General features: G+C 53.2%; 53 protein-coding genes and 2 pseudogenes (1 of these 55 running past the window's edge). 27 read left to right on the top strand and 28 right to left on the bottom strand.

The window, feature by feature from the left end; translation table 11 throughout:
• Positions 1-142: 142 nt before the first annotated feature.
• Both mobB and mobA read right to left on the bottom strand, forming a co-directional pair.
• The gene (gene mobB, locus OGV83_RS00130) at positions 143-646 is read right to left on the bottom strand and encodes a molybdopterin-guanine dinucleotide biosynthesis protein MobB (protein WP_110494849.1); all 504 of its coding nucleotides are present in this window, start codon (positions 644-646) and stop codon (positions 143-145) included.
• Positions 643-1,227 (bottom strand): molybdenum cofactor guanylyltransferase MobA, encoded by a 585-nt coding sequence (mobA, locus tag OGV83_RS00135; protein WP_012133953.1) that lies wholly within the window; start codon positions 1,225-1,227, stop codon positions 643-645. The genes mobB and mobA overlap by 4 nt, the downstream gene beginning before the upstream one ends.
• Before the next feature lie 68 nt (positions 1,228-1,295).
• Between mobA and OGV83_RS00140 the strand changes: the two genes are divergently transcribed.
• The 3 genes from OGV83_RS00140 to dsbA all read left to right on the top strand — a co-directional run bounded on the left by OGV83_RS00140 (position 1,296) and on the right by dsbA (position 3,278).
• A complete protein-coding gene (locus tag OGV83_RS00140) occupies positions 1,296-1,565 on the top strand; it encodes a YihD family protein (protein ID WP_012133952.1) in 270 nt (89 codons plus the stop codon).
• Positions 1,566-1,641: 76 nt separating this feature from the next.
• A complete protein-coding gene (locus OGV83_RS00145) occupies positions 1,642-2,628 on the top strand; it encodes a serine/threonine protein kinase (RefSeq protein ID WP_286463000.1) in 987 nt (328 codons plus the stop codon).
• A 26-nt stretch (positions 2,629-2,654) separates the two neighbouring features.
• Positions 2,655-3,278: a thiol:disulfide interchange protein DsbA gene (gene dsbA / locus OGV83_RS00150; protein ID WP_012133950.1), complete on the top strand. Its 624-nt coding sequence runs from the start codon at positions 2,655-2,657 to the stop codon at positions 3,276-3,278.
• A gap of 12 nt (positions 3,279-3,290) precedes the next feature.
• Here dsbA and yihG read toward each other — a convergent pair whose 3' ends face one another.
• Positions 3,291-4,226, bottom strand: a complete 936-nt coding sequence (gene yihG / locus OGV83_RS00155) for a 1-acylglycerol-3-phosphate O-acyltransferase, YihG family (protein WP_047459928.1) — start codon at positions 4,224-4,226, stop codon at positions 3,291-3,293.
• Between the two features lie 363 nt (positions 4,227-4,589).
• Here yihG and polA point away from each other — a divergent pair, with 363 nt between their 5' ends.
• Positions 4,590-7,376: a DNA polymerase I gene (polA, locus tag OGV83_RS00160; protein WP_286458847.1), complete on the top strand. Its 2,787-nt coding sequence runs from the start codon at positions 4,590-4,592 to the stop codon at positions 7,374-7,376.
• A gap of 166 nt (positions 7,377-7,542) precedes the next feature.
• Positions 7,543-7,590 carry a small protein SpfP gene (spfP, locus tag OGV83_RS21585; RefSeq protein WP_071892919.1) on the top strand — a complete coding sequence of 16 codons (48 nt, stop codon included), beginning with the start codon at positions 7,543-7,545 and terminating at the stop codon, positions 7,588-7,590.
• Positions 7,591-7,877: 287 nt separating this feature from the next.
• On the opposite strand, the gene yihA is transcribed toward spfP, so the two are convergent.
• Positions 7,878-8,510, bottom strand: coding sequence for a ribosome biogenesis GTP-binding protein YihA/YsxC (gene yihA, locus OGV83_RS00165; protein WP_110494846.1), 633 nt, complete (start codon positions 8,508-8,510; stop codon positions 7,878-7,880).
• A gap of 240 nt (positions 8,511-8,750) precedes the next feature.
• Here yihA and OGV83_RS00170 point away from each other — a divergent pair.
• The 3 genes and pseudogenes from OGV83_RS00170 (at position 8,751) to hemN (ending at position 11,225) form a co-directional block, all read left to right on the top strand.
• Positions 8,751-8,975, top strand: a pseudogene (locus OGV83_RS00170) (hypothetical protein).
• 178 nt (positions 8,976-9,153) lie between these two features.
• Positions 9,154-9,663 carry a Der GTPase-activating protein YihI gene (gene yihI / locus OGV83_RS00175; protein ID WP_012133944.1) on the top strand — a complete coding sequence of 170 codons (510 nt, stop codon included), beginning with the start codon at positions 9,154-9,156 and terminating at the stop codon, positions 9,661-9,663.
• Positions 9,664-9,851: 188 nt separating this feature from the next.
• Positions 9,852-11,225 (top strand): oxygen-independent coproporphyrinogen III oxidase, encoded by a 1,374-nt coding sequence (hemN, locus tag OGV83_RS00180; RefSeq protein ID WP_101744345.1) that lies wholly within the window; start codon positions 9,852-9,854, stop codon positions 11,223-11,225.
• 90 nt (positions 11,226-11,315) lie between these two features.
• On the opposite strand, the gene OGV83_RS00185 is transcribed toward hemN, so the two are convergent.
• From OGV83_RS00185 to glnA, 4 genes are all read right to left on the bottom strand, one after another.
• Positions 11,316-11,426, bottom strand: coding sequence for a YshB family small membrane protein (locus OGV83_RS00185; protein ID WP_096753919.1), 111 nt, complete (start codon positions 11,424-11,426; stop codon positions 11,316-11,318).
• A 111-nt stretch (positions 11,427-11,537) separates the two neighbouring features.
• Complete coding sequence (glnG, locus tag OGV83_RS00190; protein WP_012133942.1) at positions 11,538-12,947, bottom strand: nitrogen regulation protein NR(I); 1,410 nt, start codon at positions 12,945-12,947, stop codon at positions 11,538-11,540.
• Between the two features lie 11 nt (positions 12,948-12,958).
• Positions 12,959-14,008: a nitrogen regulation protein NR(II) gene (gene glnL / locus OGV83_RS00195; RefSeq protein ID WP_047459914.1), complete on the bottom strand. Its 1,050-nt coding sequence runs from the start codon at positions 14,006-14,008 to the stop codon at positions 12,959-12,961.
• Positions 14,009-14,287: 279 nt separating this feature from the next.
• Positions 14,288-15,697 (bottom strand): glutamate--ammonia ligase, encoded by a 1,410-nt coding sequence (glnA, locus tag OGV83_RS00200; RefSeq protein WP_024130676.1) that lies wholly within the window; start codon positions 15,695-15,697, stop codon positions 14,288-14,290.
• A gap of 377 nt (positions 15,698-16,074) precedes the next feature.
• On the opposite strand from glnA, the gene typA reads away from it, so the two are divergent.
• Positions 16,075-17,898, top strand: coding sequence for a ribosome-dependent GTPase TypA (gene typA / locus OGV83_RS00205; protein WP_012133937.1), 1,824 nt, complete (start codon positions 16,075-16,077; stop codon positions 17,896-17,898).
• A gap of 111 nt (positions 17,899-18,009) precedes the next feature.
• Here the strand turns inward: typA and ompL are convergent, their stop codons facing one another.
• The 7 genes from ompL to yihU form a co-directional block, all read right to left on the bottom strand.
• The gene (gene ompL / locus OGV83_RS00210; protein WP_024130675.1) at positions 18,010-18,702 is read right to left on the bottom strand and encodes a porin OmpL; all 693 of its coding nucleotides are present in this window, start codon (positions 18,700-18,702) and stop codon (positions 18,010-18,012) included.
• 88 nt (positions 18,703-18,790) lie between these two features.
• Positions 18,791-20,185, bottom strand: coding sequence for an MFS transporter (locus tag OGV83_RS00215; RefSeq protein WP_012133935.1), 1,395 nt, complete (start codon positions 20,183-20,185; stop codon positions 18,791-18,793).
• 45 nt (positions 20,186-20,230) lie between these two features.
• Positions 20,231-21,613 carry an MFS transporter gene (locus OGV83_RS00220; protein ID WP_012133934.1) on the bottom strand — a complete coding sequence of 461 codons (1,383 nt, stop codon included), beginning with the start codon at positions 21,611-21,613 and terminating at the stop codon, positions 20,231-20,233.
• Positions 21,614-21,658: 45 nt separating this feature from the next.
• Positions 21,659-23,683, bottom strand: coding sequence for an alpha-glucosidase (locus tag OGV83_RS00225; RefSeq protein ID WP_230012461.1), 2,025 nt, complete (start codon positions 23,681-23,683; stop codon positions 21,659-21,661).
• A 110-nt stretch (positions 23,684-23,793) separates the two neighbouring features.
• On the bottom strand, positions 23,794-25,035 hold the full coding sequence (yihS, locus tag OGV83_RS00230) for a sulfoquinovose isomerase (protein WP_047459905.1): 1,242 nt from the start codon (positions 25,033-25,035) through the stop codon (positions 23,794-23,796).
• 15 nt (positions 25,036-25,050) lie between these two features.
• Positions 25,051-25,929: a sulfofructosephosphate aldolase gene (gene yihT, locus OGV83_RS00235; RefSeq protein ID WP_047459903.1), complete on the bottom strand. Its 879-nt coding sequence runs from the start codon at positions 25,927-25,929 to the stop codon at positions 25,051-25,053.
• Positions 25,930-25,951: 22 nt separating this feature from the next.
• The gene (gene yihU, locus OGV83_RS00240; RefSeq protein WP_024130674.1) at positions 25,952-26,848 is read right to left on the bottom strand and encodes a sulfolactaldehyde 3-reductase; all 897 of its coding nucleotides are present in this window, start codon (positions 26,846-26,848) and stop codon (positions 25,952-25,954) included.
• Between the two features lie 166 nt (positions 26,849-27,014).
• Here yihU and OGV83_RS00245 point away from each other — a divergent pair, with 166 nt between their 5' ends.
• From OGV83_RS00245 to fabY, 7 genes are all read left to right on the top strand, one after another.
• A complete protein-coding gene (locus tag OGV83_RS00245) occupies positions 27,015-27,911 on the top strand; it encodes a sugar kinase (RefSeq protein ID WP_286463001.1) in 897 nt (298 codons plus the stop codon).
• A gap of 32 nt (positions 27,912-27,943) precedes the next feature.
• The gene (locus tag OGV83_RS00250; RefSeq protein WP_012133927.1) at positions 27,944-28,747 is read left to right on the top strand and encodes a DeoR/GlpR family DNA-binding transcription regulator; all 804 of its coding nucleotides are present in this window, start codon (positions 27,944-27,946) and stop codon (positions 28,745-28,747) included.
• Between the two features lie 436 nt (positions 28,748-29,183).
• Positions 29,184-31,898 (top strand): autotransporter outer membrane beta-barrel domain-containing protein, encoded by a 2,715-nt coding sequence (locus OGV83_RS00255; RefSeq protein ID WP_286463002.1) that lies wholly within the window; start codon positions 29,184-29,186, stop codon positions 31,896-31,898.
• Between the two features lie 361 nt (positions 31,899-32,259).
• Positions 32,260-32,859, top strand: a complete 600-nt coding sequence (gene yihX, locus OGV83_RS00260) for a glucose-1-phosphatase (RefSeq protein ID WP_198447963.1) — start codon at positions 32,260-32,262, stop codon at positions 32,857-32,859.
• Complete coding sequence (locus OGV83_RS00265) at positions 32,853-33,725, top strand: virulence factor BrkB family protein (RefSeq protein WP_012133924.1); 873 nt, start codon at positions 32,853-32,855, stop codon at positions 33,723-33,725. The genes yihX and OGV83_RS00265 overlap by 7 nt, the downstream gene beginning before the upstream one ends.
• Entirely contained in the window at positions 33,722-34,159 is a 438-nt protein-coding gene (gene dtd, locus OGV83_RS00270) for a D-aminoacyl-tRNA deacylase (RefSeq protein WP_047459887.1), read from the top strand. Before OGV83_RS00265 ends, dtd begins: the two co-directional genes overlap by 4 nt.
• Positions 34,160-34,203: 44 nt before the next feature.
• Complete coding sequence (fabY, locus tag OGV83_RS00275) at positions 34,204-35,145, top strand: fatty acid biosynthesis protein FabY (RefSeq protein ID WP_024130670.1); 942 nt, start codon at positions 34,204-34,206, stop codon at positions 35,143-35,145.
• Positions 35,146-35,172: 27 nt separating this feature from the next.
• Here fabY and OGV83_RS00280 read toward each other — a convergent pair.
• Positions 35,173-35,253: pseudogene (locus OGV83_RS00280) on the bottom strand (hypothetical protein); the annotation flags it as partial.
• 204 nt (positions 35,254-35,457) lie between these two features.
• Between OGV83_RS00280 and OGV83_RS00285 the strand changes: the two are divergent.
• Positions 35,458-35,700, top strand: coding sequence for a ribbon-helix-helix domain-containing protein (locus OGV83_RS00285; protein WP_160880417.1), 243 nt, complete (start codon positions 35,458-35,460; stop codon positions 35,698-35,700).
• Positions 35,700-36,074, top strand: a complete 375-nt coding sequence (locus OGV83_RS00290; protein ID WP_047459878.1) for a type II toxin-antitoxin system VapC family toxin — start codon at positions 35,700-35,702, stop codon at positions 36,072-36,074. Before OGV83_RS00285 ends, OGV83_RS00290 begins: the two co-directional genes overlap by 1 nt.
• Positions 36,075-36,110: 36 nt before the next feature.
• On the opposite strand, the gene fdhE is transcribed toward OGV83_RS00290, so the two are convergent.
• The 4 genes from fdhE to fdnG are packed head-to-tail and all read right to left on the bottom strand — an operon-like array spanning position 36,111 to position 41,634.
• Positions 36,111-37,040: a formate dehydrogenase accessory protein FdhE gene (gene fdhE / locus OGV83_RS00295; protein WP_286463003.1), complete on the bottom strand. Its 930-nt coding sequence runs from the start codon at positions 37,038-37,040 to the stop codon at positions 36,111-36,113.
• Entirely contained in the window at positions 37,037-37,672 is a 636-nt protein-coding gene (gene fdoI / locus OGV83_RS00300) for a formate dehydrogenase cytochrome b556 subunit (protein ID WP_049011887.1), read from the bottom strand. Before fdoI ends, fdhE begins: the two co-directional genes overlap by 4 nt.
• Complete coding sequence (gene fdoH, locus OGV83_RS00305; RefSeq protein WP_071259455.1) at positions 37,669-38,571, bottom strand: formate dehydrogenase O subunit beta; 903 nt, start codon at positions 38,569-38,571, stop codon at positions 37,669-37,671. Before fdoH ends, fdoI begins: the two co-directional genes overlap by 4 nt.
• Positions 38,572-38,583: 12 nt before the next feature.
• On the bottom strand, positions 38,584-41,634 hold the full coding sequence (gene fdnG, locus OGV83_RS00310) for a formate dehydrogenase-N subunit alpha (protein WP_275148072.1): 3,051 nt from the start codon (positions 41,632-41,634) through the stop codon (positions 38,584-38,586).
• A gap of 669 nt (positions 41,635-42,303) precedes the next feature.
• On the opposite strand from fdnG, the gene OGV83_RS00315 reads away from it, so the two are divergent.
• The 6 genes from OGV83_RS00315 (at position 42,304) to OGV83_RS00340 (ending at position 48,122) form a co-directional block, all read left to right on the top strand.
• Entirely contained in the window at positions 42,304-42,984 is a 681-nt protein-coding gene (locus OGV83_RS00315) for a DUF1120 domain-containing protein (protein WP_200074943.1), read from the top strand.
• Positions 42,985-43,057: 73 nt separating this feature from the next.
• Entirely contained in the window at positions 43,058-43,741 is a 684-nt protein-coding gene (locus OGV83_RS00320; protein WP_012133912.1) for a fimbria/pilus chaperone family protein, read from the top strand.
• Between the two features lie 36 nt (positions 43,742-43,777).
• Positions 43,778-46,201 carry a fimbrial biogenesis outer membrane usher protein gene (locus OGV83_RS00325; RefSeq protein WP_058668375.1) on the top strand — a complete coding sequence of 808 codons (2,424 nt, stop codon included), beginning with the start codon at positions 43,778-43,780 and terminating at the stop codon, positions 46,199-46,201.
• Positions 46,202-46,221: 20 nt separating this feature from the next.
• Entirely contained in the window at positions 46,222-46,812 is a 591-nt protein-coding gene (locus OGV83_RS00330) for a DUF1120 domain-containing protein (RefSeq protein WP_058669137.1), read from the top strand.
• 216 nt (positions 46,813-47,028) lie between these two features.
• Positions 47,029-47,781, top strand: a complete 753-nt coding sequence (gene fdhD, locus OGV83_RS00335) for a formate dehydrogenase accessory sulfurtransferase FdhD (RefSeq protein ID WP_353654424.1) — start codon at positions 47,029-47,031, stop codon at positions 47,779-47,781.
• 128 nt (positions 47,782-47,909) lie between these two features.
• Positions 47,910-48,122: a YdgH/BhsA/McbA-like domain containing protein gene (locus OGV83_RS00340; protein WP_012133908.1), complete on the top strand. Its 213-nt coding sequence runs from the start codon at positions 47,910-47,912 to the stop codon at positions 48,120-48,122.
• Between the two features lie 88 nt (positions 48,123-48,210).
• Here the strand turns inward: OGV83_RS00340 and OGV83_RS00345 are convergent, their stop codons facing one another.
• Together OGV83_RS00345 and OGV83_RS00350 are read right to left on the bottom strand one after the other, a co-directional pair.
• Positions 48,211-48,534 carry an AzlD domain-containing protein gene (locus OGV83_RS00345; RefSeq protein ID WP_012133907.1) on the bottom strand — a complete coding sequence of 108 codons (324 nt, stop codon included), beginning with the start codon at positions 48,532-48,534 and terminating at the stop codon, positions 48,211-48,213.
• Complete coding sequence (locus OGV83_RS00350) at positions 48,534-49,193, bottom strand: AzlC family ABC transporter permease (RefSeq protein ID WP_047459858.1); 660 nt, start codon at positions 49,191-49,193, stop codon at positions 48,534-48,536. Before OGV83_RS00350 ends, OGV83_RS00345 begins: the two co-directional genes overlap by 1 nt.
• A 101-nt stretch (positions 49,194-49,294) precedes the next feature.
• Between OGV83_RS00350 and OGV83_RS00355 the strand changes: the two genes are divergently transcribed.
• The gene (locus tag OGV83_RS00355; RefSeq protein ID WP_012133905.1) at positions 49,295-49,843 is read left to right on the top strand and encodes a helix-turn-helix domain-containing protein; all 549 of its coding nucleotides are present in this window, start codon (positions 49,295-49,297) and stop codon (positions 49,841-49,843) included.
• A gap of 138 nt (positions 49,844-49,981) precedes the next feature.
• Here the strand turns inward: OGV83_RS00355 and rhaM are convergent, their stop codons facing one another.
• The 5 genes from rhaM to rhaB form a co-directional block, all read right to left on the bottom strand.
• Positions 49,982-50,296 (bottom strand): L-rhamnose mutarotase, encoded by a 315-nt coding sequence (rhaM, locus tag OGV83_RS00360; protein WP_071259463.1) that lies wholly within the window; start codon positions 50,294-50,296, stop codon positions 49,982-49,984.
• Entirely contained in the window at positions 50,293-51,441 is a 1,149-nt protein-coding gene (gene fucO / locus OGV83_RS00365) for a lactaldehyde reductase (RefSeq protein ID WP_058668376.1), read from the bottom strand. The genes rhaM and fucO overlap by 4 nt, the downstream gene beginning before the upstream one ends.
• A 117-nt stretch (positions 51,442-51,558) precedes the next feature.
• Positions 51,559-52,386, bottom strand: a complete 828-nt coding sequence (rhaD, locus tag OGV83_RS00370) for a rhamnulose-1-phosphate aldolase (RefSeq protein WP_012133901.1) — start codon at positions 52,384-52,386, stop codon at positions 51,559-51,561.
• A 143-nt stretch (positions 52,387-52,529) separates the two neighbouring features.
• Positions 52,530-53,789: an L-rhamnose isomerase gene (gene rhaA / locus OGV83_RS00375; RefSeq protein WP_049009558.1), complete on the bottom strand. Its 1,260-nt coding sequence runs from the start codon at positions 53,787-53,789 to the stop codon at positions 52,530-52,532.
• Complete coding sequence (gene rhaB / locus OGV83_RS00380; protein WP_104867941.1) at positions 53,786-55,255, bottom strand: rhamnulokinase; 1,470 nt, start codon at positions 55,253-55,255, stop codon at positions 53,786-53,788. The genes rhaA and rhaB overlap by 4 nt, the downstream gene beginning before the upstream one ends.
• Positions 55,256-55,555: 300 nt before the next feature.
• Between rhaB and rhaS the strand changes: the two genes are divergently transcribed.
• Together rhaS and rhaR are read left to right on the top strand one after the other, a co-directional pair.
• Positions 55,556-56,392 carry an HTH-type transcriptional activator RhaS gene (gene rhaS, locus OGV83_RS00385; protein WP_012133897.1) on the top strand — a complete coding sequence of 279 codons (837 nt, stop codon included), beginning with the start codon at positions 55,556-55,558 and terminating at the stop codon, positions 56,390-56,392.
• A 153-nt stretch (positions 56,393-56,545) separates the two neighbouring features.
• Entirely contained in the window at positions 56,546-57,394 is an 849-nt protein-coding gene (rhaR, locus tag OGV83_RS00390; RefSeq protein ID WP_047459845.1) for an HTH-type transcriptional activator RhaR, read from the top strand.
• Here rhaR and rhaT read toward each other — a convergent pair.
• A protein-coding gene (gene rhaT / locus OGV83_RS00395) for an L-rhamnose/proton symporter RhaT (RefSeq protein WP_012133892.1) crosses the window boundary here: on the bottom strand, positions 57,391-57,671 show its 3' portion. The gene runs 754 nt beyond the window's last position; only the last 281 of its 1,035 coding nucleotides appear in the window; its start codon lies beyond the right edge, outside the window; it ends in the stop codon at positions 57,391-57,393. The two genes, rhaR and rhaT, sit on opposite strands and share 4 nt — an antisense overlap.

Genomic DNA, 57,671 nt, shown 5'->3' on the forward strand with positions numbered 1-57,671 from the left:
TCAGAAGTGAAACGCCGTAGCGCCGATGGTAGTGTGGGGTCTCCCCATGCGAGAGTAGGGAACTGCCAGGCATTAATTAAGTGAAGAGGCCATCCTGAGGGATGGCCTTTTTGCGTTTATGCGTCCGGGTGCTGCCCACGTACTATCGTCCCAGCCAACGCAAAACAAATGTAGCGATCTGTGGTATATCATTGATATCTAATAGCGGGACATCCAGGGAAAGCGGAATGTCGCTGGCGACGGCGATCACATGTTCATCAATGGTCAGCTCATCCACTTCATGCCCACACCCCTGTCGGAATAATAAGATCTTCGCCACCGCTTCGTGCTTAAAACCTTCAACAAGCACTATATCCAGCTTAGAAGCATCCATTCGACTCACCAGATACGTTAAATCCAGCTCAGGTTCTTCCGGTGTTTCTGTCATCAGCGCCCAACGTTGCTGACTGGCGACAAGCGTTTGTGCTGCGCCTGCCTTGCGTAACTCGTAACTGTCTTTGCCGGGCTTATCTACGTCCATATTGTGATGGGTATGCTTAATTAATCCTGGGCGAACCCCTCTGGCGCATAACGCTGGAATCAATTTCTTGAGCAGCGTAGTCTTACCGGTGCCGCTCCATGCGGCTATGCCGAGTAGTGGGATCATGATTTCTCCTGCCATCTGGCGAGTTCTTCCGGCGTATTCACATTCACAAATGCCTGCTTAAAATCACTGAAATCAACAGCATGACCACCGGCCTGGCGCATAAAGACCATGACCCGCCGTTCACCTGACCGGAGATATTCCTGTAAGAAAGGTGCTACGGAGCGATTAACCAGTGCAATTGTCGGGTGGTCCCGCTCGCCGTCGTGAACCCATACGACAGGCGCGTTATTACGCTGAGCTTTTAAACGTGCAACCAGATCGCGGGGAATGTAAGGCGTGTCGCAAGGGCAAAACAGAAACCAGTCTCCCTTCTCTTGCTGTAAAACAGACAACATACCCGCCAGAGGCCCCGGAAAATCGGCCAGTGAATCGGGGATCACTTTCAGACCGCTTTGTTGATAAATATCCTGATGGCGATTCGCGTTAATCACGACGGTTTCAAGCTGAGATGCCAGCGTATCAGCAACATGCTTCCAGAGTGGTTTGCCATCCAGCTCAAGCAGACCCTTATCTGCCCCCCCCATTCGCCTGGCTTTACCGCCTGCCAGCACAACCCCCGTTATTGCACTCTCCAGATTCACTGATATCGCCTCTTTTATTGTGGGATTGACCCTGCTAACGTATCTACATCAAATTAAGGAGCACAGCCATGAAATGTAAACGCCTGAATGAAGTCATTGAACTCCTGCAACCAGCCTGGCAGAAAGAGCCCGATCTTAATCTGCTGCAATTTTTACAGAAACTGGCGAAAGAGTCAGGTTTTGACGGCGAACTGGCGGATTTAACCGACGACATTCTGATCTATCACCTGAAAATGCGTGACTCCGCAAAAGATGCGGTGATCCCTGGCATTCAGAAAGATTATGAAGAAGATTTCAAAACGGCGCTATTACGCGCACGCGGCGTGATTAAAGAGTAAAACCTTGTAAGCGGCGCCACCGAAATCGCCACAAAATGATATCCTGAATCATTCGTAGTATTTTCCGGATGATGGGATGAACGATAACGCTTTTACTTTCCAGACATTACACCCGGATACCATCATGGATGCGCTGTTTGAACAGGGAATCCGGGTGGATTCCGGTCTTACCCCGCTCAACAGCTATGAAAACCGCGTCTATCAGTTTCAGGACGAAGACCGTCGGCGCTTCGTCGTTAAGTTTTATCGCCCTGAGCGTTGGTCTGCCGATCAAATACGGGAAGAGCATCAGTTTGCACTGGAACTGGTAAAAGATGAGGTGCCGGTCGCGGCGCCGCTTGTCCTCAATGGGCAGACGCTACTGAACCACCAGGGATTCCACTACGCGATTTTCCCAAGCGTCGGCGGGCGGCAGTTCGAAGCAGATAATATCGATCAGATGGAAGCGGTAGGACGCTATCTGAGTCGCCTGCATCAGACCGGGCGTAAACACCCTTTTGCCTTCCGGCCGACAATGGGCCTGGAAGAGTATCTCATTGAACCTCGCAAACTTTTCGAAGGCGCATCACTGATTCCCTCGGGGCAAAAAGCGGCTTTCCTGAACGCGACGGACACTCTTATTGCCGCCGTTACCGAACGTTGGCATACCCGTTTTGAGACGCTGCGTTTACACGGGGATTGCCATGCCGGAAATATCCTCTGGCGTGATGGCCCGATGTTTGTCGATTTAGATGATGCCCGCAATGGCCCTGCCGTTCAGGATCTGTGGATGCTGCTGAATGGCGATAAAGCCGAGCAGCGGATGCAGCTTGAAACGATTATCGAGGCTTATGAAGAAGTTAGCGAGTTTGATATTGCTGAAATAGAACTTATTGAGCCTTTACGCGCGATGCGTTTGGTTTATTATCTTGCCTGGCTGATGCGTCGCTGGGCTGATCCTGCGTTTCCTAAAAATTTCCCGTGGTTAACCGGGGAAGATTACTGGCAACGGCAGACTGCGACATTTCTTGAGCAGGCAAAAGTGCTGCAAGAACCCCCTTTACAATTAACGCCAATGTATTAAACGGACACATCAGGAGAGAGTTGATCATGAAAAAGATTTGGCTGGCGCTGGCTGGTATGATTTTAGCTTTTAGCGCATCGGCAGCGCAGTTCAGTGATGGTAAGCAATACATCACACTGGATAAGCCCGTTGCTGGCGAGCCTCAGGTTCTGGAGTTTTTCTCCTTCTACTGCCCGCACTGTTATCAGTTTGAAGAAGTGCTGCACGTTTCTGATAACGTGAAGAAGAAGCTGCCTGAAGGCACCAAAATGACCAAATACCACGTTGAGTTCCTGGGCCCATTGGGTAAGGACCTGACGCAGGCATGGGCTGTGGCGATGGCACTGGGCGTGGAAGATAAAATCACTGCGCCGATGTTTGAAGCAGTACAGAAAAACCAGACCGTTCAGTCTGCTGCCGATATTCGCAAAGTATTCGTTGATGCGGGTGTGAAAGGTGAAGACTACGATGCGGCATGGAACAGCTTCGTGGTGAAATCACTGGTTGCGCAGCAAGAAAAAGCGGCCGCTGATCTCCAGCTTCAGGGTGTACCGGCGATGTTTGTAAACGGCAAATATCAGGTTAACCCGCAAGGGATGGATACCAGCAGCATGGATATCTTCGTACAACAGTACGCCGATACCGTGAAACATCTGGTTGAAAAGAAATAAAAAAATCGCCGGTCATTGACCGGCGTTTTTGTTTTCCGCTTTAATCTTTTCTATCTGTTCGTCTTTTTCATTCCAGAGTGCATTCAACCAAAGCTGGAAACGGCGTTTGAATCCTTTGTCGTTCACATAGTCACCGTGCAGCTCTTCTTTAATCGGCTCCAGATCGATACGTACCACGATGCGCGTCAGTTTACCGCTCAACATATCGTAGAATGGTTTCCGATCGTTTTCCGGGTAGCAGAGGGTAACGTTGAGCAGCTTATCAAACTGAGACCCTAAGACGTTTAGCGCCATCGCGATCCCCGCCGCTTTTGGTGGGAGAAGGTTTTTATATGGCGAGCGAGTTTGCCGACGTTTCTCTTCGGTAAAACGCGAACCTTCGACAAAATTTACGATCGTTGTGGGATGCGCGCGAAATTTCTCGCAAGAACGGCGGGTTGTTTCTACATCTTTACCGCGTTGTTCGGGATGACGGAGCAAATAAGCGCGCGAGTAGCGTTTCATAAACGGCATATCCAGCGCCCAGCAGGCCAGGCCGATAAACGGCACCCAGGCTAACTGCTGCTTAAGAAAGTATTTATTCATTGGAATGTGCTTACGGAACAGAACGCAAAGCACCACGATATCGGCCCAACTGTGATGGTTACAAATAAGCAGATACCAGTTTTTCTTGTTCAGGCCTTCCAGCCCTTCCACGTCCCATTTAAGCCACGGATTGAGATGTAGCAGCAGCGCCAACCCTTCACACCAGCAGTACATCATGAAATTACAAAAAACGGATACCTTGCGCCAGACGACAGGAATGGGCAAAAGGAGCTTCACGATCCCGGCAAGGATGATCGGCACAGAACAAAAAATAGTGACCAAAATGGTCAATACGATACTCAGCAACAGCGTTATCGCAGCGAGTATTCTTGTCATAATTAAATTATTCAACGGGTTAGCCATAAATAGTGCGCGAAAGAGACGCAAGGGGCTGATTTTATCAGAAAACGCATCAAATGACGGGTCTTAGCGAAACAGAAAAAATATTGATATCTATCCACACACTGAGATAACGCTAAATAATGGGATAAAGTTCTGGTGATTTAATTAATATATTGAAAAATAAGAACAAGTTTAATGAAAATTAAATCATCAGGATGAAATTAAATGAAATGTAATAATTTATGCACAAAGTTATCCACAGCTCGCTTTGCGAGCGATCCAGAAGATCTACAAAACTTTTTCGACAAATGCGGCGAAAAACTCATGTTTTCATCCTGTCTGTGGCATCCTTTACCCATAATCTGATAAACAGGCACGGACATTATGGTTCAGATCCCAGAAAACCCACTTATCCTTGTAGATGGCTCATCTTATCTCTATCGCGCGTATCACGCCTTTCCTCCTCTGACGAACAGCGCAGGGGAGCCTACAGGGGCGATGTACGGTGTTCTCAACATGCTGCGCAGCCTGATTATGCAGTATCAGCCGACGCATGCCGCAGTGGTATTTGATGCCAAGGGTAAAACCTTCCGTGATGAGTTATTTGAACATTACAAATCGCATCGCCCGCCGATGCCTGATGACCTGCGTGCGCAGATTGAACCGCTGCATGCGATGGTAAAAGCGATGGGTCTGCCGCTGCTGGCTGTTTCGGGCGTGGAAGCGGACGACGTTATCGGTACGCTGGCGCGTGAAGCCGAGAAGGTGGGCCGTCCGGTGCTGATCAGCACCGGCGACAAAGATATGGCCCAGCTGGTGACGCCAAATATCACGCTGATTAATACCATGACCAATACGATTCTGGGCCCGGATGAGGTCGTGAACAAGTACGGTGTTCCACCCGAATTGATCATCGATTTCCTGGCGCTGATGGGCGACTCTTCCGATAACATTCCTGGCGTGCCGGGCGTGGGTGAAAAAACCGCCCAGGCGCTCCTTCAGGGGTTAGGCGGACTGGATACCCTGTATGCCGAATCAGATAAAATTGCGGGCTTAACCTTCCGTGGCGCGAAAACCATGGCCGGGAAGCTTGAGCAGAATAAAGAGGTGGCTTACCTCTCTTATCAACTGGCTACCATTAAAACGGATGTCGAACTGGAGCTAAGCTGCGATCAGCTTGAAGTACAACAGCCAGCGGCTGAAGAGTTGCTTGGCCTGTTTAAGAAATATGAATTTAAGCGCTGGACCACTGATGTGGAAGCGGGTAAATGGCTACAGGCGAAAGGTGCGAAGCCCGCAGCAAAACCGCAGGAAACCATTGTTATTGATGAAACGCCAGACGTGCCTGCGACCGCGCTTTCTTACGATAACTACGTCACCATCCTGGATGAAGCGACGCTGGAAAGCTGGATTGAGACGCTGAAAAAGGCGCCCGTTTTTGCATTTGATACCGAAACGGACAGCCTGGATAACCATGCGGCGAATCTGGTCGGTCTCTCTTTTGCTATTGAACCGGGCGTGGCGGCCTACGTTCCTGTGGCGCATGACTACCTGGATGCACCCGATCAGATTTCCCGCGAGCGAGCGCTGGAGCTATTGAAGCCGCTGCTGGAAGATGAGAAGGCGCGTAAGGTTGGGCAAAACCTGAAGTACGATCGCGGCGTATTGCAGAACTACGACATTGAGCTGCGTGGTATTGCTTTTGACACTATGCTCGAATCCTACATCCTGAACAGCGTTGCTGGCCGCCATGATATGGACAGCCTGTCCGAACGCTGGTTGAAGCATAAGACCATCACTTTTGAAGAGATTGCCGGTAAAGGCAAAAATCAGCTGACCTTTAACCAGATTGCCCTGGAAGAGGCCGGACGTTATGCCGCAGAAGATGCGGACGTTACGTTACAGCTGCATTTGAAAATGTGGCCAGAGCTACAGCAGTACAAAGGGCCGCTGAATGTCTTCGAGAATATCGAAATGCCGCTGGTGCCGGTGCTTTCCCGCGTAGAGCGTAACGGTGTAAAAATCGACCCTGCCGTGCTGCATAAGCATTCAGAGGAGATCACGTTGCGTCTGGCGGAGCTGGAGAAGAAGGCGCATGAGATCGCCGGAGAAGAATTTAACCTCTCTTCTACCAAACAGTTGCAAACCATTCTGTTTGAAAAACAGGGTATTAAGCCGCTGAAGAAAACGCCGGGCGGTGCGCCGTCCACCTCGGAAGAGGTGCTGGAAGAGCTGGCGCTGGACTATCCGCTGCCGAAGGTGATTCTGGAATATCGCGGGCTGGCGAAGCTGAAATCGACCTACACCGATAAACTCCCGCTAATGATCAACCCGAAAACCGGGCGAGTGCATACCTCTTATCATCAGGCGGTGACCGCGACGGGGCGTTTATCGTCTACCGATCCTAACCTGCAAAATATTCCGGTACGTAACGAGGAAGGACGCCGTATTCGTCAGGCGTTTATCGCTCCGCAAGATTACGTCATCGCATCAGCGGACTACTCGCAGATTGAGCTGCGTATTATGGCGCACCTTTCCCGCGATAAAGGTTTGTTAACCGCCTTTGCCGAAGGAAAAGATATCCACCGGGCGACGGCTGCTGAAGTGTTTGGACTGCCGCTGGAGAGCGTTACGGCTGAACAGCGCCGCAGCGCCAAAGCGATTAACTTTGGTCTGATCTACGGCATGAGCGCATTCGGTCTGGCGCGTCAGCTCAATATTCCGCGCAAAGAGGCGCAGAAGTACATGGATCTCTACTTCGAACGCTACCCTGGCGTACTGGAATATATGGAACGCACGCGCGCTCAGGCAAAAGAGCGAGGTTATGTTGAAACGCTGGAAGGGCGTCGTCTCTACTTGCCGGATATTAAATCCAGCAATGCTGCACGTCGTGCCGGTGCGGAACGTGCCGCCATCAACGCTCCGATGCAGGGGACGGCAGCAGACATCATCAAGCGCGCTATGATTGCCGTCGATAAATGGCTGCAAGATGAACAGCCGCGCGTGCGTATGATCATGCAGGTACACGATGAACTGGTGTTCGAAGTGCATAAAGATGATCTCGACGTGGTATCGAAAAAGATCCATCAACTGATGGAAAACTGCACGCGTATTGATGTGCCGTTGCTGGTGGAAGTGGGTAGCGGCGAAAACTGGGATCAGGCGCACTAAGGCTTTACTGAATAACGCGCTTTTTTCGTAACTAAGCAACATAAGATAGAACGTTTTGTGATGATCATTAGAATTCCCTATGTAAAGAATGAAAAAAAATTACAAAAAGTGCTTTCTGAGCTGCTCAAAAAAGAGTAAAGTTATTCGCGTAGGGTACAGAGGTAAGATGTTCTATCTTTCAGACCTTTTACTTCACGTAATCGGATTTGGCTGAATATTTTAGCCGCCCCAGTCAGTAATGACTGGGGCGTTTTTTATTTTGCTCGTCATACTTCAAGCTGCATACGCGTTGGCTTCGAATTATTCGGCTCATCCATGAGCCTCACCCTTACGGGCCGCCGCTTCGCGGCGTTCAAATCTGTTCCAGACAGATTTGTCGCTCACCCCAGTCACTTACTTATGTAAGCTCCTGGGGATTTGCTGTGTTGCCGCCTTAGAGCAAGAATAAAGAACTGTAGGCCGGATAAGACGCGCAGCGGCGCCATCCGGCATATCGGTGGGTTATTCCCCGTCCTGCGTCTCTTCCACGGGAGCCAGATCGTTAAACCAGCTATCCAGTTTCTGACGTAATTTATCCACGCCTTGCTTCTTCAGGGAAGAAAACGTTTCTACCTGCACATCGCCGTTAAAGGCCAGTACCGCTTCACGCACCATATTCAGCTGCGCTTTACGTGCGCCGCTGGCCAGTTTGTCCGCTTTGGTGAGTAAAACCAGAACCTGAATGTTGCTCTCTACGGCCCACTGGATCATCTGCTGGTCGAGATCTTTTAACGGGTGACGGATATCCATCAGTATCACCAGGCCTTGCAGGCTCTGACGTTTTTCCAGGTATTCGCCCAGCGCGCGTTGCCACTTACGCTTCATCTCTTCCGGGACTTCTGCATAGCCATAGCCGGGCAGGTCAACCAGACGTTTGCCTTCAACCACCTCAAACAGGTTGATGAGCTGAGTACGGCCCGGTGTTTTGGATGTACGCGCCAGACTCTTCTGATTCGTAAGCGTGTTCAGCGCGCTGGATTTGCCTGCATTGGAACGGCCAGCAAAAGCCACTTCGATTCCGGTATCGGAAGGTAAATGGCGAATATCAGGCGCACTCATCACAAAGTGCGTCTGTTGATAATTCAAATTAGTCAAAGCGGTCGTCTCCGTCAGTCAAAGCTTTGCAGCGATTATACCTGAACAGCGGCAAAAGACGGATTTTTCAGCATGGGGATGTGTGTAAGCTAAAACCATGCTCTTTGTGAGACATTGCCGATTGTTCTTATGCGAAATTTCAGAGTAAGCGCAGGTCGAAAATTAAGATAAAATAATAAAATCATAACGTTATGTTTCAGGCAATATTCTGAAAAGTGGACATTCGCGTTTCGATTACTTGTGCGTTTATGCCAGAAGAGTAAAGTAGCATCCATAGCGAGGAAGCTGTCAGGATTACGACTCAGGATGAGGGTCAGGAGCGCCAGGAGGCGAAGACGCAGGATTTGTCAGGAAGACAAACGTTCGGAGACGTTAGTAAAAGGAAATGGAAACAACACGGAATGTTTCAGGCTAAGGGAAAAACAGGGCGTGTTGGTAGCCAACAGGGATCGTAGAGCCCGTTAGGGTTGTTAGACAGCAAAAAAGGCGACAGATTACTCTGTCGCCTTTTTTCTTTATAGGGTTTCTGCTAGATTCCGCGGCAAATGAAACTCGTCATACTTCAGGTTGCATGTGCGTTGACTTCCTGCAACTCGAATTATTTAGAGTATATACTGACTAAAACAGCCAAAGACGAATCACTATGAAATCAACTTCTACACCACGCGGTAAAGGTCCCGCAAAAGCGCGTCGTAAAACACGCGAAGAGCTGAATCAGGAAGCGCGCGACCGTAAGCGTCAGAAAAAACACCGTGGTCATGCGGCGGGGAGCCGTGCGACAGGTGACAACGCGGCTTCAGGCGGTAAAAACCAGAACAAGCAGAAAGATCCACGAATTGGCAGTAAAACCCCCATTCCCCTGGGTGTGACTGAAAAAGTCACCAAACAGCACAAACCGAAGAGTGAGAAACCTATGCTTTCACCGCAGGCTGAGTTGGATTTACTGGAAACGGATGAGCGCCTGGATGCGCTGCTGGAACGTCTGGAAGCAGGCGAAACCCTGAGTGCGGAAGACCAAACCTGGGTAGATGCCAAACTGGATCGTATTGATGAGCTGATGCAGAAGTTGGGCCTCTCTTATGATGACGATGAAGAAGAGGAAGAGGACGAAAAGCAGGAAGATATGATGCGCCTGCTCCGGGGCGGCAACTAACGGGTTTACACCGTGGGCCTTCCCGTCCTGCTTATAACCCTTCCGGTTGTATGTTATCTGGTGTGGTTATTCGTTAAACTACAGCGGTTGTCGCGGCGACAGAAGTGGCTGCGCAACCGGTTTATTACCCGTAGTGGGGTAAAGCCGGTACGCCGTACCCGCCAGCGACGCCATCGGAAGGAGTGAGCATGTCTGAACAGTTGATAGACTGGGATCTGGCCCTGATCCAGAAATATAACTATTCCGGGCCACGATATACCTCGTATCCCACAGCGCTGGAGTTTTCGGAAGACTACGGCGAAGAGGCATTTCAGCACGCTGTGGCGCGTTACCCTGAACGTCCGCTGTCTCTGTACGTTCATATCCCGTTTTGCCATAAATTGTGCTACTTCTGCGGTTGCAACAAGATTGTGACCCGCCAGCAGCATAAGGCCGACCAATATCTCGATGCGCTTGAACAAGAAATTATTCATCGCGCGCCGCTGTTTGCCGGACGTCGCGTTAGTCAACTGCACTGGGGCGGCGGAACGCCAACGTACCTGAATAAAGCGCAAATCAGTCGGTTAATGACGCTTCTGCGTGGAAACTTTCATTTTAACGACGACGTCGAAATCTCGATCGAAGTCGATCCCCGTGAAATTGAGCTGGATGTGCTCGATCATTTACGCGCGCAAGGGTTTAACCGCCTGAGTATGGGGGTGCAGGACTTCAATAAAGACGTTCAGCGTCTGGTTAACCGCGAGCAGGATGAAGAGTTTATCTTCTCGCTGCTCAATCATGCGCGCGAGATAGGCTTCACCTCGACGAATATCGATCTGATTTACGGGCTGCCAAAGCAAACGCCGGAAAGCTTCGCCTTTACGCTCAGACGCGTGGCAGAGCTGAGCCCCGATCGCCTGAGCGTCTTTAACTACGCTCATTTGCCCACGTTATTCGCCGCTCAGCGCAAAATCAAAGAGGCTGACCTGCCCAGCGCGCAGCAAAAACTCGATATCCTGCAAGAGACCATCTCATCGCTGACGGAGACGGGCTATCAGTTCATCGGGATGGATCACTTTGCCCGCCCGGATGACGAGCTGGCCGTTGCCCAGCGTGAGGGCGTTCTGCATCGTAACTTCCAGGGCTATACCACTCAGGGCGATACGGACCTGCTGGGGTTGGGCGTTTCCGCCATCAGTATGATTGGCGACAGCTACGCGCAGAACCAAAAAGAGCTGAAGCGCTACTATCAGCAGGTGGATGAGCTGGGGAATGCGTTATGGCGCGGCATTGTGCTGACCCGCGATGACTGCATTCGTCGGGATATTATTAAGTCGCTGATCTGCAACTTCCGTCTCGATTACGCAGCGGTTGAACAGCAGTGGGATCTCAACTTCGCGGCGTACTTTGCGGAAGATTTAGCGCTGCTGGCGCCGCTGGCGAAAGATGGGCTGGTGGATGTGGATGATAAGGGGATTCAGGTTACGCCGAAAGGCCGTCTGCTGATCCGTAACATCTGTATGTGCTTTGATGCTTATCTGCGCCAGAAAGCGCGGATGCAGCAGTTCTCACGGGTGATTTAGTGGCGTTGCCCGGTGGCGCTACCGCTTACCGGGCCTACAAGTTAACATCAACCGTAGGTCGGATAAGCGTTAGCGCCATCCGGCACGCATTTAGCTAAACAGCCCAACCAGCGCTGCACACAGCACTGCGGCAACCGCAGTTTGTGGCGTGTGGCTGTCGACCGCTCCGCTCGATACCAGATTGATTAATGATTCCAGCATGATGATTCCCCCTGTTTGCCGGGCATGATCATACTCAACTCATCGGAACAGTAAAGCGCAAAATAACGGCAATTTGCGCTTAAATATTAATCTTTACACAACGACGAATCGTCACTCCATACCCAGCTCTTTTAGCTTGCGAGTCAGGGTGTTACGACCCCATCCCAGCAGCCGTGCCGCTTCCTGTTTATGCCCCTGGGTATGACGCAGCGCGGTGGTTAACAGCGTACGCTCCAGCTCAGGCTGCGCTTCAGAAAGCAGGTTTTGATGACCGGAACGCAACGCGCGATCCGCCCACTGCGCCAGCAATGTGGCCCAACTGTCTGACTGTATGTGCGACTGGCTGTCTGGCACCGTGGCTTCAAACAGCTCGCCGGGTAAGTCCTGAATCAGAACCTCCTGTCCGGCGGCCATCACTGTTAACCAACGGCAGGTATTCTCCAGTTGACGCACGTTGCCAGGCCAGGCCAGACGCGTCAGCGCCGCTTCGGTTTCCGGGTGGAGCAATTTGGCTTCGACGCCCAGCTCGCGAGCAGCCACTTGCAGGAAATGCCGCGCCAGGCGTGGAATATCTTCCCGGCGCTCGCGCAGCGGCGGTAAATGTACGCGAATCACGTTCAGGCGGTGGAACAGATCTTCACGGAACTTACCTTCCTGTACGCGTAATTCCAGGTTCTGATGGGTGGCGGCGATAATCCGCACATCAACCTTCACCGGCGCATAGCCACCAACGCGGTAAAACTGCCCATCGGCTAAGACGCGTAGCAAACGCGTCTGCACATCCAGCGGCATATCGCCGATCTCATCGAGAAACAGCGTGCCGCCGTCGGCCTGCTCAAAGCGCCCCTGACGAATGGTATTCGCCCCGGTGAACGCCCCTTTTTCATGACCAAACAGTTCGGACTCGATCAAATCCTTCGGAATAGCCGCCATATTCAGGGCGATAAAGGGAGCTTTTACGCGTGGGCTATGGCGATGCAGCGCATGGGCGACCAGCTCTTTACCGGTCCCGGACTCGCCGTTGATCAGCACGCTGATAGACGAGCGTGAGAGGCGGCCAATAATGCGAAAGACATCCTGCATCGCGGGCGCTTCGCCGATGATATCGGTTGTCGGGCCGTTGATCTGGACATTGCGCGGCTGTTGCTGCTCCTGATAATGGCTGATCGCGCGTTCAACCAGCGCGACCGCTTCGTCAATATCAAAAGGCTTTGGCAGATAATCAAACGCGCCTTGTTGATAAGCGCTGACGGCGGCATCGAGATCGGAATGCGCCGTCATTATGATGACCGGAAGCATGGGGTGACGCTGTTTGATCTGTTTTAACAGCGCCAGTCCGTCCATTCCCGGCATACGGATATCCGACAGCAGGACATCCGGCGTTTTACTCGCCAGCGCATCCAGCACTTCGTTGCCGCTTTCAAATGTGGTGCAATGTAATCCCGCCCCGGCGAGCGCACGTTCAAGCACCCAACGGATGGAACTATCGTCATCGACTACCCAGACTATCCCTCGTTGCATAAACGTCACCTTTATTTCCTGATAGGCAGGTAAACCGAGAACTCGGTATGACCCGGCCAACTGGTAAATTCAATTTTGCCGGAATGCTGATCAATCAAATTACGGGCAATGGATAAGCCCAGCCCGGTGCCGCCTTCGCGGCCGCTGACCATCGGGTAAAACAGCGTGTCCTGTAAATGGGACGGAATACCCGGCCCGTTGTCCTCAACGTCGATGCGCGCCGCCAGGCGATAACGCACGCCATGCAGCGTCAGCTGGAATGCGGTACGGGTACGCAGAATGATTTCACCGCCTTCCGGCCCTAACGCCTGTAAAGCGTTACGCACGATGTTCAGCAGGACCTGTTCAATCTGGTCCGGGTCGTGAGGCAGTTCCGGCAGACTGGGGTCGTAATCACGAATCAGCGTGACGTTCTCCGGCAGCTCCATCGACACCAGTGCGACGACGCGTTCTGCGACTTTGTGGATACTCTCCGTGACGTGCATACCTGGCTGTTGCGGCCCCAGCAGTCGGTCAACCAGATTACGCAGCCTGTCGGCCTGCTCAATAATGACTTTGGTGTACTCCAGCAACGCCGGGTCAGGCAGGGCTTTACTGAGAAGCTGGGCCGCGCCGCGTAAACCACCAAGCGGGTTTTTGATCTCATGCGCCAGACCGCGCACCAGGTCGCGGGCGGCGATTTGCTGGGCATGCTGAAGCTGTTCCTGGCTCAGGCGACGCTGGTTATCCATCGGCGCCATTTCCAGCAGGATGAAGTTATCCGGCAGGCGCTGGGCGGTTAGCGAGAGAATATGAGAGCGTCCGTCGATCACCAGCGTGACTTCGTTGTCCGTAAATCCCTGACCCGCTTCCAGGCTTTCGCGCATCAGCCCAATATTTAATGAAAAATAGCTCAACAGCTCAGGCAGCGGCGTACCAAACAGCTTGCGGGCGCTTTGGGCGAGCAGCTGTTGTGCGGCCGGGTTGGCGTAATGCACCGCCAGCTCGTCGTCGACCAGTAAGATGCTGTTGATTAAAGAATTGAGGATCTGCCCAGCATCGGGCTGCGTGCCTGTTGCCATTTAGCAGTCTCCTGGAATAGTTTGCACCAATTTAGTGCATTATAGCTTTTTACGTGTAAAAAGCGCGTGGGATCAGAACGTTGGTGGAGAAAAAAGCCCATCGTGTGATGGGCTACAGATGAGTGGCAAACGTTGTGCCGGATGGCGGCTTTGCCTTATCCGGCCTACAAGGTGATGTTACCGGTAGGCCTGATAAGCTTGCGCCATCAGGCGTCTTATCATTCGCCATCAATCTCAAACCTGCCTGAACAGGCTAAAAGTTCCACGGCAACTCAACGATTAAACGCTGTAGTACAGCTCAAACTCTACCGGGTGCGGCGTCATGCGCACGCGGTCATTTTCTTCAATGCGCAGGGCGATGTACGCGTCGATCGCTTCATCAGTGAACACGCCGCCTGCTTTCAGGAATTCACGGTCAATATCCAGCTCGTTGAGCGCTTCTTCCAGAGAGCCTGCAACCTGTGGGATCTCTTTCGCTTCTTCCGGCGGCAGGTCATACAGGTTTTTGTCCATCGCTTCGCCTGGGTGGATCTTGTTCTTAATACCGTCAAGACCCGCCATCAGCAGAGCGGCAAAGCACAGGTACGGGTTCGCAGCCGGGTCCGGGAAGCGCACTTCGATACGACGCGCTTTCGGAGAGGCAACAACCGGAATACGGATAGAGGCAGAACGGTTACGGGCGGAGTAGGCCAGCATGACCGGTGCTTCATAACCCGGAACCAGACGTTTGTAGGAGTTAGTGGTCGGGTTCGCTAGGGCGTTGATCGCTTTCGCATGTTTGATTACGCCGCCGATGTAGTACAGCGCCTGCTCAGACAGACCCGCATATTTGTCGCCGGAGAACAGGTTAGTCCCGTTTTTGGACAGGGACATGTGGCAGTGCATACCGGAACCGTTATCGCCGAACATCGGTTTTGGCATAAAGGTCGCAGTTTTACCGAAACGGTGAGCGACGTTGTGCACAACGTATTTGTAGATCTGAATTTCGTCCGCTTTTTTGGTCATGGTGTTGAAGCGGGTTGCCACTTCGTTCTGACCTGCGGTTGCCACTTCGTGGTGGTGTGCTTCTACAACCAGACCCATTTGCTCCATAACGGAACACATTTCAGAACGGATGTCCTGAGAAGAGTCTACCGGCGGAACCGGGAAGTAACCGCCTTTTACTGCCGGACGGTGACCTTTGTTGCCACCTTCGTACTGGGTGGAGGAGTTCCATGCGCCTTCGATATCGTCGATAGCGACGTGGGAACCGGAGATAGAAGAACCGAAGCGGATATCGTCAAACAGGAAGAACTCTGGCTCTGGCCCGAACAGAACGGTGTCTGCGATGCCGGTAGAGCGCAGGTACTCTTCCGCGCGCTTGGCGATGGAACGCGGGTCGCGATCGTAACCTTGCAGGGTGCCTGGCTCCAGGATGTCGCAACGAATAATCAGCGTAGAATCAGCGTAGAACGGGTCAATGACCGCAGTGGATGCGTCCGGCATCAGAACCATGTCGGATTCGTTGATACCTTTCCAGCCACCGATCGAGGAGCCGTCAAACATTTTGCCTTCTTCAAAGAATTCGGCATTCACCTGATGAGCAGGAATCGTGACGTGCTGTTCTTTACCTTTGGTATCGGTGAAGCGCAAATCAACAAACTTCACTTCATGCTCATTCAGCATCGTCAAAACGTGTTCAGCGGACATACTTAACTCTCCCGGATTGGTCATTGTCGTCGTGGTAACGAAGTCTTCAATTCTGCAAAAATTGGCCGTGTCGCCGTAAAAAATACAAAGCGAAATCTGTGCCAACTTTTAAATTGCCCCTAAAAGGCGTTATCATGCGCACCATCGTGCAAAAGGGCCGCACCATAGTGGATATGTTGCACCAATATAGTGCTTTAATGTGAACATTAAGCACCATGTTGGTGCAATGGACAGTGAGTGACCCTTTTAACGCTCCGTGAAAGCGATCACAAAGAAACTCTGCAATACTTGTTTGCGGAGGATCTCTGTGATCCTGTTTTGTAGTGCGATTAATCCGTGTACAATAACGCGCTATTTCTAATGCCTGAGGCAAAGTTGTGATCGAAAATTTGCGTAACATCGCCATCATCGCGCACGTTGACCACGGTAAAACTACCCTGGTCGATAAGCTGCTACAGCAATCCGGTACGTTTGATGCGCGTGCCGAAACTCAAGAGCGTGTGATGGACTCCAACGATTTGGAGAAAGAGCGTGGGATTACCATCCTCGCTAAAAACACTGCTATCAAATGGAATGATTACCGTATCAACATCGTTGATACCCCAGGACACGCCGACTTCGGTGGTGAAGTTGAACGTGTAATGTCCATGGTAGACTCCGTGCTGCTGGTGGTTGACGCATTTGACGGCCCGATGCCGCAGACGCGCTTCGTGACCAAAAAAGCCTTTGCTCATGGCCTGAAGCCGATTGTTGTTATCAACAAAGTTGACCGCCCTGGCGCGCGCCCTGACTGGGTTGTAGACCAGGTATTCGACCTGTTCGTTAACCTCGACGCGACCGACGAACAGCTGGACTTCCCGATCATCTACGCTTCGGCGCTGAACGGTATCGCAGGTCTGGATCACGAAGATATGGCGGAAGACATGACCCCGCTGTATCAGGCGATCGTTGACCACGTACCGGCACCGGACGTTGACCTGGACGGCCCGCTCCAGATGCAGATCTCTCAGCTGGACTACAACAACTATGTTGGCGTTATCGGCATTGGTCGTATCAAACGCGGTAAAGTGAAGCCGAACCAGCAGATCACTATCATCGATAGCGAAGGCAAAACCCGTAACGGTAAAGTGGGCAAAGTGCTGACTCACCTGGGTCTGGAGCGTATTGATAGCGACCTGGCGGAAGCGGGTGATATCATTGCAATCACCGGTCTGGGCGAGCTGAACATCTCCGACACCATCTGCGATCCGCAGAATGTTGAAGCGCTGCCAGCGCTGTCTGTTGATGAGCCGACCGTTTCTATGTTCTTCTGCGTAAACACCTCTCCGTTCTGCGGTAAAGAAGGTAAATACGTGACCTCTCGTCAGATCCTTGAGCGTCTGAACAAAGAACTGGTACACAACGTTGCGCTGCGCGTTGAAGAAACCGAAGATGCGGACGCGTTCCGTGTATCCGGTCGTGGTGAACTGCACCTGTCCGTTCTGATTGAAAACATGCGTCGTGAAGGTTTCGAGATGGCGGTTTCCCGTCCGAAAGTTATCTTCCGCGAAATCGACGGCCGTAAACAAGAGCCGTACGAAAACGTCACGCTGGACGTCGAAGAGCAGCACCAGGGTTCTGTGATGCAGGCGCTGGGCGAGCGTAAAGGCGACCTGAAAAACATGAATCCAGATGGCAAAGGCCGCGTACGTCTTGACTACGTGATCCCAAGCCGAGGTCTGATCGGTTTCCGTTCAGAGTTCATGACCATGACCTCCGGTACGGGTCTGCTGTACTCCACCTTCAGCCACTACGACGATATCCGTCCGGGCGAAGTGGGCCAGCGTCAGAATGGCGTACTGATCTCCAACGGTCAGGGTAAAGCGGTTGCGTTCGCACTGTTCGGTTTGCAGGATCGCGGTAAGCTGTTCCTGGGTCACGGCGCGGAAGTTTACGAAGGCCAGATCATCGGTATTCACAGCCGTTCTAACGACCTGACCGTAAACTGCCTGACCGGTAAGAAACTGACCAACATGCGTGCGTCTGGTACTGACGAAGCAACGGTTCTGGTTCCGCCGATCAAGATGACCCTGGAGCAGGCTCTGGAGTTCATCGATGACGACGAACTGGTAGAAGTGACTCCAACCTCTATCCGTATTCGTAAACGTCACCTGACGGAAAACGATCGTCGTCGTGCAATGCGCGGCGCGAAAGAAGAGTAATACGGGCTTACAAAATCGGCCTGATAACTCCGATTCGTAGGCCGGATAAGGCGTTAGCCGCCATCCGGCAACAAAAAGCCGCTGATTTCAGCGGCTTTTTTATTATCCTGTTCAGAAGAAATATTTTACCCCGACACGAATCTGGTTTTGCTCCCGATGGTAGGGCTCCACATTGCGATCCAACCAACGTAACTCTAAGTACGGCAGCCAGTTCTGGTTAATCCGATATCTGAAAGTATTGGTAATTTCCCAGTGGTGTTTGGTTCCGTTGCTGCTGTTAAAATCATTCACATTATAAAAATAGTGTGGCTCAAAGGTATAAGAAAATTTATCAGTAATGATGAAATTCCAGTAGTTGCCGATTTCATAGCTATCGTTATTATCTAATTCACCATTTAAATCAGTAGAACTGTAGTTATTATGGTTGTAACGGTTACGAACCGTCAGATTAAACCACGGTGTGAATTTATAATTGACGTCCAGATAAACAGCGCCGCCAGAACCGATGCTTTTATCGTTTATCAGACCACCGGGTTGAATGGTTAACCGGTCCGTCGGTTTAAATAACGGATACCAACCCTCAATTTCATTATAACCATGCTTTAATTCATCATCACGCTGTAGCGTATAGGTGTTGGTCAACATAATTCCAGCCCCCATATCGGAGTTGTAGCCAACGCGCAGCATGAATTCCATTTGATCGGATGCCAGATTATAGGCCTCGCGGTTTTCCACATAAGCGCCCGCAAAAACAGAAGTGGAGATAACAGAGGATAACAGCATTATTGTGTTCAACGTTTTCATAGTAAATCCATTTTTTAAGCGTAGGGAGCCGCTATCCATCGAAATGGATAGAGCGGCAATTATTTTATTTAATTAGAACAGAGGTTTTTTAATGGCTTACAACGCCGGTTTGTATCGATTGTTTCTTTCGTTGGCTAATTTCCTCAATAATAAAAGCAAAGCGTTTTTCATTGAGCTTATAAAAAAAGCCCATTGTGAGTGCGGCGATAATCGCCAGGCCGCATGGCCAGAGAAATATCAGCTGACGCAGGCCAAGTAACGTCTCCGCGCTTTGCGCTATGTTCGGCACGTAGCCAATTTGCGTCAGCATAATGCCGGGCAAGAAACCCGCCAGCGCCGCAGAAATTTTTCGTGAGAAGGTATAACCGGTATAGACCGACCCTTCCGCACGAATGCCTGTTTTCCATTCGCCGTAATCGACCGTATCAGGAACCAGCGCCCAGTTCAGGCTGTTAACGAACGCGGTGCCGAAAAACGCCATGCAGGAGAAGATCACGAACAGGAAAGAGGTTCCACCCCAGAGAAAGTTCAGCACATCGCCGATAGCCCACAGCGTCAGGCCGCCGAGATAGACCTGCTTTTTCCCAAACCGTTTTACGGTTACGGGCACCAGCAGTACGCCGACCAGAATGCACCCCATACTGAAAAATCCCATCCATGACAGCAAATGGATGTCGTTCAGCACGTACTGGGTGTAATAGACCTGAATCGCCAGTTTGATGTTAAACGCGGCCAGCGTACATAAGTTGGCCACGCAGAGCACCAGCAGCGGCGGATTGCGGAAAATCGCACAGAAGGATTTAAGAATGCTGGGCTTATGGTGGGCCGGAACGATATCGATATACCGTTCTTTCACCCCGCTGAAACACCACCACATACTGAACAGGCCGCAAACGGAGAAAATCAACGCGGCTACCAGATAACCCAGAGAAGATGACTGGGTGAAGAGCGCCTGAATCGGCATAAAGCCAACGGTACACAGCAACAGACCGAGCGTTGCGCCGCCCTGACGCCATGCTGCGAGTTGGGCGCGCTCATGCGGGTTTCTGGTGATAGCGGGCACCATCGCCCCGTATGAGCAATTCATCAGGCTGTAAAACAGGCCAAACAGCATGAACAGTACGGTTGCCAGCGCTGTTTTGACCGTCAGTGTAAAATCGGTGGCGAGAAACTGCGCGCTGGCAACCAGCGCGACAGGAAATGATGCATACAGAATGAAAGGGCGAAACTTACCTTTAGCGCCAATATGACGACGGGAATCCAGCAGCACCCCCGTCAACATATCGGTGAACGCGGTAAAGAACTTCGCCACCAGAAAGATAATTCCACCGTAATATGCGGGCATCCCCAGTTCATCGGTATAAAACTTAAGCAGATACAGCGTACCGATACACAGCATCAAATTTGAGCCGAAGTCACCCATGCCATAGGCATATTTTTCCCGTAGGCTCAGTTTTAGCGTCAGCGGATCATGGTCAGACATAATCGCTCCTCAATAACGCCCCGAAGGGCGCCTTTATTATCATTGTTAAGCCGTTTGTTTACGGGCTTCTATCTCTTCAACGATGCGGACATACATCTTCTCGTTGAGGTTGTAGAAACACCCCATTGCAATGATGGTTATCACCGCCAGCGCGCACGGATAAATGAAGATCAGCTGCCGCAAACCTTCGACAGTGCCTGCCGATTGCACCACATTGGGCACGTAGCCGATTTGGGTCAGCATCCAACCGGGGAAGAAGCCCGCCAGCGCCTGAGACACCTTACGGAAGAAGGTAAAACCGGTGTATACCGTTCCTTCTGAACGCACGCCGGTGCGCCATTCACCGTATTCCACCGTGTCGGAGACCAGCGCCCAGTTCAGGCTGTTCACAAACGCTGAACCGAAAAACGCCAGGCAGGAAAACGCGACAAAACTGACCGAGCCGCCGCCAAAGAAGTAGTTGAGAAGATCGCCGATAACCCAAACCAGCAGGCCGCCGATGTAGACCTTTTTCTTGCCGAAGCGTCTTACCGCGCCGGGCATTAAAAAGACGCCGATGAAAATGCAGCCCATGCTGAAAAAGCCCATCCAGGAGAGAAGGATCGGGTCATTCAGTACGTACTGGGTGTAATACACCTGGATCGCCAGCTTAACGTTGAAAGCGCCCAGGGTGCAGAGATTCGCGATACATAAAATGAACAGCGGACGGTTCCCGGCAATGGCGCGAAACGACTGGAGCAGCCCCGGTTTTTCGGTCGCTTCAACCGGTTTTACCTCCACATAACGCTCTTTGACGCCTGCGTAGCAGAGCCACATAAACAGCAGGCCAAACAGTGAGAACAGCGTGGCGGCGAAAATATAGCTTAGCTGTGCGTTCCCTTCGATCAGATTCATCACCGGAACAAAACCGACGGTGCACAGCAGCAGGCCGAGCGTGGCGCCGCCCTGACGCCAGGCGGCAAGAGAGGCGCGCTCATCCGGGTTTTTGGTAATGGCGGGCACCATCGCGCCATACGAACAGTTCATCATGCTGAAGAACAGGCCGTACAGCATAAACAGCACCGTCGCCATCACCGTCTTACCGGTGATTTCAAACGGCGTGCCGACAAAGTTGGCGATGGCCAGCAGGGTCACCGGAAACGCGGCATAGAGCACGAACGGACGGAACTTGCCTTTTGGGCCGATTTTACGCCGCGAGTCGAGCATAATCCCGGTGCCCATATCGGTGAAGGCGGTAAAGAATTTGGCGATCAGGAAAATAATACCGCCATACGTGCCCGGTAGACCCAGCACATCGGTATAAAACTTAAGTAAATAAAGCGTACCAATATCCAGCAGGATATTGGAGCCTAAATCACCCATCCCATAGGCAAGTTTTTCTTTAAACGGCAAGCGTAGGGTCGCCGGATTTGATGACGTTTGACTCATTATTTTTCTCCATATGCCCGTGAGTTTCCCCACGGGCGAGCCGTATTAGATAGTGCGTAAAGAGGCAAACAGAGATGCCCACTCGCTCTCTGCACGGTAAAAGACCGGAGGCTTGCCGAGCGGCGCGTCCACGGTAATCTCGCCGCCGCGAAGCGTTTCGCCCGTCCACGCGTTGATCCAGTTATCCTCAGGTAGATATAGCGTCCAGTCGCGGCGTCCTTGTTCGTGGACCGGCGCAACCAGCAGGTCGCGACCCAGCAGATACTGATACTTCAGGGTGTAGGTCTGCGCATCGTCCTCGTAGTGCAGGAACAGCGGGCGCATGACCGGCAGACCGGTTCTGGCGTTCTGCGCCACCGCCTGTTTGAGATACGGTTTCAGGGTGGTAAAGACGGTTGTCATACGGGCAAAGTGGGCGATAGTTTCCGCGTCGCCATCAAACTGCCAGTTATCGCCGGGGCGGTTCCCTTCGTGGGTACGCATCATCGGGGTGAAGGCGCTGAAGTCACACCAGCGCAGCAGCAGCTCTTTACTGCGCTTCATGTCGAACAGGGTGGTATAACCGCCAATATCGCTGTGATGCAGACCGTGACCCGTCATCGCCAGCGACAATGCGGCAGGCACCACGGAGGCGAGACCGTCGTCCAGACTCCAGTCGACGTTCTGATCGCCCGCCCACATCATGGTGGAGTATTTCTGGCTGCCGGTATAACCCGCACGCATAAAGAACAGGATCTCGCCCAGCTTGCCGGTCTCTTGTAGCGCTTCGTAGTTACATTTCGCCCACAGCGCCGGCCAGGCGTTATGCATAATTTCCGCGCTGACGCCGTTATGCAGGTAAGTGTCGGTTGGCAGGTATTCCCCGAAATCCGCCATCCAGCCGCCGCAACCCAGCTCAATCATATTTTTCTTGATGACATTCTTGAACCAGTCATAGGCTTCAGGATTGGTCAAATCCACGACGCCGCCATAAAACTCGCCGAACTCAACCAGATAGTCATCGCCCGCAGCGTCTTTTGCCAGATAACCGTGTCTGGCCGCTTCGGCACAAAGATCTTTATCGCTGGCGACGTAAGGATTGATGTAGGAGAGGAACTGCACGCCTTCTTCTTGCCATTGTTTGATACGGGTATCCAGCTGCGGATAGTTGTCGCTGTTCCACTTCCAGTTCCACATCACGCGTTTGCCGAAAGAGGTCATGCGGATGCCGGACCAGTCCTGCGCCCAGATGCCATTCACCTTCACGCCTGCGTTGCGCATGGTGTCCAGCTTCTGCTGGCAGACGTCGGTGCCGCCCTGAATGCCGAGCGTCACGCCGTCGTAAACCCAGTCCGGCAACACCGGCTGGCGGCCTAACAGCGCCGTCAATTTTTCCAGCAGGGCGATGTAGCTGTCGGCGCATTCAAAACGCAGGGTGGCGTTGTCTTCCCATAGCGCCAGCTCATGGTATTCCGGCGCGCTAAAGTCGAAATTCATGTAGCAGCTGTTATCGACGTGGCAGTAGTACTTTTGCGTGCTGACAAAAGTGGGCTGTGGGAAAAAGGTCCAGTAGTAATCCCCGCCCGCGTTTTCTTTGCAGTCCGCCTGCCAGGTGACATAGCTGTTTTTGTTGCGCCCGACGCCTTGTTCGCTGGTCCAGAGCGGGAAAGGCTTGCCGCGCAAATCGAAATAAGAGAACTGTTCGCCGCAGCCATAGATGTGATCTTCTGGCTGGGCGGCCAGGCGTAACCAGATGCGGTTATGGGTAAGATCGCTGTTTTGCAGTTTCAGCGTCAGGCGGCCCGCCTCATCGGTGGCGATGTGTAACGCTGCGCTGATGGCATCGCCGCGATTGAAATGGATCAACCAGCCATCCGGGGACTGGCTTATCGTTGCGTCAGTCAGCGCGATTTTCTCATTCAGCTTATCTTTTATGCTGAAATTACCGCGAAACATGTCGATATCGGCGACGCCGGCGCCAATCCACAGGCAGGGATTTTCTGCGCTGTGGGATAGCAGCAGACGATCTTGCCAGCTCAGGGTGAAGCCGCCATCGGTTGTTGTCAGGGTGATATTGTGTAGGGTATGCATAAGTTTTCTATCCTCAATGTTGCCGGACGGCAGCGCTCTTGCCTACGGTTAGCATGGCGCTCGTCGGCCGGATAAGACGCCTTAACGTCGCCATCCGGCATGTCATATTGTTATTTCGCGTTGCTATCCAGCAGGCCCGCAGCAACGGCGGGTGCCAGCCCCGGCGCCAGCGGCAGGCGCGGGATCACCAGGCAGTGCAGCAGGTGGTAAATATCCTGCTTGCCGTCCCACACTTTGGTGGTCACCTGGTTATTGGTATCCAGCTCCTGCCACCACGAACCGTTCTCGTAGTCCATCAGATAAGTGATGCAGTAATCCCACCACTTCTGATACCAGGCTTCGTATTGGCTATCGCCGGTGAGGGTATACAGGGCGTAAGCGGTGCCCATTGCTTCCACAATCGGCCAGCGCACTCTTTCACGTACAATCGGTTTGCCGTCCCAGTCCACGGAGTAGACGAAGCCGTCTGCGCCATCGGGCGCCCAGGCGTCGCGAAGGGTGGCGTGGAATAACCCTTTGGCATCTTCCAGCAGCCAGGCGGGGGGAGTTTCAAAACGCGCTTCCAGGGCCGCATGCAGGTGCAGCATCAGGCGACCCCACTCGATCCAATGCCCCGGCGTGCCGCCGTAAGCGCGGAAACGGTGGGCAGGGTTATCTTTGTTGTAATCGCGGATGGGGTTCCACTGCGCATCGAAGTGCTCGTTGACGCGGTAGTCGCCGTTGCGGGCCACATCGTGAATAATGACGGAGGCGATGCGCAGCGCGCGGTCGAGCCATTTACGATCATGGGTCACGTCGTACACGATCAAAAAAGCCTCTACGGCATGCATGTTGGCGTTGCCGCCACGGTAATCTTCGGTCTGGCTGAAGGCTTCGTCCCAGGACTCCAGGCACATCTGCTCCTCTTCGCTCCAGAAGTATTTTTCGATGACCTCGATCGCGTCATCCAGCAGTTTTCTGGCCTGTGGATGGCCCGTGGTGACGGCGCTTGCCGCCCCTAACAGGACGAAGAAATGCTGATATCCCTGTTTGGAGGCGTCCATCACGCCTTCATCGTTCACACAGGCATACCAGCCGCCGTAGCGCCGATCGCGTAACGCGCCGTTCAACGCGTTAATACCATGGTCGACTAACTGATATGCGCCCGGACGGCCCATTGATGCAGCAACGGAATAAACGTGCAGCATACGGGCGGTAATCCACAGGTGCGTACCCATCTCCGCTCTGATCTGCCCCTGGTTTCCCAGCCAGCCGAAACCGGTAGGTACTGCGGATTTTTTCCCAAAGTCAAAAATGCGATCGGTTTCTTGCTCCAGCCAGCGGTTGTGGCTCAACGTGTTAAACCATTTCATGCTTTCATCCTCACATTAACGACGACGGGCCATCATTTCGTCGACGATCTCACCCAAACGCTGCAACTTAGGCACAGAAATATCACGCAGCATCAGTTCGGTATCCGGCAGGCCAATCACCGATGACCAGACGGCGCGACCCGCCAGAAAACCGGATGCGCCCGCAGTCATTGCGACTCTGACCGCCCGAGGGAACAATTTTTCATCAATACCGGAGGAGAGGATGACCCACGGCATATTGATATGCTCGTTCAGGCGCTGTGACGCGGCGAGAAGGTCGTGCTGTGCGCCTTTGCCGTACAGCGGCATTTCAACTTTGTAGAGATCCGCGCCGCTGTCGCCCAACTCTTTCGCGGCATCAATGATGGCCTGTTCACGGTCGAACTTATCGCCACGGCGAGGTGGGCGCACAACCGGTTCGATAATGCTCACCAGACCATTGCTGTGGCACATCTCATTAAATTCTTTGACCATATCAAGACGCTGTTGGGCGTCTTCATCGCTGCGCCAGAGCACCAGCAGTTTTAGCGCTTTACCGCCGTCTTGCTTTATCGCTTGTGGATTGATTTTTTTATCAATGACGACGCTATCGACAGGAATGCCATTGCCGGGAATGAACGCATCGGCGGCGACGATCATGGCGCAGTTTTTCGCAATCGCGTTTTGCTCCACCACCTGGCGGTAACAGAACTGCTGGTCAATCAGAATGGCGGAGGCATAAGGAGACAGCGCTTTTGCGGCATTCACTTTGAAATCCGTCAGTACGCTGTCGGCAACAGGAGACTTCGCACCAGCAGCTGCAAACATTAAGCGCATCGCTTCACGCTGATCGACCGCCAGCATGGCAAAGCCGCCGGATGCGCGCGTAATGTCTTTGATGGTGTAGTTGTTCATTCAGTTTTCCTTTATTCAGTCGTTACATTTTGAATTTGTTCGGTAATCCGGCGCTGTTACGCACCTGTTCGAGAATGGCTGTCCAGTCTTCCCGGCCACGACCGGCGGCGCGAGCCTGGTTATAAACTTCACGGGATGCGGCGCCGAGCGGCATCGGCACATGCAGTTGGTTGGCAACATCCAGCGCAATCCCCAGATCTTTGTGCGCCAGATCGATCATGAAGGAGGGAGAAAGGTCGCCTTTCAGCACTTTGTTCGGCCAGGAGGTGGTGAAGTGGCCTTTGCCTGCCGGGGTTCCGCTCATCACTTTTAACGCGACGTCGAAGGAGAGGCCCAGCGCTTCGCATAACGCGGCGGCTTCGGCAGAAAGCGCATTCAGCGCGATGCTCATATAGTTATTGATAAGCTTTACGCGAATCCCCATGCCGGGGCCGCCAGCGTTAATCAATTCATTGCCCATCGCCATCAGTACCGGCGTTGCGCGCTCCACCTGTTCTGCGCTGCCGCCTGCCAGTAATAGCAACGTCCCCGCAATGGCGTGATCGGATGTTCGACCGACCGGGACATCCATCATGCTGAACCCTCTGGCGCGCATATCTGCGATAAGTTTGTCCGTCTGTAGCGGATGGATGGTGGACATATCGATCACCAGCGCGTCCTGTGACAAGCCTTCGCAAACGCCTTGATCGCCGAATAACACGCTGCGAACGAGATCGCCATTAGGCAGCATTGTGATGACAAACTCGGCCTCTTTCGCCGCCTGCGCCGGGCTGCTGGCCGGACGAGCGCCTTTTTCCACCAGGGTCTGTATGGCGTCGGGGTTCACATCAAAGACGCTGAGCTGATGGCCCTGCTTGAGCAAATTACTCGCCATGGGCGAACCCATCTGGCCTAATCCGACAAATGCAATCACTGCCATATCGTTCTCCTGAAACGTGAATGTCATTTTTTGTCACTTGTGTGACGCTGATTTTGTCTGTTTTTGATCGTATTTGTAATTTATGGTCAAAAAATTGACAGCCGTCACTTTTTAAACATTTTGCGAAATTAAAATAATCGCATCCCGAAATGCTTAAGGAATGACCATGATTCGTGTTGCTTGTGTGGGTATCACCGTGATGGATCGCATCTATTACGTTGAAGGTTTACCGACTGAAGGAGGTAAATATGTGGCGAAACGTTATACGGAAGTGGGCGGCGGGCCTGCTGCAACTGCCGCAGTGGCTGCGGCGAAACTGGGGGCGCAGGTGGACTTTATTGGGCGTGTGGGAGATGACGACACCGGAAACAGCCTGCTGGCGGAGCTGGAATCCCTGGGGGTAAATACCCGCTATACCCGGCGTTACGCGGGGGCGAAGTCCTCACAGTCTGCGGTCATCGTCGATGCGAAAGGGGAGCGGATTATCATCAATTATCCCAGCCCGGATTTATTGCATGACGCTGACTGGCTTAATGAGATCGACTTTTCTCAATGGGATGTGGTGCTGGCGGATGTTCGCTGGCATGAAGGGGCGAAACGGGCGTTCACGCTGGCGCGCCGGGCCGGAGTCATGACGGTTCTGGATGGCGATGTGACGCCACAGGACATCAGCGAGCTGGTGGCGTTAAGCGATCATGCCGCCTTCTCTGAACCGGGCCTGGCGCGCCTGACGGGAATACAGGATACCGTAAGCGCGTTAAAAAAATCACAAATGATCACAAATGGACATGTCTATGTCACGCGCGGCGGTGAAGGATGCGACTGGTTAGACGATAATGTCTTTCGGCATCAACCCGGATTCCCGGTAGAGGTGGTCGACACCACCGGCGCGGGGGATGTTTTTCACGGTGCGCTCGCCTTTAGCCTGGCAAGTGGAACGCCAGTCGAAGAGGCCGTCAGGTTTGCCAGCGGTGTGGCCGCACTGAAATGCACCCGACCTGGCGGGCGTGCCGGAATCCCTGACTGTGATCAAACCCGATCTTTTCTGTCACTTTTTGTATAAAATGTAAGGCAATGGTTTTTCGAGGAATTTGCATGAGTCTTACTGAACTGACCGGTAACCCACGGCATGATCAGTTGCTGGCGCTGATTGGCGAGCGCGGTTACATGAATATTGACGAACTGGCTGGCCTGCTGGATGTGTCCACGCAGACCGTGCGTCGCGATATCCGCAAACTGAGCGATCAGGGATTGATTACGCGTCATCACGGTGGCGCGGGACGGGCTTCCAGCGTTGTGAATACCGCCTTTGAGCAGCGAGAAGTCTCCTGGACGGAAGAGAAAAAAGCCATCGCGGAAGCGGTGGCGGACTATATTCCAGACGGCTCCACGGTCTTTATCACCATTGGTACGACCGTTGAGCAGGTAGCGCGGGCGCTGTTAAACCACAATCATCTGCGCATTATCACTAACAGCCTGCGTGTGGCGCATATTCTGTACAATAATCCGCGTTTTGAAGTGATGGTGCCCGGCGGAACGCTTCGCCCGCATAACAGCGGCATTATCGGCCCTTCTGCGACTGCGTTTGTGGCGGGGTTTCGTGCGGACTATCTTGTCACCAGCGTCGGCGCGATAGAAAGCGATGGCGCGTTGCTGGAGTTTGACGTCAATGAAGCCAGCGTGGTGAAAACCATGATGGCTCACTCCCGGCATATTCTCCTTGCTGCCGATCATACGAAATACCATGCTTCCGCAGCGGTAGAGATTGGCAACGTGTCGCAGGTAACGGCGCTGTTTACTGATGAGTACCCTGGCCCGGCATTGCATAACCTGCTTCAGTCACAGCAGGTTGAGATTGTCCAGGTTAGCCCAGGCCAGGATGACGCAACGTCAGTCTGAAGGGGTTATAAACAGAACCGTCTTTTTAGACGGTTCTTTTTCACCTTTTTGCTAAATATATAATCATCCTGGTGGTGATATAAAAATCTTAAAATAAAAACCGCCTGCTTATTGTTACCCTGATAGCTGTTGTTTTATAAGGCGTTTATTCTCCTGCCGGAGATGCTTTTATTTTATAAAAATAGTTATTAAGAATAATGCAAATAAATAAGGTGCATTTTATTTACTGTTATCTCATGAGCCTCTGCCGTACATTGACAGATTAAATGAATACTTGTATTTATTCTGCTAAGGTGACAATTCATTACGCCTTTGAATTCTGACTCTTTAACTATTTAAAGATGAGCGGATGGATTTCGCCTTTTATAAATATCTTATGCACGCGTCTTTGATGCTTTTATCCGAATAAAAAAGCCTTACGGAAAAGGTGGCTCTCATGAAATCTTCTCGTCTTATTCAAAAAACGCCGATCCCGGCAAAGCTTGCGCTCTGTATCGCCAGTGCGCTGGCGTTGAGCGGGCAGGCTGTAGCAGGATGTAGTTACACGTCTACCGCACAACTATTTTGTGACAATACAACTATATATCACTATGGTAATCCGCTCGGAGGAGCTGCAAGGGATTACAGTGGATTTGATGAAGTCCGTATTGATACCACCTCAGAAGGAACCACTTCAGGATTAACTGGCTGGGGTGTCTATATTGATAACATTGGCTATAAATTTAAAAATTTGGTTATCAATACAACAGGCACCGCAGCAGATGGAATCCACTCTAAAAATGCAGGCGGTAAACTGGTCGCAGATAATATCTATATTACCGCAACAGGAAGTAGTGCTGATGGAATAAATATTGGTCGCGAATTACAGGCTGATTATTCAATTGTTGAAGTCAATGGTGATGTAACGGTTGATGCTGAAAATGGAATGGGGCTACGCGCCAACGCGTCTGCGAATAAAGACAACGCCCAGTCATCAATAATTATCCATGGTGATACTGATATTGTTACCCGTGGTCCTGGTGGCGCGAATACGGGATACGGGATCTATGCAGGTAGAGATCCCGCGCAATTTACAGGTACAGCAAAAGGCGATGCGAGTATTACGGTTAATGGCACCGCATCAGTCGCGACGTCAGGGCGTAGTGCTCATTCGGTATATGTGGCCCGTAAGGGGTTAATAAACCTTAATAATGTGGATTTGAAAACCTCCGGCGTGGGCGCACATGGCGTTTATGCGTATTCATCTACTGATTCTGCAACGGTGAACCTTAGCGGTGATAGTAAAATTCAGGTTACTGATAGCGGCGCTTATGCCATTTACGCCTATGGTTCACAGGCGTTGGTTCGCTCGTGGGATTATGTTACCGATAGTGCTGGCTCTGGCGTATACGACATTGAAGGAAATTTACGCGCATATTACGGCGGTACGATGGATCTGCGGATGGAAGAGGGGAGCCGTTTTGTGGGGCAAACGGATTCTTCACAACAAAATAGTAACGCGAACTACCATGGTACGCTGGATCTGGATATAAACGGTGCAAACAGCGAATGGACGATGACCGGTAACTCTGTGGTCTCTACTCTGACGCTGAACCAGGCCACATTGAGTTATAGCGCAGATGGCGTGTCCCGCGATGACGAAAGTACCTTTAAAACCCTGACCGTGATGGGCAACTACACCGGCACAGATGCGTTACTGGTGTTGAACACCGTGCTTGAAGGCGATGACTCTTTTACCGATAAACTGATCGTCAAAGGGGATACCTCCGGCAATACCAACGTAGGCATCAATAACATCGGCGGTGTGGGCGATCTGACCCTTAACGGCATTGAGATTGTGGACGTTGAGGGCGTTTCCGACGGAACGTTCACCAAAGCCGGACGTATTGTCGCGGGCGGCTATGACTATGACGTGGTGAAAAATGCCAGCAACTGGTATCTCACCAGCCAGCTAAGCCCGGTGGAGCCAGAACCAGAACCTGAGCCGGAACCGGAACCAGAAAACCCGGACCCGGTCGATCCACCAACACCGCCGGGACCGGTTGACCCGGTGGACCCGCCGGCACCACCAGGGCCGGTTGATCCCGTGGATCCACCAACGCCGCCAGGGCCGGTCGATCCTGTTGATCCCCCTGCGCCACCAGAGCCACCGCTGCCGCCAGCGCCTGAACCTGGTGAACATCAATACCGCCCTGAATTTGGTAGCTATCTGGCGAACAACTATGCCGCCAATACGCTGTTTATCACCCGTCTGCACGATCGCCTGGGTGAAACCCAGTACACCGACATATTAACGGGCGAGCAGAAAGTGACCAGCATGTGGATGCGTAACGTAGGTGGTCATATGCGCTTTACTGATGGCAGCAAGCAGCTGAAAACGCAGGCTAATCGCTATGTATTGCAGATTGGCGGCGACCTGGCGCAGTGGAGCAGCGATGGTCTCGACCGTTGGCATCTGGGGGTGATGGCGGGTTACGCCAATCAGAAAAGTAAAACGCATAACACCCATAATGGCTACGCTTCACGCGGTCATGTGAACGGCTACAGCGCGGGGGTGTATGCGACGTGGTATGCGAATGAAGCGGATAAAACCGGGACGTATCTGGATAGCTGGGTGCTCTATAACTGGTTTGATAACACCGTGCAGGGTGACCATCTTGCCAGTGAAAAATACAAATCTGACGGTATCACGGCATCCATCGAAGGGGGATACACCTTCCTGATAGGCGAAAGCGAGCGTACGAGTTACTGGCTCCAGCCAAAAGCCCAGGTGATCTGGATGGACGTGCAGGCTGACTCGCACCGTGAAAGCAACGGCACTCAGGTGAAAGACAAAACTGACGGCAACCTGATGACCCGACTCGGTGTGCGTGCATACCTGAAAGGCCATAACGCCATTGATGACGGCAAAGACCGCGAGTTTCAGCCGTTTGTTGAAGCAAACTGGCTCCACAATACCCATAACCAGAGCGTCCAGATGGGGGCGATCCGGGATGAAATCAGCGGCACCAAAAATATTGGTGAGCTAAAAGTTGGTGTGGAAGGGCAAATTAACCCGCGTTTGCAGGTGTGGGGGAATGTAGCTCAGCAGGTAGGCGACAACAGTTACAGCGATACCGCAGCGATGTTGGGGGTGAAATACAGCTTCTGAACCATAACGGCGGATAGCTTACCGGGCCTACGGACTGTTTTGTAGGCCGGATAAGGCAAAGCCGCCATCCGGCAGGTCGCCCGGTGGCGCTACCGCTTACCGGGCCTACGGACTATTTTGTAGGCCGGATAAGACACAGCCGCCATCCGGCAGGCGCCCGGTGGCGCTACCGCTTACCGGGCCTACGGGCTATTTTGTAGGCCGGATAAGGCAAAGCCGCCATCCGGCGAAAAGAGTTAAGGCGATGCAATGCATCGCCTTTTTTCCGGTTACGTTAGTCGATTTTTTCCCTGTCCGGCGCATAGTCAAACTCCTGCTTTCCCGCTACAGTTATTCATCCACGGCTTGCAAGGAGAGGATCATGCTCTATATCTTTGATTTAGGTAATGTGATTGTCGATATCGACTTCAACCGCGTGTTAGGTGCATGGAGTGACCTGAGCCGTGTCCCGCTGGCTTCGTTGAAGCAAAGTTTTACGATGGGAGAGGCGTTTCATCAGCATGAGCGGGGGGAGATCACTGATGAAGCCTTCGCAGAAGCGCTGTGCCATGAGATGGCGTTACCGCTGAGCTATGAGCAATTTTCCCACGGCTGGCAGGCGGTATTTGTCGCATTACGGCCCGAGGTTATCGACATCATGCATAAGCTTCGCGAGCAGGGGCATCGTGTCGTCGTATTGTCTAATACCAACCGTCTGCATACGACCTTCTGGCCGGATGAATACCCTGAAGTTCGCCAGGCTGCCGATCATCTTTATCTGTCCCAGGAATTGGGCATGCGTAAACCTGAGGTGCGGATTTACCAGCATGTTTTGCAGACAGAAGGTTTTTCCGCTGCCGATACGGTCTTTTTTGACGACAACGCCGATAATATAGAAGGGGCTAACCAGTTGGGGATCACCAGTATTCTGGTGACGGATAAAACGACCATCCCGGATTATTTCGCGAAGTTGTTATGCTAAAAAACGTGCATCAAAAAGCCAGGCATCATACGCGTCCAGTCAGGGCCTGGCTTAAACTGTTGTGGCAGCGCATTGACGAGGACAATATGACCACCCTGGCGGGGAACCTGGCCTATGTCTCGTTGCTCTCGTTAGTGCCGTTGATCGCCGTCGTTTTTGCGCTTTTCGCCGCCTTTCCCATGTTTTCCGATGTCAGCCTCCAGTTACGCCATTTTATTTTTGCTAACTTCATCCCGGCGACGGGAGATGTTATTCAGCGTTATATTGAGCAGTTCGTCGCAAATTCCAACAAAATGACGGCGGTAGGCGCTTGTGGACTGATCGTCACGGCGCTGTTGCTGATGTATGCCATCGACAGCGCCCTGAACACCATCTGGCGTAGCAAACGCACGCGTCCAAAGGTGTATTCCTTTGCCGTTTACTGGATGATTCTGACCCTGGGGCCACTGCTGGCGGGTGCCAGCCTGGCGATCAGCTCCTATCTGCTTTCTCTGCGCTGGGCCAGCGAGCTCAACACGGTTATCGATAACGTCCTGAGGGTATTCCCTCTGATTCTCTCCTGGATTTCGTTCTGGCTGCTGTACAGCATTGTGCCGACCACGCGCGTACCAAACCGCGATGCCGTTGTCGGCGCTTTTGTCGCAGCGGTACTGTTCGAAGCAGGAAAGAAAGGATTCGCGCTTTATATCACCATGTTCCCGTCATATCAGTTGATTTACGGCGTGCTGGCGGTTATCCCCATTTTGTTTGTCTGGGTGTACTGGACATGGTGTATCGTCTTGCTTGGTGCCGAAATAACTGTCACTCTCGGGGAATACCGCAAACTCAAACAAGCCGCAGAACAAGAAGAAGCAGACCAATCATGATTGCATTAATTCAGCGCGTAACCCGTGCCAGCGTCACCGTGGAGGGCGAGGTGACGGGTGAAATCGGCCAGGGACTTTTAGTGTTATTAGGTGTCGAAAGGGATGATGACGAACAGAAAGCGAATCGCCTGTGCGAGCGCGTGCTCGGTTATCGAATTTTTAGCGATGCCGAAGGCAAAATGAATCTCAACGTGCAACAGGCGGGGGGAAGCGTGCTGGTGGTGTCGCAATTTACGCTGGCCGCCGATACCGAACGCGGTATGCGACCGGGCTTCTCAAGAGGCGCCGCGCCGGATCGCGCTGAAGCGCTGTATGAATACTTTGTTGAGCGCTGCCGCCAACAGGAAATGAACACGCAAACCGGACGTTTCGCTGCTGATATGCAGGTCTCGCTGGTCAATGATGGCCCCGTAACGTTCTGGCTACAGGTATGAGCCAGCTTCCGGCGTGGCCGCGGGTAACAAGAGAGAGTACAGCTATGTATCACCTTCGAGTACCGCAAACAGAAGAAGAATTAGCGCGTTACTACCAGTTTCGCTGGGAAATGCTGCGCAAACCGCTCCACCAGCCGAAAGGTTCCGAACGCGATGCCTGGGATGCGATGGCACATCATCAAATGGTGGTGGATGAAGAGGGGAACCTGGTTGCGGTAGGGCGTTTGTATATCAATGCGGATAACGAAGCCTCTATTCGTTTCATGGCCGTTGAACCGTCTGTTCAGGATAAAGGGCTGGGAACGTTGATGGCGATGACCCTGGAGTCCGTGGCGCGCCAGGAAGGGGTAAAACGCGTCACCTGTAGCGCCCGTGAAGATGCGGTAGCGTTCTTCGCCAAACTTGGCTTTGTGAATCAAGGGGAAATCACGACCCCGCAAACCACGCCGGTTCGCCATTTTCTGATGATTAAACCGGTCGCAACGCTGGATGACATTCTGCACCGTGGCGACTGGTGTGGGCAGCTTCAGCAGGCCTGGTATGAGCACATCCCGTTAAGTGAAAAAATGGGGGTGCGCATTCAGCAGTACACTGGTCAGAAATTTATTACGACCATGCCTGAAACGGGCAATCAGAATCCGCACCACACGTTGTTTGCCGGGAGTTTGTTTTCACTGGCAACGCTTACCGGCTGGGGGCTGATCTGGCTCATGCTGCGCGAGCGTCATCTGGGCGGTACGATTATTCTCGCCGATGCGCATATTCGCTACAGCAGACCCATCAGCGGCAAACCCAGCGCAATTGCCGATCTGGGGTCGTTGAGCGGCGATCTGGACAGGCTGGCGCGAGGCCGTAAAGCACGCGTGCAACTGCAAGTGGAGTTGTTTGGCGACGAGACGTCAGGCGCAGTTTTTGAAGGTATTTATATCGTATTGCCGGCAAAACCGTTTGGCCCCTATGAAGAGGGCGGCAACGAGGAAGAGTAGGATAAAGGGGGTCATCCTCCTTTATCCAATATTTTGCTCCCGTGAAGAGGGGCGACCCGCAGCGATAAACGCCTCAACCAGCTGTGCAATACCGCTTTCCAGTGCCATTTTTACTCCCTTAATCTGTATGGATATACAGCGTTATAACCTGGTTTTTAGCGAAAAGGAACGGGGAGTGTTGACGAGGTTGCAATTCTGGAAAGCGGCTCGTAAAAGCAAAAATCGCGCTCATAAAGTCTTTTTTCTGGTCTTTCATCGGTGTATGTTGTTTGAAAATTAATCGCCAATGATATACTGGAGGTATATATGAGTATGATGGCTGGGATGGAAATGGGCAGAATATTACTTGATTTATCAGATGAGGTTATCAAGCGGCTTGATGACCTCAAACAACAGCGTAATCTTCCGCGAGCAGAGCTATTACGCGAAGCAGTTGAACAATACCTGGAAAGGCAGGGACAAGCCGAAACCACTATTTCCGATGCGCTGGGGCTCTGGCAAGGTTGCGAAGAAGATGGCGTTGAATACGAAAGGAAACTTCGCGAGGAGTGGTGATGATTAAAGGTCCGGTGTTGTTTGACACCAATATTCTCATTGATTTATTTAGCGGGCGTGATGAAGCGAAGAAGGCTCTCGAAGCTTACTCACCCCAGAATGCCATTAGTCTCATTACCTGGATGGAAGTGATGGTAGGGGCAAAAAAGTACCATCAGGAATCCCGCACACGTATAGCATTGAGCGCTTTTAACGTTATCGGCGTTTCACAGGATATTGCCGAAAGAAGTGTCAGTCTCAGGCAGGAATATGGGATGAAGTTGCCGGATGCGGTTATTCTGGCTACAGCGCACATTCATCGTTTTGCGCTCGTGACGCGCAATACAAAGGACTTCGCGGGGATTCCGGGAGTCATTACGCCTTATCATTTATAAGCCGGGCGGCACGCGCCACCCGACCTGACGTCAGAATTACTCCCCTTCGCCCGGGAACAGGAACGGGTTGATGGAGCTGCGGGCAAAGCCCTCTTGCTCCATGCGCGCGTCGAGCACCAGTGAGGCGAGATCGTCGGCGACGGCTTCCACTTTCGGGTCTTTTTCCTGATACAGAATCTTCAGGTAAGTACCGCAGTCGCCACAGCTTTCTGCTTTAATCGACGCCTGTTCGTTATCCAGCGACCAGTAGTGCAGATCGCGACTCTGCTCGCAGTTGCTGCATTTGACGCGTACCACATGCCACTCGGTTTCGCACAGGTTGCAGTGCAGGTAACGCAGACCCTGCGTGGTGCCGATTTGCACCATGCTGGAAACCGGCATTGAGCCGCATACCGGGCAATACTGACGCTGCTCGCCGTACTCCGCACGGGCTTTACCGGGAATCAGGCTGGCCATTTGCGCCCAATAGAGCGACAGCGCCGCCCAGATAAACGGGGCCTTATCACTGCTGACGGAGGCAAAATCGGATTCAAACAGCGCGCTCGCCATTTGCTCCAGTTCCTGTTCCGAAGCCTTCTCCAGATTTTCGATTACCGCCAGCGCGGGGCCGCTCATCTCCGGTTTCAGCTCAGCAATCAGCGAATGCAGCAGTTTCTGCCAGTGCTTATCGCGCGGTAAAACGTGAATATCCAGCGGCGGTTTGCCCTGCGCGTTCGCTTCTTTGATGCGCGCGGTCAGATCTATCTCCAGCGGATGGTCGTACAACACCACTTCCTGGGCATGTGCGATCAGCGCGGCAAAGCGCAGGTAATCGCCCAACGGGTTATTTTCGGCCAGCTCGCGCAGACGCTCGGCGCGGCGGTTATACAAATTTTTGAGCCGGGGGAACAATAACGGCGGAATCATATCCGCCGTACGTTTCTCGCTCTTCTCCAGCTCATCTTGCGGGATTATGCGAATACTCATTCAGATGACTTTTCCTGTTTCTGGCGGACTTCACGGTACCAGCGCGGGTGATGTTTCTTCGCCCATGACCGGGTTACCCATCCCTCCACCATCGCGGTAATGGTGCCTTTCACCCAGAGGGCGGCGTAAATGTGCACCATGATAACCACAATTAACGCTACTGCGGCAAATGAATGCAGCATTAACGCGAATCGGATCACCGGGATTGAGAAAGCAGGCGCAAAATACGGACGCCAGATGATCACTCCGCTGACCAGCAACAGGACCAGGAAAATAATCGCCGCCCAGAATACGCATTTCTGGCCGAAGTTATAACGTCCGGTGTCGCCGACTTCCTCGTTGACGACGATCTTACGAATATTCTTCGCCCAAAAGATATCATCCCGATTGATTAGATTGTGGTGCCAGTAACGGAAAAACATGATGATGAATGAGGCGAACATGATCACGCCCACGAACGGGTGCACAATGCGTGCCAGCTGTGGGGTGCCCATGATATGCATCAGCCAGTTGAAGGACGGGAACAAAAAGCCCAGTCCGCTCACCGCCGCCAGTACGAAACAGAAGGCGGTTACCCAGTGGTTGATGCGTTCCGGCGCTGTATAGCGCACGATGGTGTCACGTCGTTTCATTTGCGCACCTCGTCTTTCTCTTCATGCAGATTGTCTTCTTCCTCATCTGCACGGTTCGGGCCGACACCGACATAGTGGAAGATGCTGGCCGCAAAGGTCGCGGCAAAGCCGACCGCTGCGAGAGGTTTCCAGATGCCTTTCCAGAATTTCACCGTCGCGCTGATTTCCGGGTTTTCCGGCAGACCGTGGTACAGATTCGGTTTGTCGGCATGGTGCAGCACGTACATGACGTGAGTACCGCCGACGCCTGCCGGATCGTACAGACCTGCATTGTCGTAACCACGGGTTTTCAGCTCAGCCACACGTTCGCCTGCCAGCGTTTTCATCGCCTCTTTGGAACCAAAGTGGATAGCGCCAGTCGGGCAAGTCTTCACGCAGGCCGGTTCTTGCCCCACCACCACGCGGTCAACGCACAGCGTACATTTATAAACGCGGTTGTCGTCCGGGTTGAGGCGCGGCACATCGAACGGACAACCGGCGATGCAGTAGCCGCAGCCGATGCACTGCTCAGACTGGAAGTCGACAATGCCGTTGGCATACTGAATAATAGCCCCTTCTGCCGGACATGCCTTCAGGCAGCCCGGATCGGCGCAGTGCATACAGCCATCCTTACGGATAAGCCATTCCAGTTTGTCGTCTTGCTCCACTTCCGAGAAGCGCATCACCGTCCAGGATTTTGCGGTCAGATCAGCCGGGTTGTCGTACACCCCGATGTTGCTGCCCACTTCATCACGAATATCGTTCCATTCCGAACAGGCCACCTGACAGGCTTTACAGCCAATACAGGTGGTGACGTCGATAAGCTTCGCCACCTCTTGCTGGTGATCCCGCGCCTGTGGCGCGGGAGTGAAACCGTTAGTCGCGGAACGACGAACGATGTCTTGCGATTGATAAGCCATAGGTCGTCTCCGTTACACCTTTTCCACATTCACCAGGAAGGACTTGAACTCCGGCGTCTGCGTGTTCGCATCACCGACGAATGGCGTGAGCGTATTGGCGATAAAGCCTTTTTTCGCCACCCCTTCGTAGCCCCAATGAATAGGAATACCGATGGTATCGATATCCTTGCCGTCTGCTTTCAGCGTGCGAATGCGCTTGGTCACTACTGCCTTGGCTTTGATATAGCCACGGTTGGAGGAGACTTTTACAGTATCGCCATGTGCGATGCCGAGCTTGTTCGCCAGCTTCTCGCCGATCTCCACAAACTGTTCCGGCTGCGCGATAGCGTTAAGCAGCGCGTGTTTGGTCCAGTAGTGGAAGTGCTCGGTCAGACGGTAAGTTGTTCCGACGTAAGGGAACTTATCGGCTTTACCCAACGCCTCGGCGTCGCCTTTAAAGATACGGGCGGCAGGGTTGGAGATAACGTTCGGGTGCAGCGGGTTCGTCCCCAGCGGCGTTTCAAACGGCTCGTAGTGTTCCGGGAACGGCCCTTCCGCCATCTTGTCGAGCGCGAACAGGCGACCCATCCCTTCCGGCTGCATGATGAACGGCCCGACGTTGCTACCCGGCGCAGCGGCGCTGTAGTCCGGGATATCCATCCCGCCCCATTTCGCGCCGTCCCATTTCAGGATTTGGCGCTTCGGATCCCACGGGTTGCCCTGTGGATCGGCGGAGGCGCGGTTATACAGAATGCGGCGGTTCAGCGGCCATGCCCATGCCCACCCCAGCGTATTGCCGAGGCCTGACGGATCGGAGTTATCGCGGCGCGCCATCTGGTTGCCTTCCGGCGTCCAGCTACCGGCGAAAATCCAGCATCCGCTGGAAGTGGTGCCATCGTCACGCAGCTGGGCGAACGAGCTGAGCTGTTGGCCTTTCTTCACGATCACCGCCCCCGTTGCCGGGTCGATAAGATCGGCCAGCGCCTTACCGTTACTTTCCATCGCCACTTCTTCCGAAGACGGTTCATGCGGCGTGGAGTAGTTCCAGGTCATATTCAGCACCTGTTCCGGGTTTGCGCCGCCTTGCTCGGCGTACATCTTACGCAGGCGTAAGAAGATACCGGCCAGGATCTCGCCGTCGGTTACGGCGTCGCCGGGGGCGTCCGCGCCTTTCCAGTGCCATTGCAGCCAGCGGCCAGAGTTGACGATAGAGCCGTTCTCTTCGGCGAAGCAGGTTGACGGCAGACGGAACACTTCGGTCTGGATTTTCGACGGATCAACATCGTTCGACTCACCGTGGTTTTGCCAGAAGGTGGACGTTTCGGTATTGAGCGGGTCGATAGTCACCAGGAACTTCAGTTTAGAGAGTGACGCAACCACTTTGTTTTTGTTCGGGAATGAGGCGACCGGGTTAAAGCCCTGGCAGAGATAGCCATTGACCTTGCCTTCGTTCATCATCTCGAAGTATTGCAGGACGTCGTATCCTTTGTCCCACTTCGGCAGCCAGTCGAAGCCCCAGTCGTTTTCCTTCGTTGCGTTATCGCCAAAGAAGGCTTTCATCATAGAAACGAAGAATTTCGGGTAGTTGCTCCAGTAGTTGACCTGACCTTCCAGCAGCGGTTTTGGCGTGTTGGCGGCAAGGTAGGTTTGCAGGTCGGTCTGTTTTTCGCTGGGCAGCGTCATGTAACCCGTCAGGCTTTGCGACAGCAACCCTAAGTCAGTCAGCCCCTGAATGTTGGAGTGACCGCGCAGCGCGTTGACGCCGCCGCCAGCCATCCCCATGTTGCCGAGCAACAGTTGGATCATCGCCATCGTGCGGATGTTTTGCGCGCCGATGGAGTGCTGCGTCCAGCCGAGGGCATACAGGAACGACGCGGTTTTATCTTTGACGCTGGTTTCCGCAATGTATTCGCATACTTTCAGGAAATCGGCTTTCGGCGTGCCGCAGATATTTTCCACCACATCCGGCGTATAGCGGGAAACGTGCTGCTTGAGCAGGTTCCACACGCAGCGAGGATGTTGCAGCGTGGTGTCGCGTTTAGCGAAGCCATTTTCATCCAGTTCGTAGGCCCAACTGGTTTTGTCGTACTTGCGTTTATCCGCGTCATAGCCCGTAAACAGGCCATCTTCGAAGCCAAAATCTTCACGCACGATCAGGCTGGCGTTGGTATAGGCTTCGGTGTATTCGCGGTTGTATTTTTCGTTGTTCAGCAGGTACAGCAGTACGCCTGACAGGAAGGCAATGTCAGTACCGGAACGGATAGGGGCATAGAAATCGGCCACCGACGCCGTACGCGTGAAGCGAGGATCAATCACAATCAGCTTCGCGCCGTTGTGAATTTTAGCTTCCATCGCCCAACGGAACCCTACCGGGTGGGCTTCAGCGGCGTTACCGCCCATCACCACGATGAGGTTGGCGTTCTTCATGTCGACCCAGTGGTTGGTCATCGCACCGCGACCAAATGTTGGAGCAAGACTTGCTACCGTTGGTCCGTGTCAGACACGCGCCTGGTTGTCGACCGCGAGCATACCGAGCGCGCGGGAGAATTTTTGCGTTAAATAGCCGGTTTCGTTACTGGATGCGGAAGCGCACAGCATCCCGGTGGAGAGCCAGCGGTTAACGGTCACGCCTTCGGCGTTCTGTGCAACGTAGTTGGCGTCGCGGTCCTCTTTCATCAGTTTAGCGATGCGGTCGAATGCCTCATCCCAACTGATTTGCTGCCATTTATCTGAACCTGGCGCGCGGTATTCCGGGTATTTCAGGCGGCTTTCGGAGTGAATGAAGTCCACCAGACCGGCCCCTTTCGGGCAAAGCGCGCCACGGCTGACCGGATGATCCGGATCGCCCTCGATGTGGAAGATAGATGCTTTGGCGTTTTTTGCACCGTCGCCGAGGCTGTACATTAACAGCCCACAACCAACGGAACAGTAAGTGCAGGTGTTACGGGTTTCGCGGGTGCGCAGCAATTTATATTGCCGTGTTTCCGCTAGCGCTACGCTGGGTGCGAAACCCAGTGCCGCCGCCGTGGTGCCTGCCATACCGCCAGCGCAGATCTTAAAGAACTGCCTTCTGCTGACCTGCATGGTTTGCTCCTTGTTTCGACATTGCTATGTAGTTTTACTTTGCGGACCACAATGAAACCGGCCGCAAAGGGAAGAATTTGCGCATTCCCTCAGTTCCGGGAGGGATATAACTCAGGATACCATAATGTTGGTAGGTGTGTTCTGTTGCGGTTAAATAAAAGTGAATGAGTTTTCATGATGGCAACATGAAAATGTGATGCTTATCACATTGGGGCATAATGAATGACGAGCTTTGCAACCGAAAAAGAAGGAACTAATACTTTAGAGTTAATAAATTTCGCTGCGTAATCATCACTATGTTAAATAATTGTGTTGTTGTTCGAAATAGAGATGAGGTATCAGCATTCTTTATCGGTAGTTCTGGATGGATCGGCTTTTCTGGCGGTAGATAATATTTATTATTTATACAATAACGGGATTTAATCTTTTATATGAATCTTTATATATGTCTGATGAATGTATATAAGGATTTCCTTTGAGGATTTTCCTGGAATAAATTCTTAAAAATAATCTTTCGATTGTATGGTTTTTTGACAAATGATAAATTTCGCCAACCAATATTGTATGTTGGTGTCATGTCAATTTTTTGAAATATGCAGAGGTCATCATTATATAAAGTGGCTTCTTTTATAAGGAAATAAAAATGAATGTTTTTTTTAAAAAAGCCTGATGGTGTCTGTGCTGGCGCTGACGGCTTCTTCCGTTATGGCGGCACCGAGCGTTGATATTAAAGTATCAGGGAAAATTGTTCCTGCTTCCTGTATTCCGTCATTCCCAAGCGGCGGCGGTATCGCTGATTTTGGCACCATCAAAGTGGCGTCATTAAATTCAACTGCGCCAACCGCGCTGCCTGACATTAAAACCGTGCCAGTCGCCATTACCTGTGAAGAAGATACGCGTGTCGGCGTTTCTTTTACTGATATGCATAGCGCTTCTGTACCGACCACCGGTTATGCCATTAATTTCGCATCGACTGATTTCATTTCTTCTGCTAATTATCTTTTTGGCCTGGGGCTGTACGGTAGCCAGAAAATTGGGGCATATGCGCTGGGTATTCAGATTGATTCAGGAACGCTGACTAACGGCAATGGCGATAACCTGATTGCCTATTTCTCAGCAAATGACGGCACTACCTGGGGAACAAAAGCAGGCAACAGCTATATGCAGATTATAAATAATAACAGCGAGGTTTACAGCTTTGGTAAAAGCTCGGCTGATGCGCCAGAACCGCAAACAAAAGTCAACTTTAACGTCGGTGTGTCCGCGATTATCAACCCGACAGACGATCTGCAAATTACCGATGAAGCGACGCTTGACGGCTTAACCACCGTAGAGCTGGTATACCTGTAATTACACTGCACGTATCGTAGATGCTCCCCATATTACTATGGGGAGCAGTTATGAATATTAATGGACTAATATTATGCTTTCCTTCAAGAAAACATTAATCTGCGCCTGTTTATTGGCGTCATTTAACTGTCTGGCTGCCGGGATGGTGCCCGACACGTCGCTGCTGCTGATTAATGAAGAAGAGCAAGGCGGCAGTATGGATGTCAAAAACACCGATGCTGATGCCCAGCTCTTGTATACCAAAATCGTCAATCTTCCAGACGATCCGCAGCCTGGTCTGATTGTCACGCAACCCGTTACGCGTGTTGATGCCGGTAAGACGCAACGTGTGCGATTCGTTCTTAAAAATAGCGCGGAGCCGTTAAAAGTTGAGCATTTGAAGCGCGTTATTTTTACGACCATCCCGCAACGGGATAAAAACAAAGTTAAAGTGGTCTTTAGCCAAAACCTTCCCGTCATTATTCATCCTTCTGGTTTAGACGTGAATATGGAGCCGTGGAAAGATCTCCAGTGGCATATGCGCGGCGGAAAACTCAGTGTAGAAAATAAAACGCCTTATGTTATCCGTCTGGAGCAGAAAGTAAAATTATTGCCATCAGGCGCGCACGCTGATTTACCAAAGGCTTATATTCTGCCGGGTGAAACAATAAGTGCCCATGCCTCGACCACATTATCCGCACTGGATAAAAATATCGAAATGTATCCTGCTACGCGCTATGGCTATAAGGCGAAGAGTTTTGTCGCAGAAATAAAATAATTAATCTCAGTTTATTGTAAAACACATGGAGTGGTTATGATTCGCGGTTCCGCTAAAAAAGGAATTATTGTGTTTTGTCTGACGGCAATCGCTTTCAGTATACGGGCGGAAATAATGCCGACCTCTACTGGAACGATGGAGTTGGCGAGAGCGGTATTTGATACTGATGCATTAGAATCTAATGGTCTCGATCCTGTGATTGCTGATTATTATTCCTTAGCGTCCCGGTTCACTCCTGGTGTCCATAATGTGACCGTTATTATTAATGGCAAGAAACACAGTGTCATGTCGGTTAAGTTTAATGAGGAAGGGCAGCCCTGTATTGATAAAGCATTTCTGGAAAGCGCAGGACTCGTCACGAAAATAAAAAGAGAAACCTGCCCGCTGATCCATCAATACTGGTCTACGGCAACCGTTAGCGCTACGCCTGAAACAGAAGAAATGTCGCTGGTTGTTCCGCAGGAAGCGATTGATCCAGATAATAACCGACAGGTCGCGGACGTTCGCGGTGGTCATGCCGCAATGCTGAATTACTCCATGTTTGGCACGCATTATAAATATGACGGCGATAATTCAGACCGCTTTCAGTCAACGTTTGAACTTGGTTTTAATGCGGGTGACTGGATTGTGCGCAGCACGCAATTCGTCAGCGACGGCAGCGACCAGGAATTAGAAACCGACTCGTATTATACCTACGCGCAACGCACTTTCGCCGACTATGGCGTGATGGTGCAGGGCGGGCAAATCAACATTGCCAACAGCCGCTTTAGTATTCCATCGGTCTACGGTGTGCAAGTCATGCCGGATAATACCCTGCTGCCGAACGAGGGGAGCGGCATCGAGGTGACGGGGATCGCCAGATATTCTCAGGCGCGCGTGGATATTCGCCAGGGCGGGCAGATCATCTATTCAACGCTTGTTCCCGCTGGCCCCTTTACCTTAACCGATGTGCCCATTGCCAACCTCAACACCGACCTGAATGTCACGGTGACGGAGACCGATGGAAGCGAAAGCCATTTTACCGTATCGGCGAGCACGTTTCGTAGCAACCATGTCGGCAGGGCGCCGGGCTTTTCTCTGGCCGTGGGGCGTGCGGAAGATATGGACACGAATTTTGAGCAGCCCTGGATTGTGTCGGCGTCTGATGGCTGGTCAGTGAATAATCGTATGAATCTCATGGCCGGAATGGTAATGGCGGATAACCACTATTACGGTTTCTCTGCCAATGTGGATACCGTTCCCGTACAGAATTTATATGCCTCGCTCGGGTTTCTTGGGTCGATCGATAACCGTAGCCAGACTGATGGGCACAAAACCACGCTGGATCTTGGGTATTCCTTGCCCTGGGGGATGGGGATTTCGCTGGGCGGCAGCTACGGCACGGCGGACTATCGCGAAATGCAGGAACTGTATAGCGACGACGATGATTACTCCCCAACGAAATACGATACGAACGTCGCGGTCAGTTGGTCGGATACGCTTCTGGGGCGTTTTTCGCTCGGCTATTACCGTAATGAGGCCTGGGACAGCGACTATAATAGCCGCCGCATTATTTCTTCCTGGTCGCAAACCTATAAATATTTCAGCGTCAGCGTGAACTGGGAATCGGATATCAGTCGTGGGGATGAGAGCGATCGCGATATGTTCTACGTGAACGTTTCTGTTCCGTTAGGCCGTACCGGTGTTTCAACGAACTCGTGGTATCGCGAGAGTGAAGGAAGAAGCTCTTATGGCACGCGGGCGATGGGGTCGCTGAATGACGACAACCAATACACGGTCGGCGTGTCTCGCGATCAGGACGAAAGTGTTACCGACTGGGATAGCTCGCTCAACAGCAATCTTCACTATACCACGCTGTCCGTGGCGGCTGGCGGCGATAACGACAGCAATACGAACTACTCTGCCGCATTGAGTGGCGGCATTGTGGCGCATGACGATGGCGTGACCTTCTCACCGTATCCGGTGGCGGACACGTATGCCATTACCCAACTGGACAAGCCTGTTGCCGGTATCGAAATCGTGACGTCGCGCGGGCCCGTCTGGACCGATAAATGGGGTCAGGCCGTTGTCCCGTCATTGACGCCGTTCCATGAAAGTACGCTGGAACTCAATACCCAAAGTCTTCCGGGCAATCTTGACGTCAATAATGGCCGGACGGCGATTAAAGCGTCGCACGGGGCGGTCGCGAAATGGCAATTCACCACGCTGAGTCAGCGGCGCGTGCTGCTCTCTGTCATGCGTGCAGACGGTACTCCGTTGCCGAAAGGCGTCTCCATTGTCAACGACGCCGGGGAATATATCACTTCCGCGCCAGAGGACGGTTTGATCTTCCTGAATGATATCTCAGCAAGCCATCAGCTGTATGCGAAGGTGGACGGTGGACGATGCAAACTGAACTACACCCTGCCGGAAGCCGATCCGCAGAAATTCTACGAGGAGATAAAAGGGAAATGTCTCTAATGAAACAGGGAGCTGGCTCCATGAAACATCTTAGCGTTTTTATGCCTGTATTACTGGCGGGTTTCTTGTGTGGGAATGCGCCATCCGCGCTGGCGGAAGAAGGCGACTGTCAGATTTTATCTTCGACAAAACAGGTCGACTATGGGCGGTTCCGCAGGGAGGATATGAGGGAGGGGAGCACCGAATACGCCGGGAATATGTATCACGGTTATGCCTCCGTCACCCGGGAGTTACAGGTCTCCGTCATCTGTACTGATGAACATAAAATTCGGCTCTTTGTGGATGGCCCCGCCCGGCAGGGGCAGGCCTGGCAGTTTTCTGACAACGGCGCGATGTCGATTAAAATGAAAAATGCCAGAGTCGATAACGCTCCCGTTCAGTTGGCTTCGGTTCCCCGCGGCGCGGCGCAGGTATCGGGCGGCGCTGCGGAAATGACGCTGTTGCCGGATATGTCCGCTGCTGCGGTAAACGGTCAGGAAGTGGCAGGAAAACAGTGGGTTGCAACACTGATGATCACCACTTATCTTGCCGATAAAGCTTTCCAGACCAGCAATACGCAGGATCTGGAAGAAACCTACACCGTGTCGTTTGACGCTCTCGCGGCTAACTAGCGTTCTCATCCTGCCGACCGGGGCGGTTTTGCCCCGGTTTTGACCTCACAAAAATAATGGAGGACAATAACCGCAGTTAAATGCGCAAAGGCGCTCTCATCCTGCCTGAACGCAATCTCTCTTATCGTGAGTCCATACCAGGAAGCTGCTTTGTCTGACCATCAAAATTCATCCCCGGAGGGCGCTGTTTCTCATGCCGTCTGGACGCGCGGGTGCCTGACGCAATCAAAACCGGATATGCTGGCGACGGAAGTTCCTGTCGCGCTGGTCTATAACGGCATTTCCCATGTAGTGATGATGACCACGCCGAAAGATCTGGAACAATTCGCGATCGGTTTTTCACTGTCGGAAGGCATTATTGAATGTCCGCAGGATATTTATGGCATGGACGTCGTTCCTTCCTGCAACGGCCTTGAAGTGCAGATTGAGCTTTCCAGCCGCCGTTTTATGGGGCTGAAAGAACGTCGTCGCGCCCTGGCCGGGCGTACCGGCTGTGGCGTTTGCGGCGTGGAGCAGCTGAATGACATCGGCAAACCCATTACGCCGCTCCCGTTTACCCAAACCTTTAACCTGGCGAATCTTGATCGCGCGCTGAAGCATCTGTCTGATTTTCAACCGGTTGGTCAGCTTACCGGCTGTACTCATGCGGCGGCGTGGGCGATGCCGTCCGGTGAATTAGCGGGCGGGCATGAAGATGTCGGTCGCCATGTCGCGCTGGATAAACTGCTGGGGCACCGGGCGACGGAAGGCGAAATCTGGCAGCAGGGCGCGGTGCTGGTCTCCAGTCGCGCCAGCTATGAAATGGTGCAGAAATCGGCGATGTGCGGCGTTGAAATCCTGTTTGCCGTCTCCGCTGCCACCACGTTAGCGGTTGACGTGGCTGAGCGCTGTAACCTGACGCTGGTGGGCTTTTGCAAGCCGGGCAAGGCGACAATTTATACGCATCCACGGCGTTTGATGACAGGTTGAGTTTTATTCAGTAAATTTGAAAAAGAATAGCAAATCCTTCCGCTTTTAGTTGTTCGAATACCGGCCTATTATTTATCACATCAAGGCACGGTGCCTTACTCAAACAACTAAGTTAAAGGGTTTATATCATGAAAAGCATCAAAACTTTTGTCGCAGTTATCGCTCTCGCTACTTCTTTCGGTTCTTTCGCCGCTCAGTCTGTTACTGCGACGGGCTCTACTCTGGAAAGCGCAGAAGCAAAAATTGCCGCTCAGGCTCAGCAGGCTGGCGCCAGTGATTACAAAATCACTTCCGCATACTCCGGTAACCGCGTGCATATGACCGCTGAACTGCTGAAATAAGTGATTCAAAACTGTCGAAAGAGCGCCTTCAGGGCGCTTTTTTCGTTTCTGCGTTTACTGTTTTACTATTCCGATAAATGCCTCATATTTAGTGCATACCCGCCAGCCTTAGCAGCGCTGTCACCACCGCCGCAGCGATAATCACCACAATCAGCGGCATTTTGCGCCACGCCAGGAAAACAGCGAACGCGACGCCCAGTACCCGCGCCATTCCGGCAAAATGTTCGCCTTCATAAAACGTGGTTGCCAGTGCCACTGAAAACAGCAATACCGTTGCCGCATCCGACAATAGCGCCTGAGAACGTTCGGAGAGCGCCAGCCGGTTGCCGAGCTTTGCTCCGCCAAGACGCATCAGATAGGTGCCTGCCGATAACACAGCAATACCGACGATAAACAGCGTCATGTTGCCCATTATTTTTTCCTCGTCAGTAAGCCAAGCAGAGAGAGCAGTACCGGCAATCCGACCGGTGCGAAGGGGACGGCGGCAAGCGACAGCCCGGCGCCGCTACAGGCGCGGATCAGCGTGGTGCGATTCCTGAACGCCGGGATCACTAACGCCAATAAAATGGCGGGAAATACCGCGTCCAGACCGATGGTTTCCGGTGCCGGGAGCAGTTTGCCGACCATCGCGCCAAGCAGTGCGCCCAGCGGCCAAAAAATTGCGACGCCCGCGCCGCACAGCCAGTAGGCGGCTTTGCGCTGTTGCCGTGTTTTTTGCGACAGACCAAAGACGACGCTTTCATCATTCATGATATGGCAGCCCAGAAAGCTGGCGGCGCGGGTGCCTACCAGTTCACGTACCGTTACGCCGAATGGAATGTGGCGGGCATTCACCAGCAAACCGGCAGCGGCGGCGGCCAGTGGGTTCCCGCCGCTGGCGACAATGCCGATAAACATAAATTCGGACGCCCCCGCCAGGACAAAAATGGAGAGTACAAACGGTACCCAAATCGGGAAGCCGTAGGCCATCGCCAGCGATCCGTAGGACATCCCGACGACGCCAACGGCCAGGCACACTAAAAATATCGCTTTTATCGTGTCTCCGCTGAGACATGAGAGGTGATGTTTCATACTATTTTAGCCATATCGAACGAATTTCCATTATAATGAACGCAACAGAATTGATTTACAACTCGAACGATTCGTTCGATATAAAGAACGCGGAGTCGTGAATGACACAGCCCATTAGCGTGATCGCGAAAAGCCTGGTGCGCGAACGTCAGCGTACCGGCCTGTCGCTGGCGGAAATCGCCCGGCGTGCGGGGATTGCGAAATCTACCCTGTCGCAACTGGAAGCGGGCAATGGAAATCCTAGCCTGGAAACGCTCTGGGCGCTTTGCGTGGCCCTGGATATTCCCTTTGCACGTCTGCTGGAGCCGCAGGCGCAAAAAACGCAGGTGATTCGTCGCGGAGAAGGGACAAAAGTGGTGGCGGAACAGGCCCACTATCAGGCTATTTTACTGGCTGCCTGTCCGCCAGGGGCGCGGCGCGATATCTACCTGCTGCTGACGCAGCCGGGGGCGGATCGTATTTCACATCCACATCCGCCGGGATCGGTAGAGCATATTATTGTGACGCAGGGGAAAGCGCTTGTCGGGCTGACAGAGGCGCCGGAAGAGTTAGGCGAGGGCGATTATATTTGTTATCCCGCCGATCAGGAGCACATTTTTAAAGCGCTGGAAGCGGATACGCAGGCGATCCTGGTGGCCGAGCAAAATTAATTCCGCGCGATGAGGTTTATGATGCCGGATGGCGCTGACGCTTATCCGGCCTACAATTTCGTGCCGTTTGCTACCTGTAGGCCGGATAAGACGCATTAGCGTCGCCATCCGGCGTTGAGTCATCCGGCTTCAGACAGCCTATGCCAGGTAAAACACTGCTTTCAGTTCTGCGCTCACCGGGCTGTTATCCGGGTTGGCAGGCATCACGTCGCGCATATGCTTCCACCAACGCTGGCACACGTCGGTACTGGCGATGGCATTCCAGCGCTCTTCCGATTCGATCTCGACGGTCGCGAACAACAGGTTGCGTTCTTTATCGAGGTAAATCGCATAGTGATGCGCGCCATGCGCTTTCAATACGCTTTCCAGCTCCGGCCAGATGGGATTATGGCGACGCTGATACTCCTCGTGTGCGTCGGCATTCACCTGCATCACAAACGCTTTGCGGATCATAGCGCCTCCAGATACAACTCGCGGACGTCATCGCGGCTGGCGGTGCGTGGATTGCATGGCGCACACGGATCTGCCAGTGCTTTGTCCAGCCAGCCTTCAATATCGTCTTTCGTGACGCCCAGTGTGCTGAAACCTTCAGGAATGCCGACGCGTTTGCTCAATGCGCGGATTGCATTGATCGCTTCCATACTCGCCGCCTCAATGCTCATACCTTGAGTATCGACGCCCATCGCCTGGGCGACGCGGGCAAAACGCGCGACCGCGTTCGGGCGGTTAAAGTTCTCAATGATCGGCAGCAGGATGGCGTTACAGACGCCGTGCGGCAGGTTGTGCGTGGCGCCTGGCTGATGCGCCAGCGCGTGTACCAGACCAAGGCCAGCGCTGTTGAACGCCATACCCGCCAGATACTGGCCAAACGCCATCTGCTCACGCGCTTCGAGGTTGTGGCCGTCATCAACCGCTTTCGGCAACCATAGGTTAATCAGCCGAATGGCTTCCAGCGCATTGGCGTCGGTAAGCGGATGCGCGCCAACCGAGACATAGGCCTCAATGGCGTGGGTCAGCGCATCCATGCCGGTGGCGGCAGTGACGGATGGCGGGATGTCCAGCATAACGCTGGCGTCGTCCACCGCGATATCAGGGATGATATTCGGGTCGATGATGACCTCTTTGACCTGGCGCGCGGAGTCGATAATGACGGCATTGCTGGTCATTTCCGCTGCCGTACCGGCGGTGGTATTTATCGCTACCAGTGGAACGCCCGCGTTTTTGACTTTGCCGACGCCTGAATAGGCGGTAGAGGGGCCAGGATTCGCCGTCAGAATTTTGACCGCTTTGGCGGTATCGATCGGGCTGCCGCCGCCGAAGGCGATGATGTAATCACACTGCGCGTCCTGATATGCCGCATACCCTTTTTGCACCAGTTCTTCAGTGGGGTTCGGGAAAACCTCGTCGAAAAGGTGGTACGACATCTGATGCGCGTCAAGCGCGGCAAACAGGCTGTCCAGCAGGCCCAGTTTTACCAGTTGCCCGTCAGTGACGACCAGCGCTTTACCCCATTGCTTATTCGCGACGAGGTTAACCATATCGCCGATTGCGCCTGCGCCATGCAGGCTAATTTTGGGAAGTGCCAACATGAAGCTCATGAATATTCTCCTTAAGATTGACCGTTACCCTATTGCCCGATGACGCTGCGCTTATCGGGCCTACGGCGTAGGCCGGATAAGGCGAAGCCGCCATCCGGCATTGGATTGCGGAAAGAATCAGTACAACGCTAATGCGCTGGCAAGCGGAGTCACGCCAAAGCGTTTGCCAAGCGCTACCAGTTCTTCACGCGTGATGGTTTGCTTCATACCGCCCATTGAATAGATTTTGACCAGCACCTCCGCAGACTTCTCGGCGGTATCGATCAGGCCGAATGTTTCATCCAGCGTCGGGCCGCTGCCGAACACGCCGTGGAAGGGCCACAGCACCAGCGAATGCTTCTGCATTTCCTGCGCGGTGGCCTGACCGATCTCATCAGTGCCCGGCACCATCCACGGCAGAATGCCGACGCCGTCCGGGAACACCACCAGGCACTCGGTGCTGCCTTCCCACAGTTTGCGGGTGAAAAGCGGCGTGTTGTTTTCCAGCACGTAGGTCAGCGCGATCAGGTTGGTGGCGTGGCAATGCATAATCACGCGGTCTTTGCCGTCGGTGGCGTTAATGCGCTCGCAGTGGGAGAGGAAGTGGGCCGGCAGCTCGGAGGTTGGAACCGCCTCATGATTCAGCCCCCACAGAATGTGGTAGCCCGCGCCGTCGCTGTCCACTTTCACCACGCCTAAATTCGCTGCCGGATCGAGCTGTACGTTGCGGAAGAATTTGCCGGAGCCGGTGACGATAAACGGCGTGTTCGCCAGCAGCGGCATTGGCTGACTCAGCGCGATATAGCGCGGCTCCTGGTGGAAATCGTCGGTAAACGGCGCGATATCCGCCTCATCCAGACGCAGCGTCAGGTTGCCGCCGTTACGTTCGTCCCAGCCCTTCAGCCAGGCGTCGGAGGTGGCTTTGATCATTCCCTGGACAAACCAGGAGTGGGTAATGTTCTGCATGTTCGGTGTTCCCATTTATTGCCCGAACGTTATCGGGTCTTACGTAGGCCGGATAAGCGCAGCGCCATCCGGCAATCGTGTTTCATTTATTGCCGGATGGCGACGCGGAACGTCTTATCCGGCCTACAAGTCAGGCGTCGCGGTTAGCTACGTTTGCTCAGAATCTCTTTTTCATAGGCACGGACGCTTTCCAGCCACTGGCTGCCGGCTGGCGTGTCGTGACGCTGGCAATACATTTCCCAGACGGCTTGCCACGGCAGGGATTTCTGCTCTTCCAGCAGCGCCAGGCGGGCGGTGTAATCGCCGCTGGCTTCTAACTGACGCAGTTGCCCGGTTGGTTCCAGCAGCGCGCGCAGCAGCGCTTTCTTCATATTGCGCGTGCCGATAACCCACGCGGCGATACGGTTGATGGAGGCATCGAAGAAATCGAGGCCGATATGCACGCGGTCAAACAGGTTGTGACGCACGATTTCGCTGGCAATTGCCTGGGTTTCATCATCCAGCAGCACGACGTGGTCGCTGTCCCAGCGCACCGGGCGGCTGACGTGCAGCAGCAGGCGCGGCACATACAGCATGGCGGCGGAAATCTTGTCGGAAATCACTTCGGTCGGATGGAAGTGGCCCGCGTCGAGGCACAGCGCGGTCTGGCGGCTGGTGGCGTAGCCCATGTAGAACTCGTTGGAGCCGACGGTATAGCTTTCCGCGCCAATACCGAACAGTTTGCTTTCCACGGCGTCGATGTGATGCGCTGGGTTCAGTTTTTCGCTGATCACCTCGTCCAGCGCCTCCAGCAGGCGTTGGCGCGGCGCTAAGCGGTCAACGGTGATGTCTTTCATGCCATCCGGGATCCAGATGTTCATCACCGACGGCGTGCCCAGTTGCTCACCGAAGTACGCGGATACGCGGCGGCTGGCCTTGCAGTGGTCAATCCAGAACTGGCGAATGTTGTCGTCCGCGTGCGCCAGGGTGAAGCCGTCAGCGCTCAGCGGGTGAGAAAAGCAGGAGGGGTTGAAGTCCAGCCCTAACTGGTTCGCTTTTGCCCATTCCACCCAGTTTTTGAAGTGCTCCGGTTTGATCTGGTCGCGGGACACCGGCGTGTCAGACTCCAGATAGATTGCGTGTAAGTTCAGGCGTTTTGGCCCCGGGATCAGGCTTAGCGCCTGTTCCAGGTCGGCGCGCAGCTCGCTGGCGCTGCGCGCTTTACCGGGATAGTTACCGGTGGCCTGAATACCGCCGGTGAGCGATCCTTCCGGGTTTTCGAATCCGGCGACGTCGTCGCCCTGCCAGCAGTGCATCGATACCGGCAGACGATCGAGCTGGCGTAACGCCTCCTCGACATCAATACCTACCGCAGCAAAACGTTGTTTCGCCAGTTCCCAGGCTTGTTCAAGTTGAGTGGTCATGCGCAAAGCTCCTTTGTCTGTCGTTTTGATTGAAACTGCGCAACGTGGCGGGCAATTTCACTGTCAGGATTTGGGGTAAAGGTCGTCAGGTCGTAGTTGGTTCTCACCACCTGACGGAAGTCGTCAACGTTGTTCAGTTCGTCCAGCGTCATGAGCTGGATGCCGATATTGCCGAGGGTGGAAGCCTCAATCGGCCCGGCCATCACGCGAATGCCGCAGGCATCGGCGCACAGCTGGTTCAGCAGGGCGTTCTGGCAACCTCCTCCAACGATGTGCAGCTGGCTAAAGGCTTCACCACGCAGGTTCGCCAGCTCCTGCAACACATCGGCATACAGCAGCGCCAGACTGTCGAAAATGCAGCGTGCCAGTTCGGCGTTACGGGTGGGTTCCGGCTGGCCGGATTCACGGCAGGCCGCCTGAATCTCCGCGCTCATATCGGCGGGGTTGATAAAGCGATCGTCATTCGGGTTTATCAGGAAACGGCAGGCCGGAAGCGACTGGGTCTCGGCGATCAGCGCGGGCAGGTCGGTAATCTGGCGCTCTTTCAGTACGCGCTGAAGCAGCCAGAGCCCCATGATGTTTTTCAGCACCCGGTAGCGGCCTTCTGCGCCGCCTTCATTGGTGATGTTCGCCGCCAGCGCCGCGTCATCGGTGTAAGGCGTTCTGCTCTCGAAGCCCATCAACGACCAGGTGCCGGAAGAGAGATAAGCGCTGTTTTTATCGGCCAGCGGAGAGGCGATCACCGCGCTGGCGGTGTCGTGACTGGCGACGGCGACCACCGGAATCTGATTTTTCTGTGGGCAGATCCAGTAGCCGATCACGTTGCCCGGATGGGTGGGCCTGCCAAACCAGGCTTTGTTGGCGCCGGTCCAGTCCAGCAGGGTATCGTCCCAGTCATCGCTGTTGATATTGACGAGCTGCGTGGTGGTGGCGTTGGTGTATTCCCAGTTCATTTCGCCCGTCAGGCGGAAACTGAAATAGTCGGGGATCAGCAGGGCATGCGCCACCTGCGGGATAAGTTCAGGCTGTTGTTCAACCAGCGCGCGGAGCTGATACAGCGTATTGAACGGCAGAAACTGAATGCCGCTGCGGCGATAGATATCATGCTTGCCGAGCTGCGCCAGCGCCTGCTGCATCACCCCCGTGGTACGGTTGTCGCGATAAGATACGGGCAGACCGACGCGCTGGCCGTGCTTGTCGAGCAGCACATAGTCCACGCCCCAGGTATCAATGCCGATGCTGTCAATACGGATACCTTCATCGCAGACTTTCTCCAGTCCAAGGCGAATTTCATTTTCCAGGCTGTCGATATCCCAGGCGTCGAACCCGTCTGTTTTTTGCAAACAGTTCGCGAAGCGGTGGATTTCACGCAGTGTCAGGGCGTGTTGTTCACTGTCGTAACGCGCCAGCATTACGCGCCCACTGGATGCCCCGAGATCGACAGCGACACAATGGCGAAAAGTCATGGTGAAGTCCTTCTGAGTTTCATTGCACTCAGTCTAAGAACCCCCAGGAAGGCGTACCTTCCTGTTACTGACAGGTTAAATTGGCCGCTGGCAAGGAGGCAAAGGTGAACGTGATAGCGTTCACAATTTCCGTTTATCAGCGTGAATTGGCCGGATGTGACGGCGTCCGCATTTCCTGATCTTTCCCGTCCTTTCTTGAAAAAACGACCGGGTTTGCGCGCTTTGGCGTTAAAAATTTAAGGTGAGGGTAGTAACCCTTAATTACTATTTCTGACATGTTTCTCATATCAGGAAGCCATCATGACCGTACTGCATAGCGTGGATTTTTTTCCGTCAGGTAAAGCGCCCGTGGCCATTGAACCCCGGCTTCCTCAGTCTGCTTTTCCTGAACATCATCATGATTTTCACGAGATTGTGATTGTTGAACATGGCACTGGCATTCATGTGTTCAATGGGCAGCCCTACACCATTAGTGGCGGTACGGTCTGCTTTGTTCGCGATCACGACAGACATCTGTATGAACACACCGACAACCTGTGTCTGACGAATGTGCTCTATCGCTCGCCGGACGCGTTTCAGTTTCTGGCAGGGCTGAACCAGCTCTTGCCGCAGGAACAGGATGGGCAGTATCCGTCACACTGGCGCGTGAATCAGAGCGCGTTGCAGCAGGTGCGGCAACTGGTGGCGCAGATGGAAAACGCCGGAGACGAGATGGACACACCTGCGGTCGCCAACCGTGAAATTCTGTTTATGCAGTTGCTGGTGCTGCTGCGTAAAAGCAGCCTGATGGAAGGGGCGGCCAATAACGATGCGCGGCTGAATCAGTTGCTGGCCTGGCTGGAGGATCATTTTGCTGAAGAGGTGTGCTGGGAATCGATAGCCGACAAGTTTTCGCTCTCGCTGCGCACGCTGCATCGTCAGCTCAAACAACAGACCGGCCTGACGCCGCAGCGCTATCTTAACCGTCTGCGGCTTATCAAGGCTCGCCACCTGCTGCGTCACAGTGATGAAAGCGTCACAGATATCGCGTATCGCTGCGGTTTTGGCGACAGTAACCATTTTTCGACGCTGTTTCGCCGGGAATTTGACTGGTCGCCCAGGGATATTCGCCAGGGGCGGGACGCATTGCTACAGTAACGCGAAAGCTATCACCGTTTTTTGTCGCCAATTTGCTGATAATCGTCCCCTTCAATGCCGGATGGCGGCTTCGTCTTATCCGGCCTACGGCGGCGATCTGTAGGCCAGATAAGCGTAGCGCCATCCGGCAAGCATTCAACGTGAGGTGCTGCGGTGGCAAATCAGTTAGTCCTTCTGAAAAAAGACTTTTTTGCGAATGACGGCCAGGCTGTCGCGGTTGCCGATCGCTATCCGCAAAATGTGTTCGCGGAACATACACACGAGTTTTGTGAACTGGTGTTGGTCTGGCGCGGCAACGGTTTGCATGTGCTCAACGATCGCCCTTACCGCATCACGCGTGGCGATCTGTTTTATATTCGCGCCGAGGACAGACACTCCTACACCTCCGTTAACGATTTGGTTTTGCAGAATATTATTTACTGCCCGGAGCGGTTGACCCTGAATCTTGGCTGGGAAAGCGCCATTCCGGGCTTTAACGGCAGTGAACGGCGCCCGCACTGGCGGCTGGGCAGCGTGGGGATGAATCAGGCGCGGCAGGTTATCAGCCAGCTTGAACATGAGAGCAATCAGGGCGATCCGCTGGCGAATGAGATGGCGGAGCTGCTATTTGGTCAGCTGGTGATGACGCTGAAAAGACACCGCTATGCTACCGATGATCTCCCGACCAGGGCGAGCGAAACATTGCTGGATAAATTGATTACCGCGCTGGCCGGCAGCCTGGAGCGCCCCTTTGCGTTGGATGCGTTTTGCGACCAGGAGCAGTGCAGCGAGCGGGTGCTGCGACAGCAGTTTCGCTCACAGACCGGGATGACCATCAACCAGTATCTTCGCCAGATCCGCATCTGCCATGCGCAGTATTTGCTTCAGCACAGCCGCCTGATGATCAGTGAGATTTCAATGCAGTGCGGCTTTGAGGACAGTAACTACTTTTCGGTGGTGTTTACGCGGGAAACCGGGATGACGCCCAGCCAGTGGCGTCATCACAGTACGCAAAACGATTAGCTTGCCATTCCCATGCCGACGATGTTGGCGGCAATAATAATGACCACACAACCCAGACTGAGAACGCTGACAGGACGACGACCCGCGTTTTTCCACTCTTTTAGCACCAGACCCACAATCCCACCGCACAGCACGTAGAAGCTCATGTGCAGCATCCAGCTGATGTAGTCATACTGCGGTGGAATGCGAGCGTGGCCCCAGGCGTAGAAAAAGAACTGCAAATACCACATCAGGCCACCCAGCGCGGACAGCAGGATATTGGTGATGATCATCGATT

It is taken from the genome of Citrobacter sp. CK189 (assembly GCF_030333505.1).
Taxonomy (GTDB): domain Bacteria; phylum Pseudomonadota; class Gammaproteobacteria; order Enterobacterales; family Enterobacteriaceae; genus Citrobacter_B; species Citrobacter_B koseri.

Bases quoted from the DNA above. Each gene is read 5' to 3' on its own strand.
- mobB (WP_110494849.1), bottom strand. From the start codon at position 646: ATGATCCCACTACTCGGCATAGCCGCATGGAGCGGCACCGGTAAGACT.
- OGV83_RS00140 (WP_012133952.1), top strand. From the start codon at position 1,296: ATGAAATGTAAACGCCTGAATGAAGTCATTGAACTCCTGCAACCAGCC.
- OGV83_RS00145 (WP_286463000.1), top strand. From the start codon at position 1,642: ATGAACGATAACGCTTTTACTTTCCAGACATTACACCCGGATACCATC.
- dsbA (WP_012133950.1), top strand. From the start codon at position 2,655: ATGAAAAAGATTTGGCTGGCGCTGGCTGGTATGATTTTAGCTTTTAGC.
- yihG (WP_047459928.1), bottom strand. From the start codon at position 4,226: ATGGCTAACCCGTTGAATAATTTAATTATGACAAGAATACTCGCTGCG.
- polA (WP_286458847.1), top strand. From the start codon at position 4,590: ATGGTTCAGATCCCAGAAAACCCACTTATCCTTGTAGATGGCTCATCT.
- yihI (WP_012133944.1), top strand. From the start codon at position 9,154: ATGAAATCAACTTCTACACCACGCGGTAAAGGTCCCGCAAAAGCGCGT.
- hemN (WP_101744345.1), top strand. From the start codon at position 9,852: ATGTCTGAACAGTTGATAGACTGGGATCTGGCCCTGATCCAGAAATAT.
- OGV83_RS00185 (WP_096753919.1), bottom strand. From the start codon at position 11,426: ATGCTGGAATCATTAATCAATCTGGTATCGAGCGGAGCGGTCGACAGC.
- glnG (WP_012133942.1), bottom strand. From the start codon at position 12,947: ATGCAACGAGGGATAGTCTGGGTAGTCGATGACGATAGTTCCATCCGT.
- glnL (WP_047459914.1), bottom strand. From the start codon at position 14,008: ATGGCAACAGGCACGCAGCCCGATGCTGGGCAGATCCTCAATTCTTTA.
- glnA (WP_024130676.1), bottom strand. From the start codon at position 15,697: ATGTCCGCTGAACACGTTTTGACGATGCTGAATGAGCATGAAGTGAAG.
- ompL (WP_024130675.1), bottom strand. From the start codon at position 18,702: ATGAAAACGTTGAACACAATAATGCTGTTATCCTCTGTTATCTCCACT.
- OGV83_RS00215 (WP_012133935.1), bottom strand. From the start codon at position 20,185: ATGTCTGACCATGATCCGCTGACGCTAAAACTGAGCCTACGGGAAAAA.
- OGV83_RS00220 (WP_012133934.1), bottom strand. From the start codon at position 21,613: ATGAGTCAAACGTCATCAAATCCGGCGACCCTACGCTTGCCGTTTAAA.
- OGV83_RS00225 (WP_230012461.1), bottom strand. From the start codon at position 23,683: ATGCATACCCTACACAATATCACCCTGACAACAACCGATGGCGGCTTC.
- yihS (WP_047459905.1), bottom strand. From the start codon at position 25,035: ATGAAATGGTTTAACACGTTGAGCCACAACCGCTGGCTGGAGCAAGAA.
- yihT (WP_047459903.1), bottom strand. From the start codon at position 25,929: ATGAACAACTACACCATCAAAGACATTACGCGCGCATCCGGCGGCTTT.
- yihU (WP_024130674.1), bottom strand. From the start codon at position 26,848: ATGGCAGTGATTGCATTTGTCGGATTAGGCCAGATGGGTTCGCCCATG.
- OGV83_RS00245 (WP_286463001.1), top strand. From the start codon at position 27,015: ATGATTCGTGTTGCTTGTGTGGGTATCACCGTGATGGATCGCATCTAT.
- OGV83_RS00250 (WP_012133927.1), top strand. From the start codon at position 27,944: ATGAGTCTTACTGAACTGACCGGTAACCCACGGCATGATCAGTTGCTG.
- OGV83_RS00255 (WP_286463002.1), top strand. From the start codon at position 29,184: ATGAAATCTTCTCGTCTTATTCAAAAAACGCCGATCCCGGCAAAGCTT.
- yihX (WP_198447963.1), top strand. From the start codon at position 32,260: ATGCTCTATATCTTTGATTTAGGTAATGTGATTGTCGATATCGACTTC.
- OGV83_RS00265 (WP_012133924.1), top strand. From the start codon at position 32,853: ATGCTAAAAAACGTGCATCAAAAAGCCAGGCATCATACGCGTCCAGTC.
- dtd (WP_047459887.1), top strand. From the start codon at position 33,722: ATGATTGCATTAATTCAGCGCGTAACCCGTGCCAGCGTCACCGTGGAG.
- fabY (WP_024130670.1), top strand. From the start codon at position 34,204: ATGTATCACCTTCGAGTACCGCAAACAGAAGAAGAATTAGCGCGTTAC.
- OGV83_RS00285 (WP_160880417.1), top strand. From the start codon at position 35,458: ATGATGGCTGGGATGGAAATGGGCAGAATATTACTTGATTTATCAGAT.
- OGV83_RS00290 (WP_047459878.1), top strand. From the start codon at position 35,700: ATGATTAAAGGTCCGGTGTTGTTTGACACCAATATTCTCATTGATTTA.
- fdhE (WP_286463003.1), bottom strand. From the start codon at position 37,040: ATGAGTATTCGCATAATCCCGCAAGATGAGCTGGAGAAGAGCGAGAAA.
- fdoI (WP_049011887.1), bottom strand. From the start codon at position 37,672: ATGAAACGACGTGACACCATCGTGCGCTATACAGCGCCGGAACGCATC.
- fdoH (WP_071259455.1), bottom strand. From the start codon at position 38,571: ATGGCTTATCAATCGCAAGACATCGTTCGTCGTTCCGCGACTAACGGT.
- OGV83_RS00315 (WP_200074943.1), top strand. From the start codon at position 42,304: ATGGTGTCTGTGCTGGCGCTGACGGCTTCTTCCGTTATGGCGGCACCG.
- OGV83_RS00320 (WP_012133912.1), top strand. From the start codon at position 43,058: ATGCTTTCCTTCAAGAAAACATTAATCTGCGCCTGTTTATTGGCGTCA.
- OGV83_RS00325 (WP_058668375.1), top strand. From the start codon at position 43,778: ATGATTCGCGGTTCCGCTAAAAAAGGAATTATTGTGTTTTGTCTGACG.
- OGV83_RS00330 (WP_058669137.1), top strand. From the start codon at position 46,222: ATGAAACATCTTAGCGTTTTTATGCCTGTATTACTGGCGGGTTTCTTG.
- OGV83_RS00340 (WP_012133908.1), top strand. From the start codon at position 47,910: ATGAAAAGCATCAAAACTTTTGTCGCAGTTATCGCTCTCGCTACTTCT.
- OGV83_RS00345 (WP_012133907.1), bottom strand. From the start codon at position 48,534: ATGGGCAACATGACGCTGTTTATCGTCGGTATTGCTGTGTTATCGGCA.
- OGV83_RS00350 (WP_047459858.1), bottom strand. From the start codon at position 49,193: ATGAAACATCACCTCTCATGTCTCAGCGGAGACACGATAAAAGCGATA.
- OGV83_RS00355 (WP_012133905.1), top strand. From the start codon at position 49,295: ATGACACAGCCCATTAGCGTGATCGCGAAAAGCCTGGTGCGCGAACGT.
- rhaM (WP_071259463.1), bottom strand. From the start codon at position 50,296: ATGATCCGCAAAGCGTTTGTGATGCAGGTGAATGCCGACGCACACGAG.
- fucO (WP_058668376.1), bottom strand. From the start codon at position 51,441: ATGAGCTTCATGTTGGCACTTCCCAAAATTAGCCTGCATGGCGCAGGC.
- rhaD (WP_012133901.1), bottom strand. From the start codon at position 52,386: ATGCAGAACATTACCCACTCCTGGTTTGTCCAGGGAATGATCAAAGCC.
- rhaA (WP_049009558.1), bottom strand. From the start codon at position 53,789: ATGACCACTCAACTTGAACAAGCCTGGGAACTGGCGAAACAACGTTTT.
- rhaB (WP_104867941.1), bottom strand. From the start codon at position 55,255: ATGACTTTTCGCCATTGTGTCGCTGTCGATCTCGGGGCATCCAGTGGG.
- rhaS (WP_012133897.1), top strand. From the start codon at position 55,556: ATGACCGTACTGCATAGCGTGGATTTTTTTCCGTCAGGTAAAGCGCCC.